General features: G+C 65.0%; 44 protein-coding genes and 3 tRNA genes. 20 read left to right on the forward strand and 27 right to left on the reverse strand.

The window, feature by feature from the left end; translation table 11 throughout:
- Positions 1–440 (forward strand): tRNA-dihydrouridine synthase (locus tag CYJ07_RS17400; RefSeq protein WP_197038419.1); only part of this gene is annotated, 440 nt, incomplete at its 5' end.
- A 238-nt stretch (positions 441–678) separates the two neighbouring features.
- On the opposite strand, the gene CYJ07_RS17405 is transcribed toward CYJ07_RS17400, so the two are convergent.
- The 10 genes from CYJ07_RS17405 to CYJ07_RS17450 form a co-directional block, all read right to left on the reverse strand.
- A tRNA-Arg gene (locus CYJ07_RS17405) sits at positions 679–755 on the reverse strand.
- Positions 756–869: 114 nt separating this feature from the next.
- Positions 870–946 (reverse strand) — tRNA-Arg (locus tag CYJ07_RS17410).
- Positions 947–979: 33 nt separating this feature from the next.
- Positions 980–1,072, reverse strand: a tRNA-Ser gene (locus tag CYJ07_RS17415).
- 100 nt (positions 1,073–1,172) lie between these two features.
- A complete protein-coding gene (gene csrA / locus CYJ07_RS17420) occupies positions 1,173–1,373 on the reverse strand; it encodes a carbon storage regulator CsrA (RefSeq protein ID WP_104204991.1) in 201 nt (66 codons plus the stop codon).
- A 236-nt stretch (positions 1,374–1,609) separates the two neighbouring features.
- Positions 1,610–2,860 (reverse strand): aspartate kinase, encoded by a 1,251-nt coding sequence (locus CYJ07_RS17425; protein WP_104204992.1) that lies wholly within the window; start codon positions 2,858–2,860, stop codon positions 1,610–1,612.
- Positions 2,861–2,956: 96 nt separating this feature from the next.
- Positions 2,957–5,566 carry an alanine--tRNA ligase gene (alaS, locus tag CYJ07_RS17430; protein WP_104204993.1) on the reverse strand — a complete coding sequence of 870 codons (2,610 nt, stop codon included), beginning with the start codon at positions 5,564–5,566 and terminating at the stop codon, positions 2,957–2,959.
- Between the two features lie 176 nt (positions 5,567–5,742).
- Positions 5,743–6,225: a regulatory protein RecX gene (locus CYJ07_RS17435; RefSeq protein WP_104204994.1), complete on the reverse strand. Its 483-nt coding sequence runs from the start codon at positions 6,223–6,225 to the stop codon at positions 5,743–5,745.
- A gap of 31 nt (positions 6,226–6,256) precedes the next feature.
- The gene (gene recA / locus CYJ07_RS17440) at positions 6,257–7,321 is read right to left on the reverse strand and encodes a recombinase RecA (protein ID WP_104204995.1); all 1,065 of its coding nucleotides are present in this window, start codon (positions 7,319–7,321) and stop codon (positions 6,257–6,259) included.
- Between the two features lie 156 nt (positions 7,322–7,477).
- Entirely contained in the window at positions 7,478–7,990 is a 513-nt protein-coding gene (locus CYJ07_RS17445; protein ID WP_104204996.1) for a CinA family protein, read from the reverse strand.
- Between the two features lie 144 nt (positions 7,991–8,134).
- Positions 8,135–9,229: a mechanosensitive ion channel family protein gene (locus tag CYJ07_RS17450; RefSeq protein WP_104204997.1), complete on the reverse strand. Its 1,095-nt coding sequence runs from the start codon at positions 9,227–9,229 to the stop codon at positions 8,135–8,137.
- A gap of 156 nt (positions 9,230–9,385) precedes the next feature.
- Here CYJ07_RS17450 and mutS point away from each other — a divergent pair, with 156 nt between their 5' ends.
- Entirely contained in the window at positions 9,386–11,974 is a 2,589-nt protein-coding gene (gene mutS, locus CYJ07_RS17455) for a DNA mismatch repair protein MutS (protein WP_104204998.1), read from the forward strand.
- Positions 11,975–12,141: 167 nt separating this feature from the next.
- Positions 12,142–12,465, forward strand: a complete 324-nt coding sequence (gene fdxA, locus CYJ07_RS17460; RefSeq protein ID WP_104204999.1) for a ferredoxin FdxA — start codon at positions 12,142–12,144, stop codon at positions 12,463–12,465.
- 609 nt (positions 12,466–13,074) lie between these two features.
- Here fdxA and eno read toward each other — a convergent pair.
- From eno to pilM, 13 genes are all read right to left on the reverse strand, one after another.
- The gene (eno, locus tag CYJ07_RS17465; protein ID WP_104205000.1) at positions 13,075–14,367 is read right to left on the reverse strand and encodes a phosphopyruvate hydratase; all 1,293 of its coding nucleotides are present in this window, start codon (positions 14,365–14,367) and stop codon (positions 13,075–13,077) included.
- A gap of 72 nt (positions 14,368–14,439) precedes the next feature.
- Complete coding sequence (kdsA, locus tag CYJ07_RS17470) at positions 14,440–15,291, reverse strand: 3-deoxy-8-phosphooctulonate synthase (protein WP_104205001.1); 852 nt, start codon at positions 15,289–15,291, stop codon at positions 14,440–14,442.
- A gap of 5 nt (positions 15,292–15,296) precedes the next feature.
- Complete coding sequence (locus CYJ07_RS17475) at positions 15,297–16,952, reverse strand: CTP synthase (RefSeq protein WP_104205002.1); 1,656 nt, start codon at positions 16,950–16,952, stop codon at positions 15,297–15,299.
- Positions 16,953–17,065: 113 nt separating this feature from the next.
- Complete coding sequence (locus tag CYJ07_RS17480; protein ID WP_104205003.1) at positions 17,066–17,620, reverse strand: cupin domain-containing protein; 555 nt, start codon at positions 17,618–17,620, stop codon at positions 17,066–17,068.
- Positions 17,621–17,728: 108 nt separating this feature from the next.
- Positions 17,729–19,150, reverse strand: a complete 1,422-nt coding sequence (locus tag CYJ07_RS17485; protein ID WP_104205004.1) for an FAD-dependent oxidoreductase — start codon at positions 19,148–19,150, stop codon at positions 17,729–17,731.
- 23 nt (positions 19,151–19,173) lie between these two features.
- Complete coding sequence (gltB, locus tag CYJ07_RS17490; protein ID WP_104205005.1) at positions 19,174–23,625, reverse strand: glutamate synthase large subunit; 4,452 nt, start codon at positions 23,623–23,625, stop codon at positions 19,174–19,176.
- Between the two features lie 457 nt (positions 23,626–24,082).
- A complete protein-coding gene (aroB, locus tag CYJ07_RS17495) occupies positions 24,083–25,189 on the reverse strand; it encodes a 3-dehydroquinate synthase (protein ID WP_104205032.1) in 1,107 nt (368 codons plus the stop codon).
- A gap of 8 nt (positions 25,190–25,197) precedes the next feature.
- Entirely contained in the window at positions 25,198–25,740 is a 543-nt protein-coding gene (aroK, locus tag CYJ07_RS17500; protein WP_104205006.1) for a shikimate kinase AroK, read from the reverse strand.
- Entirely contained in the window at positions 25,740–27,860 is a 2,121-nt protein-coding gene (locus tag CYJ07_RS17505; protein ID WP_104205007.1) for a type IV pilus secretin PilQ, read from the reverse strand. The genes aroK and CYJ07_RS17505 overlap by 1 nt, the downstream gene beginning before the upstream one ends.
- A 52-nt stretch (positions 27,861–27,912) precedes the next feature.
- Positions 27,913–28,428, reverse strand: coding sequence for a pilus assembly protein PilP (locus CYJ07_RS17510; RefSeq protein WP_104205008.1), 516 nt, complete (start codon positions 28,426–28,428; stop codon positions 27,913–27,915).
- Positions 28,425–29,048, reverse strand: a complete 624-nt coding sequence (locus CYJ07_RS17515) for a type IV pilus inner membrane component PilO (protein WP_104205009.1) — start codon at positions 29,046–29,048, stop codon at positions 28,425–28,427. Before CYJ07_RS17515 ends, CYJ07_RS17510 begins: the two co-directional genes overlap by 4 nt.
- Complete coding sequence (locus tag CYJ07_RS17520; RefSeq protein ID WP_104205010.1) at positions 29,045–29,629, reverse strand: PilN domain-containing protein; 585 nt, start codon at positions 29,627–29,629, stop codon at positions 29,045–29,047. Before CYJ07_RS17520 ends, CYJ07_RS17515 begins: the two co-directional genes overlap by 4 nt.
- Entirely contained in the window at positions 29,626–30,687 is a 1,062-nt protein-coding gene (gene pilM, locus CYJ07_RS17525) for a type IV pilus assembly protein PilM (RefSeq protein ID WP_104205011.1), read from the reverse strand. The genes CYJ07_RS17520 and pilM overlap by 4 nt, the downstream gene beginning before the upstream one ends.
- A gap of 260 nt (positions 30,688–30,947) precedes the next feature.
- On the opposite strand from pilM, the gene CYJ07_RS17530 reads away from it, so the two are divergent.
- Both CYJ07_RS17530 and CYJ07_RS17535 read left to right on the forward strand, forming a co-directional pair.
- Positions 30,948–33,470: a penicillin-binding protein 1A gene (locus CYJ07_RS17530; protein ID WP_104205012.1), complete on the forward strand. Its 2,523-nt coding sequence runs from the start codon at positions 30,948–30,950 to the stop codon at positions 33,468–33,470.
- A 99-nt stretch (positions 33,471–33,569) separates the two neighbouring features.
- On the forward strand, positions 33,570–34,319 hold the full coding sequence (locus CYJ07_RS17535) for a DUF481 domain-containing protein (protein WP_104205013.1): 750 nt from the start codon (positions 33,570–33,572) through the stop codon (positions 34,317–34,319).
- Between the two features lie 85 nt (positions 34,320–34,404).
- Here CYJ07_RS17535 and CYJ07_RS17540 read toward each other — a convergent pair whose 3' ends face one another.
- On the reverse strand, positions 34,405–35,676 hold the full coding sequence (locus CYJ07_RS17540) for a malic enzyme-like NAD(P)-binding protein (protein WP_104205014.1): 1,272 nt from the start codon (positions 35,674–35,676) through the stop codon (positions 34,405–34,407).
- Positions 35,677–35,949: 273 nt separating this feature from the next.
- Positions 35,950–36,165, reverse strand: coding sequence for a 50S ribosomal protein L31 (rpmE, locus tag CYJ07_RS17545; RefSeq protein WP_104205015.1), 216 nt, complete (start codon positions 36,163–36,165; stop codon positions 35,950–35,952).
- A gap of 170 nt (positions 36,166–36,335) precedes the next feature.
- Between rpmE and CYJ07_RS17550 the strand changes: the two genes are divergently transcribed.
- The 13 genes from CYJ07_RS17550 to tatC all read left to right on the forward strand — a co-directional run bounded on the left by CYJ07_RS17550 (position 36,336) and on the right by tatC (position 48,800).
- Positions 36,336–38,573 carry a primosomal protein N' gene (locus tag CYJ07_RS17550; protein ID WP_197038420.1) on the forward strand — a complete coding sequence of 746 codons (2,238 nt, stop codon included), beginning with the start codon at positions 36,336–36,338 and terminating at the stop codon, positions 38,571–38,573.
- 193 nt (positions 38,574–38,766) lie between these two features.
- The gene (gene argS / locus CYJ07_RS17555; protein ID WP_104205017.1) at positions 38,767–40,452 is read left to right on the forward strand and encodes an arginine--tRNA ligase; all 1,686 of its coding nucleotides are present in this window, start codon (positions 38,767–38,769) and stop codon (positions 40,450–40,452) included.
- A gap of 3 nt (positions 40,453–40,455) precedes the next feature.
- The gene (locus CYJ07_RS17560) at positions 40,456–41,214 is read left to right on the forward strand and encodes an SPOR domain-containing protein (RefSeq protein WP_104205018.1); all 759 of its coding nucleotides are present in this window, start codon (positions 40,456–40,458) and stop codon (positions 41,212–41,214) included.
- Between the two features lie 143 nt (positions 41,215–41,357).
- The gene (hslV, locus tag CYJ07_RS17565; RefSeq protein WP_104205019.1) at positions 41,358–41,876 is read left to right on the forward strand and encodes an ATP-dependent protease subunit HslV; all 519 of its coding nucleotides are present in this window, start codon (positions 41,358–41,360) and stop codon (positions 41,874–41,876) included.
- Positions 41,877–41,887: 11 nt separating this feature from the next.
- Positions 41,888–43,210: an ATP-dependent protease ATPase subunit HslU gene (gene hslU / locus CYJ07_RS17570; RefSeq protein WP_104205020.1), complete on the forward strand. Its 1,323-nt coding sequence runs from the start codon at positions 41,888–41,890 to the stop codon at positions 43,208–43,210.
- Between the two features lie 122 nt (positions 43,211–43,332).
- Positions 43,333–43,716, forward strand: coding sequence for a gamma-butyrobetaine hydroxylase family protein (locus CYJ07_RS17575; RefSeq protein ID WP_104205021.1), 384 nt, complete (start codon positions 43,333–43,335; stop codon positions 43,714–43,716).
- Between the two features lie 140 nt (positions 43,717–43,856).
- Positions 43,857–44,624, forward strand: a complete 768-nt coding sequence (gene ubiE / locus CYJ07_RS17580) for a bifunctional demethylmenaquinone methyltransferase/2-methoxy-6-polyprenyl-1,4-benzoquinol methylase UbiE (protein WP_104205022.1) — start codon at positions 43,857–43,859, stop codon at positions 44,622–44,624.
- 7 nt (positions 44,625–44,631) lie between these two features.
- Positions 44,632–45,270 carry a ubiquinone biosynthesis accessory factor UbiJ gene (locus tag CYJ07_RS17585; RefSeq protein ID WP_104205023.1) on the forward strand — a complete coding sequence of 213 codons (639 nt, stop codon included), beginning with the start codon at positions 44,632–44,634 and terminating at the stop codon, positions 45,268–45,270.
- The gene (ubiB, locus tag CYJ07_RS17590; RefSeq protein WP_104205033.1) at positions 45,270–46,892 is read left to right on the forward strand and encodes a ubiquinone biosynthesis regulatory protein kinase UbiB; all 1,623 of its coding nucleotides are present in this window, start codon (positions 45,270–45,272) and stop codon (positions 46,890–46,892) included. Before CYJ07_RS17585 ends, ubiB begins: the two co-directional genes overlap by 1 nt.
- A 30-nt stretch (positions 46,893–46,922) precedes the next feature.
- Positions 46,923–47,258: a phosphoribosyl-ATP diphosphatase gene (locus CYJ07_RS17595; protein WP_104205024.1), complete on the forward strand. Its 336-nt coding sequence runs from the start codon at positions 46,923–46,925 to the stop codon at positions 47,256–47,258.
- A gap of 46 nt (positions 47,259–47,304) precedes the next feature.
- Positions 47,305–47,571: a Sec-independent protein translocase subunit TatA gene (gene tatA, locus CYJ07_RS17600; protein WP_104205025.1), complete on the forward strand. Its 267-nt coding sequence runs from the start codon at positions 47,305–47,307 to the stop codon at positions 47,569–47,571.
- A gap of 6 nt (positions 47,572–47,577) precedes the next feature.
- Entirely contained in the window at positions 47,578–48,018 is a 441-nt protein-coding gene (gene tatB, locus CYJ07_RS17605; RefSeq protein ID WP_104205026.1) for a Sec-independent protein translocase protein TatB, read from the forward strand.
- The gene (tatC, locus tag CYJ07_RS17610; protein WP_104205027.1) at positions 48,015–48,800 is read left to right on the forward strand and encodes a twin-arginine translocase subunit TatC; all 786 of its coding nucleotides are present in this window, start codon (positions 48,015–48,017) and stop codon (positions 48,798–48,800) included. The genes tatB and tatC overlap by 4 nt, the downstream gene beginning before the upstream one ends.
- Positions 48,801–48,879: 79 nt before the next feature.
- Here tatC and elbB read toward each other — a convergent pair whose 3' ends face one another.
- A complete protein-coding gene (elbB, locus tag CYJ07_RS17615; protein ID WP_104205028.1) occupies positions 48,880–49,542 on the reverse strand; it encodes an isoprenoid biosynthesis glyoxalase ElbB in 663 nt (220 codons plus the stop codon).
- Between the two features lie 231 nt (positions 49,543–49,773).
- Between elbB and hemB the strand changes: the two genes are divergently transcribed.
- Both hemB and ppk1 read left to right on the forward strand, forming a co-directional pair.
- On the forward strand, positions 49,774–50,772 hold the full coding sequence (gene hemB, locus CYJ07_RS17620) for a porphobilinogen synthase (RefSeq protein ID WP_422666976.1): 999 nt from the start codon (positions 49,774–49,776) through the stop codon (positions 50,770–50,772).
- A 57-nt stretch (positions 50,773–50,829) separates the two neighbouring features.
- Positions 50,830–53,034, forward strand: coding sequence for a polyphosphate kinase 1 (gene ppk1, locus CYJ07_RS17625; RefSeq protein ID WP_104205030.1), 2,205 nt, complete (start codon positions 50,830–50,832; stop codon positions 53,032–53,034).
- A gap of 24 nt (positions 53,035–53,058) precedes the next feature.
- On the opposite strand, the gene CYJ07_RS17630 is transcribed toward ppk1, so the two are convergent.
- A complete protein-coding gene (locus CYJ07_RS17630; RefSeq protein WP_104205031.1) occupies positions 53,059–53,571 on the reverse strand; it encodes a DUF3087 family protein in 513 nt (170 codons plus the stop codon).
- Positions 53,572–53,716 lie beyond the last annotated feature (145 nt).

Here is a 53,716-nt window from a genome sequence, read left to right on the forward strand (position 1 = left end):
GGGAGTGGATCGGCCGCATTCGCCTCCACCTCGCCATACCGGTTGTCGCCAATGGCGACATCTGGACCTTGGAGGACTACTGGAAGGCACGAACGCTGTCCGGCTGTCGCGACGTCATGCTGGGCCGCGGCGCGCTGGCCGACCCCTGGCTGGCCCCACGCATCCGCCATTGGCTCACCACTGGCGAGCGGCTGCCGACGACGCCCTGGCAGGCACGTGCCGATATCCTCACCGATTTTGCTGCGTTGCAGCGTAGCATATTACCGGACCGTCTTGTCACGTCGCTGATCAAGCAATGGCTCAACCACATGCGCCAGCGCGACACCGAAGCGGCTCTCCGCTTCCAGGAGGTGAAGCGGCTAACCGATCTCGACACCCTGCTTTCCGCCCTCGACCGAGACGCCACTGTCGGGACCGGCACGACCCTCACCCCCGCCTGAGCGCGTGCCAGCGGCATGAGGGCTATCTGGACCATCGTGCGGCACAGACGGGTCAAGGCAGAGAAGGGGAAAACCGGGCAAAAAAAGGGTGCCATCGATGACGAGGGCACCAAACGATCGCGCGATCGACGCTGCCGAGGCAGGTCGATGCCGCCAGTAGAATCGAGGAAATCCGGGCGTGCTTTCGGACCTCTATAGAACGCAAAACCCGCCCTCGAGGCGAGGACGGGTCGGAATCTGGCGCGCCCGGGAGGATTCGAACCTCCGACCACCTGATTCGTAGTCAGGTACTCTATCCAGCTGAGCTACGGGCGCTGACGGTATACCGCATGCTGCTGCCATTACGTGCAGCGAAACTCACGGTTTGCACTGCGATGATTCAATGGCATGGCGGAACGTCTTCGGTTCAGACGTTGATCTCCGCTGCCATGGCGCGCCCGGGAGGATTCGAACCTCCGACCACCTGATTCGTAGTCAGGTACTCTATCCAGCTGAGCTACGGGCGCATCGTTACGCTTCTGACAATGGCACATGTCGCATGGCGGAGAGGGAGGGATTCGAACCCTCGATGGGGCTATAAACCCCATACTCCCTTAGCAGGGGAGCGCCTTCAGCCACTCGGCCACCTCTCCCTCAACGACACGGCGCATATCCTATCGTTTCCGCCCGCCTTTGTCCAGCTTATTCAGCTATTTGTTTCTCGTAACTGAACGTATGGGCGATGCAGTAATCTTAAGAGGACGTACCGCCACCTCCCTCACCGTCGTTTTTCTCGCGCTGAATGCGCTGATAGATTTCCTCGCGATGTACGGCGACATCCTTGGGCGCGTTGACACCGATGCGGACCTGATTGCCCTTGACGCCAAGGACTGTGACGGTGATGTCATCACCAATCATCAAGGTTTCTCCGACACGACGGGTCAGGATGAGCATGACTGATCTCCTTCTCAGACGACTAGCAACGGGATGCGCGTCGATCCATTCGACGCCAGGCTGCTACGACTTTTAAGTGACACGGAGTTTACTGTGCATTACCACCGATTACACCATGCCAGGGAGGCACGTTGAATGAAACATTCATGCCACCTCCCATGAGGCGCAGCCTTCCCTAGCGTAGAAGAAACTTCCCGTTGCGGTCGCCTCTACCTTGTTAGTTTTCTGGTAACTTCCTATTCGCTTTCGATATCGCTCTTGTCCAATCCGAAAGCAGTATGCAGGGCACGAACGGCGAGTTCCATCTGCTTCTCGTCGATGACAACCGAGATCTTGATCTCCGAAGTGGAAACCATGCGGATATTGATGTTCTCGTCGGCCAGCACGCGGAACATCTTGGAGGCGACACCGGCATGTGAGCGCATGCCTACGCCGACCAGGGACACCTTGGCGATGTTGTCGTCGCCATTGATTTCACCGCCACCCAGATCGGGGATGACCTGCTCCTGCAGAATCTTCAGCGTCTTCTTGTAATCGCCCTTGGCCACGGTGAAGGTGAAGTCGGTATAGTCGCCGGCCGGCGCCACGTTCTGCACGATCATGTCGACTTCGATATTGGCATCGGCGATCGGCCCCAGAATGCGGGACGCCACACCCGGTACGTCGGGCGTATTGAGCAGGGTCAGCTTGGCCTCGTTGGAGGTGAAGGCGATACCTGAAATCAGCGGTTCTTCCATGGAGTCCTCATCTTGGTCGGATTCAGCAACGATCAGGGTACCGGGGCCATCCTGGAAACTGGACAGCACGCGCAGCGGGACATTGTATTTGCCGGCGAACTCGACGGAGCGGATCTGCAGCACCTTGGAGCCAAGACTGGCCAGCTCGAGCATCTCCTCGACGGTGATCGAGTCGAGGCGCTGGGCCTTTGAACAGACGCGCGGGTCGGTGGTGTAGACGCCATCCACGTCGGTATAGATCTGGCACTCGTCGGCACCCAGCGCGGCGGCCAGCGCCACCCCGGTGGTATCGGAACCGCCACGGCCAAGCGTCGTGATGTTGCCCTCCTCGTCGACGCCTTGGAAGCCGGCCACCACGACCACCTTGCCTTCGTCGAGGTCCTCGCGCATCTCGTCGGTCTCGATGCGCTGGATACGCGCCTTGGTGTGAGCGCTGTCGGTGAGAATGCCCACCTGCGAGCCGGTGTAGGAGGTCGCAGGCACGCCCAGCTTGTGCAGGGCCAGGGCCAGCAACGAGATGGTGACCTGCTCGCCGGTGGAAACCAGCATGTCCATTTCCCGCGGCGTAGGCTCGTCGTTGATCTCGTTGGCCATGCCGATCAAGCGGTTGGTCTCGCCGCTCATGGCGGAAACCACGACCACGACCTGGTGGCCGTCGTCACGAAACCCCTTGACCTTCTCGGCCACGGCCTTGATGCGCTCCACGGAGCCCACCGAGGTGCCGCCGAACTTCTGTACGTACAATGCCATCTGCGGTTTTCCCTCGCTTGTCGAGCGGGTCGCGCTCGGAAGAGTGAAAAGTCGTTCAACACAAAGGCCGGGGCATCGCTGCCACCGGCCCGGCGATCAGTTCAGCTTAGACTCCAGCCAGGCGGGTACGCTATCGATCGCCGCCGGCAGGCCGGCGACATCGCTGCCCCCGGCCTGGGCCATGTCGGCGCGACCGCCCCCCTTGCCGCCGACCTGCGACGCCACGTGGTTGACCAGCTCGCCGGCCTTGACGCGTCCCGTCAGGTCGTCGGTAACGCCGGCGATCAGGTTCACCTTGCCGGCAGCTTCGTCGGCCACTCCCAGCACCACGATACCGGAGCCGAGCTTGTTCTTGAGCTGGTCGAGCACGCTGCGCAGCTCCTTGCCGGAGACGCCCTCGAGCTGTGTGGCCAGCACCTTGACGCCGCGGATCTCGCGCGCCTGGCTCAGCATGTCGCTGCCGGCGGCGCTGGCCAGCTTGGCCTTGAGCCGTTCGAGCTCCTTCTCCAGGCTGCGATTGCGCTCGAGCAGCGACTCGACGCGTTCCTCGACCTGCTCCGGCTTGGCCTTGAGGCGCTCGCCGATGCGCACGAGACGCGCCTCCTGCTCGCGGAAGTGAGCCAGCGCCCCTTCGCCGGTAATGGCCTCGATGCGGCGTACGCCGGAGGCGATGCCCTGCTCGGCGACGATATGGAAGCAGCCGATGTCGCCGCTGCGCGCTACGTGAGTGCCACCGCACAGCTCGATGGAGAAGTCGTCGGCGCCGATGGTCAGCACCCGCACGTTGTCGGCGTACTTGGCCTCGAACAATGCGGCGGCCCCCTTGGCCTTGGCCTGGTCCAGGGTCATCTGCTCGATGCGCGTCGGTGCGTTGGCGAGTATCTGATCGTTGACCAGACGCTCGACTTCCGCCAGTTGCTCGGGGGTCATCGCCTCGAAGTGGCTAAAGTCGAAGCGCAGCCGCTCGGGCGTGACCAGCGAGCCCTTCTGCTGCACGTGATCGCCCAGCACCAGACGCAGCGCCTTGTGCATCAGGTGGGTGGCGGAGTGGTTGCGCACGGTAGCCGCGCGCAGGCCGGCGTCGACCTGGGGACGTACCTCGGCACCCACGGCAAGACTGCCCTCGAGCAGTACGCCGTGGTGCAGGTGATGACCGCCCTGCTTCTGGGTGTCGGTCACCAGGAAGCGGCCACTTTCAATGTGCAGGTAGCCGGTGTCGCCCACCTGGCCGCCCGATTCGCCGTAGAACGGCGTGCGGTCGAGCACCACAATGCCACGCTGCTCGGGCTCGAGCGCCGCCAGGGCATTGCCTTCGCGGTCGACGATGGCTGTGACCGTGGCGCGATCTTCGAGCGTATCGTAGCCAGTGAAGGCGGTTTCGCCATCGAGTTCCAGCGCGGCGCCGTAGTCGGCACCGAACTGGCTCGCGGCCCGAGCGCGCTCGCGCTGTGCCTCCAGCTCGCGCTCGAAGCCCTCGGCGTCGAGCGTTACGCCGCGCTCGCGGCAGACGTCGGCGGTCAGATCGAAGGGGAAACCGTAGGTGTCGTAGAGCTTGAACACCGTCGCGCCCGGCAGCACCTCGCCGTCGAGCCCCCCCAGCGCCTCCTCCAGCAGGCTCATGCCGTGCTCGAGCGTGCGCGCGAACTGCTCCTCCTCCTTGAGCAGGATGCGCTCGATCTGACTGCGTGCTTCGCGCAGCTCCGGATAGGCGTCGCCCATCTCGTCATCGAGCGCCCCGACCAGTTGGTGAAAGAACGGCTCGCTGGCGCCCAGCTTGTGACCGTGGCGAATGGCGCGACGGATGATCCGGCGCAGCACGTAGCCACGCCCCTCGTTGGAGGGCAGCACTCCGTCGGCGATGAGGAAGGCACAGGAGCGAATATGGTCGGCGATCACGCGCAGCGAGGGCGTCGTGGTATCCTGGCGCCCCGTGGCCCGGGCTGCCGCCTCGAGCAGATTCTGGAACAGATCGATCTCGTAGTTCGAATGCACGCCCTGCATCACCGCGGAGACCCGCTCGAGGCCCATGCCGGTATCGATCGAGGGCTTGGGCAGCGGATTGAGGTTGCCGGCCGCATCGCGATCAAACTGCATGAAGACCAGGTTCCAGATCTCGATGTAGCGGTCGCCGTCCTCTTCGGGGCTACCGGGTGGCCCGCCCCACACCTCGGGACCGTGATCGTAGAAGATCTCGGAGCTCGGCCCGCAGGGGCCGGTGTCGCCCATCTGCCAGAAGTTGTCCTCGTCGAGCTTGGAGAAGCGTGCCGGATCGACGCCGATCTCCTCCTTCCAGATCTTCTCCGCCTCGTCGTCGCTGACGTGCACCGTGACCCACAGCTTCTCGGCCGGCAGACCCAAGCGTTCGGTCAGGAAGGTCCAGGCGAAACGAATGGCGTCGCGCTTGAAATAGTCGCCGAAGCTGAAATTGCCCAGCATTTCGAAGAAGGTGTGGTGACGCGCCGTGTAGCCGACATTGTCCAGGTCATTGTGCTTGCCGCCGGCGCGCACGCAGCGCTGGGACGAGGTGGCACGCACGTAGGGGCGCGGGTCGCGGCCCAGGAAGACGTCCTTGAATGGCACCATGCCGGCATTGGTGAACAGCAGCGTCGGGTCGTTGCCCGGCACCAGGGGGCTCGATGGCACGACGGTATGGCCGTGCTCCTCGAAGTAACTCAGAAAGGCCTGTCTGATGTCTGCGCTTTTCATGGGGTATCCGTGGCGATGAGCGTGGTGACCCGACGTGCAGGCGCGCTTCGGACCGCCATTTCTGGTCGAGAAACGTGAGCCGCAACGTGTCAGGAGCGCCACCCGGGGCGTTCGCAAAGGGGAGCATTATAACGTAGTTGTCAAGCGACTAAAGGGTAGTCGCTCATACCTGTGCCTTAGTCGACGTGACCGAGCCGCTCCAGAGCATAGCGGATCTGTTCGAAATCGAAGCCGCGTCCAGCCAGGAAGCGCTCGCGCCGGGCACGCTCGCGGGGGGAGTCGCCGGGGTGGGTGAAGCGCCTGGACAACGCCTCGGCGGCCAGTTCGAACCAGTCGACCTCGCCTGCCTGTTCGGCAGCGGCCAGCGCCGCCGCGGCCTGAGTACGCTCGATGCCACGCCGCTCGAGCTCGACGCGGACCTTCAGCGGTCCCTGGCCGCGCGCCACCCGCGAACGCAGGAAACTTTCAGCGAAGCGGGCGTCGGATTGCAGACCCTGCTCGATCAGCTCGTCAAGGCAAGTATCGATCGCTTCGGAAGAATGGGAGCGAGCCGACAGGCGCGCCACCAGCTCGGCGCGAGAATACTCGCGCCGAGCCAGCAGGCGAACGGCATCGTCCCGTGGGGACGCGGTGCGTGGGGCGCCGGGCTCGAACGACATGGTTCAGGACAGCTCGTTTGGACCCGCACGCTTAGAGCAGATCGTCCCCATGCTCGGCGTCGGCGGCCACCGGCTCTTCGGTTTCCTCCTCACGGGGCGCGGCGGTGGCCAGCAGTTGGGCGCGAATCTGGCTCTCGATCTCCTCCATCACTGCCGGGTTGTCCTCGAGGAACTGCGCCGCGTTGGCCTTGCCCTGGCCGATCTTGTTGCCCTGGTAGCTGTACCAGGCACCGGCCTTGTCGACCAGGTTGCACTGCACGCCCAGGTCGATGACCTCACCGGCATGGTAGATGCCCTTGCCGTAGAGGATCTGGAACTCGGCCTGGCGGAACGGCGGCGCCACCTTGTTCTTGACCACCTTGACGCGTGTCTCGTTACCGGTCACCTCGTCGCCCTGCTTGACCGAGCCGGTACGCCGGATGTCCAGGCGCACGCTGGCGTAGAACTTGAGCGCGTTGCCGCCGGTTGTGGTCTCGGGGCTGCCGAACATCACGCCGATCTTCATGCGGATCTGGTTGATGAACACCACCAGACAGTTGGCGTTCTTGATGTGACCTGTGATCTTGCGCAGCGCCTGGGACATCAGGCGCGCCTGCAGGCCGACATGGGAGTCGCCCATCTCGCCCTCGATCTCGGCGCGCGGGGTGAGCGCGGCCACCGAGTCGATGATGATCACGTCGACGCCGCCGGAGCGCACCAGCATGTCGCAGATCTCCAGGGCCTGCTCTCCGGTATCCGGCTGCGAGACCAGCAGGTCGTCAAGATTGACGCCGAGCTTCTCAGCATAGCTGGGGTCGAGGGCATGCTCGGCATCGATGAAGGCGCAGATCTTGCCCTGGCGCTGGGCCTGGGCGATCACCGACAGGGTCAGGGTGGTCTTGCCCGACGACTCGGGCCCGAAGATCTCCACCACCCGGCCGAAGGGCAGGCCACCGATGCCCAGCGCGATATCGAGCCCCAGCGACCCGGTGGACACCGAGGGCATCACGACCCGCGGTGCATCGCCCAGGCGCATCACGGTACCCTTGCCGAACTGGCGCTCGATCTGGGAAAGGGCGGCATTCAATGCCTTGGAGCGGTTTTCATCCTGTGCCATGAGGCTCTCCTCGCAGAACTCGCAAACGATCGCAGGTGCAATCGCGGTAATTGAAGCGGCGGGCTACCGACGGGGAGCTCGCCTGGACACTGTATGGTTGGACAGTAGTATGGCGAAAAAAATGCCGCGCGGCTAGCCACCCGAGGAATGCGATGGCTATTCGGCTTCCAGATAGCGGATCAACCCCACGATGGCTTCGCGCACCGCGCGTTCGCGCACCGCACGGCGGTCGCCGGGAAAGTGATAACGCTCGGCCTGTTGGCGCGCCGCATCTCCCCAGGCCAGCCACACCGTTCCTACCGGTTTCTCCGGCGTGCCGCCGTCGGGGCCGGCCACGCCACTGATCGCCACGCCCAGCTTCGCCCCGCTGTCGCGGCAGGCGCCGGCCACCATGGCCTCGACCACCTCGCGACTAACCGCCCCGTGCTCGGCGATCGTCGCTTCCGGCACCTCAAGCAGTCGCACCTTGGCCGCATTGGAGTAGGTCACGTAGCCGGTCTCGAAATAGTCCGAGCTGCCGGCGACCGAAGTGATCGCACTGGCCACTCCTCCGCCGGTACAAGACTCGGCGGTCGTGACGCTGACGCCGCGCTCGCGGCAGCGCCGCCCGAGACGCTCGGCCAGGGTAGCGAGATCGAGATTGGCCAGACTGGACGCGCTGTGGGGCATCGTATCGCTCCTCGGTGGTGGCGAGCCGACAGGGCGCCGGCCGCGTGGTCAGGAAAGTATTGCCACCATAGCGCATGCGCGCCATCCCTAGCAGCCCTGTCGGCTGCATACGCCCCGCGGCCGGCCGATCCCTGGGTGCGAGACTCATTGCCGCGACGCTACGGAGGCGGCCTCGCGCGGCGCCAGCGGGACTTCGTCGAGGAACTCGATCGAGCGCACCGGCATGGCGAACTTGATGTCGCGCGCCTCGAACGCTTCCAACAGACCGAAGTTGATCGCCTGCTGAACATCCATATAGAGGTTGAAGTCCGAACTCAGCACGTAATAGACGACCTCGTACTTCAAGGCATAGTCGTCGAAGAAACGCAGGTGCGCCCGGTCGAAGCGGGTCTTCTCGATCGGTTCGATGACTTCCCGAATCAGTTCCGGCACGTCGCGCACCTTGTCCAGCGGCGTGCGGAAAGAGAGCGCCACGTTGAACGCCACGCGTCTCTCGTCCATGCGGTTGTAGTTATGGATAGTCTGCTGCAGCAGGCGGGTATTGGAGATGATGATCTGCTCGCCGCTCAGGCTGCGCACGCGGGTCGTCTTGAGACCGATGTACTCGATAGTGCCGGCAATATCGCCGAAGACGATGAAATGACCGGTCTTGAACGGTTTGTCGACGCCGATGGAAGCGGAGGCGAACAAGTCGCCAAGCAGCGTCTGGACCGCCAGGGCAATGGCGATACCGCCGATCCCCAGGCTTGCCACAAAGGCGGTGATGTTCACACCCAAGTTGGCCAGCACGGAGAGTAGCACCACGGCCCACAGGGCGACCCGGAACATCAGGGCGACCATGGTCACCGTCAGTTGGTTGTCGCGCCCCGCCTCACTGTGGATGGTGTCCTCTTTCCACAAGGCCAGCGCGGCATCGACCCACAGGCCGAACTGGAACGCCAGCACCAGGAACCAGAAGTGACTGATGCGCGCCTCCCAGACGGGATCCAGCTCTACCACGGCCAGCGCGATCTGGAGCGCCAGTACGGCCACGAGCAGGCGGCTGGTGTGCTCGAAGACATGGGCGGCGTAGCGCCGCCAGCGCCGCCTGCCGTGGGAAGACCAGTCGATGATACGCGCCACGAGCATGCGCAGCGCCAGGCGCAGCACGATGTAGCTGACGGTGGTGATGCCCACTATCGCCAGGAACATGATCGGGGCCGGCTGGTTCAGCCAGTCGTACCAAAGTTCCCTTTCCATAATGCCTCCCGAGTGACTCGACAGCGCCAGTCAGTATGGACAATTCAATAAAAACTGCATGGAGAGTTCCGCCGCGCAGGCATGAAGCCCGGTGGCAGACCGTGATAATCTTGTCCCTCCGATGCCTCACGCAACCGACGAGCCAGCCACGAACGCATGAACGACGCGGTCAAGACGGCCATGCCGGCCCATACGCCGATGATGGCCCAGTATCTCAAGATCAAGCGCGAGCACCCCGGCGTGCTGCTGTTCTATCGGATGGGCGATTTCTACGAGCTGTTCTTCGACGACGCCAAGCGCGCCGCCGCCCTGCTCGACATCACCCTGACCCAGCGCGGCCAGTCCGCGGGCAAGCCGATTCCCATGGCCGGCGTGCCCTATCACAGTGCCGAAGGTTACTTGGCCCGCCTGGTGAAGGCAGGCGAGTCGGTGGCAATCTGCGAACAGTTCGGCGACCCGGCAGCGAGCAAGGGTCCGGTGGAGCGTCGCGTGGTACGCATCGTCACGCCGGGCACGCTCTATGACGAGGCGCTGCTCGACGCCCGCCGCGACAATCTGCTGGTGGCCGTGCACCCCGCCGGCGAGTGCTGGGGCATCGCCTGGCTGGAGCTTTCCAGCGGCCGCTTCAGCGTGCTCGAGGTGGAAGGCGAAGGCGACATGCTCGCCGAGCTCCAGCGCCTTGACCCGGCCGAGCTGCTGGTGCCCGACAGCCTCTCGTTGCCACCCAGCCTGGAGGGGCGCCAGGGGCTGCGCCGACAGAGCGACTGGCTGTTCGATCTCGATAGCGCCACGCGCCTCTTGTGCGACCAGTTCCAGGTGCAGGACCTGCGCGGTTTCGGCTGTGCCCATCTCGAGGCCGCCCTCACCGCGGCCGGCGTCCTGGTGGAGTATGCGCGCGACACCCAGCGTTCGCGCCTGCCCCATGTCACCGCGCTGGGCGTGGAGAGCCGCGACGACGCCGTAGTCATCGACGCCGCCAGCCGTCGCAACCTGGAGATCGACATCAACCTGGGCGGCGGTGGCGACAACACGTTGGCCAGCGTGCTCGATACCACCGCCACCGCCATGGGGTCGCGACTGCTCAAGCGCTGGCTTAACCGCCCGCTGCGTGACCGCAGCCAGGTGCAGGGGCGCCAGGCGGCAGTCGCCCTGCTACTCGAGCGGGAAGGCTTCGTGGCGCTGCGCGAGCTGCTCAAGGCGATCGGCGACGTCGAGCGCATCCTCGCGCGGGTGGCGCTCTACAGCGCTCGCCCTCGCGATCTCGCGCGCCTGCGCGACGCCCTGTTGGCGCTGCCGGAACTGCAACGTGAGCTCGCCGACTACGGTGAAGGAACCGCGCTGGACGAGTTGGCTCATCATATCCGCCTCTACCCGGCGCTTGCCGACATGCTCGCGCGGGGCCTGATAGACAATCCGCCGGTGGTGATCCGCGACGGCGGCGTGATTCGCGAAGGCTTCGACGCCGAGCTGGACGACTACCGCGGGCTCGCCGAGCATGCCGGCGACTATCTTGTGCAGCTGGAGACACGGGAGCGCGAGCGCACCGGGCTGGCCGGACTCAAGGTGGGCTACAACCGCGTTCACGGCTATTACATCGAAATACCCCGGGCCCAGGCCCGCGAGGCGCCGGCCGATTACATCCGTCGCCAGACCCTGAAGAATGCCGAGCGCTTCATCATTCCCGAGCTCAAGGAGTTCGAGGACAAGGCGCTGTCGGCCAAGTCGCGCGCCCTGGCCCGCGAGAAGCTGCTCTACGATGGCCTGCTCGATTCGCTCAATGTCGAACTCGGCCCGCTGCAGAGCACCGGCCGGGCGTTGGCCGCGCTGGACGTGCTGACGACCTTCGCCGAGCGCGCCCAGGCACTCGGCTTCACGCGGCCGCAGCTGCTCGAGGCACCTGGAATCGAGATTCGCGGCGGACGTCACCCGGTGGTGGAGCACGTCAGCGACGGCCCCTTCGTTCCCAATGACCTGGTGCTCGACGACAAGCGTCGCATGCTGGTCATCACCGGCCCCAACATGGGCGGTAAATCCACCTACATGCGACAGGCGGCGCTGATCACCCTGCTCGCCCATACCGGCAGCTTCGTGCCGGCCGACGAGGCCTGCATCGGTCCGGTGGATCGCATCTTCACCCGCATCGGCTCGTCGGACGACCTGGCCGGCGGACGCTCCACCTTCATGGTGGAGATGACCGAAACCGCCAACATTCTGCACAACGCCACCGACCATAGCCTGGTGCTGATGGACGAGATCGGTCGTGGCACCAGCACCTTCGACGGCCTGTCACTGGCCTGGGCCAGTGCCGAACACCTGACCCGCACGCGGGCGTTCACGCTATTCGCGACGCATTACTTCGAGATGACGGCCTTGGCCGATCAGGCCGAGGGAGTGGCCAACGTGCACCTCACCGCCGCCGAGCACCGCGACGGCATCGTCTTCATGCACCGCGTGGAAGAGGGTCCCGCCAGCCAGAGCTATGGCCTGCAGGTGGCACAGCTGGCCGGCGTTCCGCAATCGGTCATCACCCGGGCACGCGACAAGCTGTCCCAACTGGAACAGCAGGAGATCGATCAGAGCAGCCGCGGCGGGCCCCGGCACGACAGCAGCCCTGCCCCCTTGCAGAACGATCTGTTCGCCACCGCGCCCCATCCGCTGCTCGACGCCTTGGGCGGATTGAATCCGGACGAGCTGACACCGCGCCAGGCGTTGGAACTGATCTATGCCTGGCGCGAGCAACTGTAGGCGCCACGCGGCTTGCTCCGGCGCGGAGGCATGACTAGAATGATGCGTTTAGCGCAGTCCTATTCATAAGAAAGCCGCTCTTTATAACACTTAGGCCTAAGGCTGATACCATCAACACCGCCCCGGGAATCGCACCCCACGCCCGGCCGCGAGGAGGGAGACAGGCAATGACCTTTGTCGTCACCGAAAACTGCATCAAATGCAAGTACACCGACTGCGTCGAGGTCTGCCCGGTGGATTGCTTCTACGAAGGCCCTAACTTCCTGGTGATTCATCCGGACGAGTGCATCGACTGCGCCCTTTGCGAGCCGGAGTGCCCCGCCGAGGCGATCTTCTCGGAGGACGAGCTGCCCGAGGGCCAGGAGGAGTTCATCGCCATCAACGCCGAGCTGTCCGAGGTGTGGCCCAACATCACCGAGAAGCAGGATCCGCCCGCAGATGCGGAGGAGTGGGACGGTAAAACCGGCAAGCTACAGTACCTGGAGCGCTGAGCCTCCTACTCGGCTAGCGCCTTGCCGGATAGCGGGCGCTAACCTCGATGCTGTATCGGGCTTCAGGTGGATGGCCCTGCCGCGCTTGGGTGGTGACCGAGCGCGTCGATGTCGGCGCATCCATGAGCCGCCAAGAAAGGAAATTTGGGTATATATAGCCAGCGGCAGGAAGGCGAGGCACAAAAAAGGCGGCCTCTTAGGCCGCCCGGCTCCCAGCATATCCTTGGACGGGTCCCTCCGTCCTGACTCCAGTGGCAAACGTCCCTGCCCGGAGGCAACATCCTGTCGCACCGGGCGTGCCACATAATCAGCATCCCGTTGCATCCTGCTGGAGAGCTCTCCCGCTCTGCCTTGTCCCATGGGTATTCTGGCAGCTATGGAACTGGACGCAAAACCCGCCAAACCGCTTTCCCGGCCTCGACCACGAGGCGTGATGAAAAAAATTTCTCTTTTTCTTCAAAGGATTAAAAAAAGACCGACACCCAAGATGTCGGTCTTTTGCGGCCTTACTAAGCTTAGTTCGTCGCCATCGTGTAGGCGATTTCCTACAAAACGGTCAGCGATTTCGACGGCCAATGGTCCTATTCACGGCCGTACGGCTCCGGACCCTCATTGCCCCTTGATCGCGCTGCGCCCCGGATAATCGACACGCTCGCCAAGCTGCTGCTCGATGACCAGCAACCGGTTGTACTTGGCCACCCGGTCGGAGCGGCACAGCGAACCGGTCTTGATCTGTCCGGCCGAGGTGCCCACGGCCAAGTCGGCGATTGTGGTGTCCTCGGTCTCGCCGCTACGGTGCGAGATCACGGCGGTGAAACCGGCGTCCTGCGCCATCTTGATCGCATCCAGAGTCTCCGACAGCGAGCCGATCTGGTTGAACTTGATCAGGATGGAATTGCCGATCTGCTCGTCGATGCCGCGCTTGAGAATACGCGTATTGGTCACGAACAGGTCGTCGCCGACCAGCTGCACCTTGTCACCGAGCTTGTCGGTCAGCGCTTTCCAGCCGTCCCAGTCGGACTCGTCCATGCCGTCTTCGATGGAGACGATGGGGTACTGGTCGCACAGCTCGGCCAGATAGTCGACGAAACCCGCGGCATCGAAGGCTTTGCCTTCGCCGGAAAGTCGGTACTGGCCGTCCCGGTAAAACTCCGAGGAAGCGCAATCGAGCGCCAGGGTGACATCGCGGCCAAGCGTATAGCCGGCATCGGCCACGGCCTGCTTGATGACCGCCAGCGCTTCGGCGTTGGATTCGAGGTTCGGCGCGAAACCGCCCTCGTCACCCACGGCGGTGGCCAGGCCGCGCCCGGCGAGCACTTTCTTCAGCGCATGGAAGATCTCGGCGCCCATGCGCAGGCCTTCGCGGAAATTCGGCGCGCCCACCGGCTGGACCATGAACTCCTGAATGTCGACGTTGTTGTCGGCATGTTCGCCGCCGTTGAGGATGTTCATCATCGGTACCGGCATGCTGTATCGGCCCGGTTGACCGTAGAGCTCGGCGATATGAGCGTAGAGCGGCACGCCCTTGGCATTGGCGGCGGCCTTCGCGGCAGCCAGCGATACGGCGAGGATAGCGTTGGCGCCCAGGCTGGCCTTGTTCTCGGTACCGTCGAGTTCGATCATGGCATTGTCGAGACCACGCTGGTCGCGGGCATCCATGCCGACGAGCCGCTCACGGATGGCGCCGTTGACTGCCTCCACCGCCTTCAGCACACCCTTGCCCAGGTAGCGCGACTTGTCGCCGTCGCGCAGCTCCAGCGCTTCCCGGGAACCGGTCGAGGCACCGCTCGGGGCGCAAGCCACGCCCACGGCACCGCTTTCCAGGCGCACCTCGGCCTGCACGGTGGGGTTGCCGCGGGAGTCGAGCACCTCGAGGGCGTGGAGTTCGACAATCTTGGTCATCTCTGTCGTCCTTTTATGGGTCAGCGTTGATTGAGTCGTTGGGTATCGCTTTGTCACGTCCTATGGATCGGCTTACTCGATGGACAGGGTCGGGAAGCCCTTGACCAGTTCGTCGAGCGCCTTGAGCTGCGCGAGGAAGGGCTCGAGCCGGTCCAGCGGCAGTGCGCAGGGGCCGTCGCACAGGGCACTGTCGGGGTCCGGATGGGCCTCGAGGAACAGCCCCGCCAATCCTACGGCGACACCGGCACGCGCCAGCTCGGCGACCTGCTGCCGGCGCCCGCCGGCGCTGTCGGCACGGCCACCCGGCCGTTGCAGAGAGTGCGTGACATCGAAGAAGACCGGATACCCCGTTTGCTTCATGTCACCGAAGCCGAGCATGTCGACCACCAGGTTATTGTATCCGAAGCTCGAACCGCGCTCGCAGAGCAATACGCGATCGTTGCCGGCTTCCTCGCACTTGCGGATGATGTGGCGCATCTCGTGGGGCGCCAGGAATTGCGGTTTCTTGATGTTGATCACGGCACCGGTCCGGGCCATGGCCACCACCAGGTCGGTCTGGCGCGCCAGAAAGGCCGGCAGCTGGATGATGTCGGCGACCTCGGCGACGGGCTCGGCCTGCCAGGGCTCGTGCACGTCGGTAATGACCGGCACGCCGAAACGGGACTTCACCTCGGCGAGTATCTCCAGCCCGCGCTCCAGGCCGGGGCCGCGAAACGAGTGGATGGAGCTGCGGTTGGCCTTGTCGAAACTCGCCTTGAACACGTAAGGGATACCGAGTCGGCGCGTGACGTCGACATAGGTTTCGGCGACTTCGAGAGCCAGCTCGCGGGATTCCAGCACGTTCATGCCGCCAAGCAGCATCAGCGGCAAAGAATTGCCGGCTGTCAGGCCGGCAAAGGAAATATCGCGTTCAGGTATGGACATCGTCGTCACTCCTGGTGCGAGGTCTGGGCGCGGGTGCGCGCCGCCTTGTGCTCCAGCGCCGCGTTGACGAAACCGGTGAATAGCGGATGACCGTCGCGCGGCGTGGAGGTGAATTCGGGATGGAACTGGCAGGCCACGAACCAGGGGTGGTCGGGCAGCTCAACCATCTCCACCAGCGAATTGTCGACGCTCTTGCCCGAGACCACCAGGCCGGCCTGCTCGAGCGCCTCGACGAACTGGTTGTTGACCTCGAAGCGATGACGGTGACGCTCGACGATCTCCTCGCTGCCGTAGGCCTCGCGCGCCTTGGTGCCCGCTTCGAGACGACAGACCTGGCCGCCCAGGCGCATGGTGCCGCCGAGATCGGACGCCTCGTCGCGCAATTCAATCTTGCCTTCGGCATTGATCCACTCGGTGATCAGGCCGACCACGGGGTGCTGGGTGTTGTGGGTGAATTCGGTGGAGTTAGCATCCTCCCAACCGGCCACGTGGCGAGCGTACTCGATCACCGCAACCTGCATGCCGAGGCAGATGCCGAGATAGGGAATGCCGTTCTCACGCGCGTAACGGGCGGTCTCGATCTTGCCTTCCACGCCGCGCTCGCCGAAACCGCCCGGCACCAGGATCGCATCCTTGCCGGCCAGCCGTTCGGTGCCTTGGCGCTCGATGATCTCGGAGTCGATGTAGTCGACGTTGACCTTGACCCGAGTCTGGATGCCGGCGTGAATCAGCGCCTCGTTGAGCGACTTGTAGGCGTCGAGCAGCTCCATGTACTTGCCGACCATGGCGATGTTGATCGACTTCAGCGGGTTGAGCTTGGCGTCAAGCACATGGATCCACTCGGTCAGATCGGCCGGCTCGGCCTCGAGGCGCAGCTTGTCGCAGACGATCTCGTCGAGCCCGTGCTCATGGAGCATCAGCGGGATGCGATAGATGGTGTCGGCATCCTGCAGCGGGATGACGGCGCGCTCCTCGACGTTGGTGAACAGCGCGATCTTGCGCCGCTCGGTCTCCTCCAGCTCCACCTCGCTGCGACAGATCAGGATGTCGGGCTGGATACCGATCGAGCGCAGCTCCTTGACGCTGTGCTGGGTCGGCTTGGTCTTGGTCTCGCCAGCGGTCTTGATGTAGGGCACCAGGGTGAGGTGCATGAAGAGCGCCCGGCTCGCGCCCTGCTCGCTCCTGATCTGGCGGATCGACTCGAGGAACGGCAGCGACTCGATGTCGCCCACAGTACCGCCGATTTCCACCAGCGCCACGTCGAAGCCCTCACCGCCGGCATAGACGCGCCGCTTGATCTCGTCGGTGATGTGCGGGATCACCTGCACGGTGCCGCCCAGGTAGTCGCCGCGACGTTCACGACGCAGCACGTGCTCGTAGACACGGCCGGTGGTGAAGTTGTTGCCTTGGGTCATCTTGGTGCGGATGAAGCGCTCGTAGTGGCCCAAGTCGAGGTCGGTCTCGGCGCCATCTTCGGTGACGAACACCTCGCCGTGCTGGAAGGGGCTCATGGTGCCCGGATCCACGTTGATGTAGGGATCGAGCTTGAGCATGGTGACCTTGAGGCCGCGCGCCTCGAGAATCGCCGCCAGCGAGGCCGACGCGATGCCCTTGCCAAGTGAGGACACAACGCCGCCGGTCACGAAGATATATCGTGTCATGGAGAACCTGTCGAAACGTGATCGTGAGGAGCGGCAGGAAAGCCGCGCCAGGATGGGTCGACAGCGTAGCAGATTACGACCAATGGCTCAATTTCGCTGCCCGCCCCCGAGACTCACGACCACCAGCGCGCCAGATCCCCACCCAGCGGATCGTACGCCGGGCGCGATACTTCGGCGATTCGTGCCACCGCGGCATCGTGGGCATCAGGGTCGGCGCGGATCAGATCGAGTTCGTGTTGGTCCTCGGGATAGGCGGCCAGCAGCAGGAAATCGTCGCTGGCCCATAAGCTGCAGTGACCGGTTCCCGCCGGCAGCACCAGGGCATCCCCGACGTTGAGCTCGACATCCTGACCCTGCTCGCCGCCCAGCCGCAACCGCCCGCGCCCCGAGAGCACGCCGAAAGCCTCGTGGGCAATGGAGTGGTAATGGTGGTAATCGTAGACGCCGCCACGCCAGCTCGGCGGCCAGCCGCTGGCGGTGAAGATACGCTCGAAGCGAGACGCTATGGCCTCGCGATCGAGTGCCGGATCGACTCCCCGCGAACGGAACGCCAGCGTCGCCAACGGCGTGTTGGGGATGCGGCCATCATCGTGGAAGACCATCCGCTCGGGTTCGACGGTACGCCCATCGCTCTCCGCCAACCCCAGTGCTGCCAGCCTATCGTCCATGATCGTCTCCTCCAGCGCTTGGTTTCCGTCGCCATGGAGTCTAGAAGAAGATCGAAAGGAAAGAAAAAGCCCCGGCAGGCCGGGGCGAAGCGCGTCTGGGAAAAGGGATTACACGCCGAGATAGTCGAGGATACCCTCGCCGGCCTGGCGCCCCTCGAAGACGGCGGTGACCACCAGATCGGAGCCGCGCACCATGTCGCCGCCCGCAAAGATTTTCCCGTTGGTGGTCTGGAAGGCATAGGTGCCATGCTCCGGTGCCAGCACGCGTCCGCGCTCGTCGAGCTCGATGCCGAAGCGATCGAACCACGGCGCAGGGCTCGGCTGGAAGCCGAAGGCGATGACCACGGCATCCGCCGGCAGGATCTCCTCGGAGCCCGGCACCACCTCGGGGCGACGACGGCCATTCTCGTCGGGCTCGCCCATGCGCGTGCGCACGACCTTCACCCCCTCGACCTTGCCCTCGCCGACCACCGCCACCGGCTGGCGATTGAACAGGAACTCGACGCCTTCCTCGCGGGCGTTGGCCACCTCGCGCTTGGAGCCGGGCATGTTTTCCTCGTCACGGCGATAGGCGCAGGTCACTGTGGCCGCGCCCTGGCGAATCGCCGTACGGTTGCAGTCCATGGCGGTATCGCCGCCGCCCAGCACCACCACCTTCTGTCCTTCGAGCGAAACGTAGTCGGCTGGCTCCTTCTCGAAGCCCAGGCAGTGGTTGACGTTGGCGATCAGATAGTCGAGCGCCTTGTGCACGCCGGGCAGGTCCTCGCCGGGGAAGCCGCCGGTCATGTACTTGTAGGTGCCCATGCCCATGAATACCGCATCGTACTCCTCGAGCAGGGCATCGATGGTCACGTCCTTGCCGATCTCGATGTTGAGGCGAAATTCGATCCCCATCTCCTCGAACACCGCGCGGCGACGCTCCATTACCGTCTTGTCGAGCTTGAACTCGGGAATGCCGAAGGTGAGCAGACCACCGATCTCGGGATAGCGGTCGTAAACCACCGGCCGCACGCCGTTGCGCACCAGGATGTCGGCGCAACCGAGCCCTGCCGGACCGGCGCCGATGACGGCGACCTTCTTGTCGGTCCAGGTCACCTGGGACATGTCCGGGCGCCAGCCCATGGCGAAGGCGGTATCGGTGATGTACTTCTCCACCGAGCCGATGGTCACCGCACCGAAGCCGTCATTGAGCGTACAAGCGCCTTCGCACAGGCGATCCTGGGGACATACCCGGCCGCAAACCTCGGGCAGCGAGTTGGTCTTGTGCGACAGCTCGGCGGCTTCGAGGATATTGCCCTCGGTCACCAGCTGCAGCCAGTTGGGAATGTAGTTGTGCACGGGGCACTTCCATTCGCAGTATGGGTTGCCGCAATGCAGGCAACGGTGCGACTGGCTGGCTGCCTCCTGCGGCTTGAACGGCTCGTAGATCTCGCCGAATTCCCGCGAGCGCTTGCGTGCATCTTTCTTCTGCGGGTCCTGGCGACCCACGTCGATAAACTGGAAATCGTTTCTGGTCAAACGGTTGGCCATATTCGTGTCTCCTGGAATCCGGCTCACTCGGGACGTCTGCGAGATTCGTCGAGCAGGCTGTTCAGACTCGCCGCCTTGGGCTTGACCAGCCAGAAATGCCGCACGAAATCGCTGAAGTCGTCGAGAATCTCGCGCCCGCGCGCCGAGTCGGTCTCGGCCACGAACTCCTCGATGATCTCCCGCAGGTGACGCCGGTAGGCCTCCATGGCCTCGGTATTGACCCGGTGAATCTCCACCAGCTCATGGTTGTAACGATCGACGAAGGAGCGATCCTCGTCGAGCACATAGGCGAAGCCGCCGGTCATGCCGGCACCGAAGTTGACGCCGGTTTCGCCGAGCACGCAGATGAGACCGCCGGTCATGTACTCGCAGCAATGGTCACCGGCCCCTTCGATCACCGCATGGGCGCCGGAGTTGCGCACGGCGAAGCGCTCACCGGCGGTGCCGGCAGCGAACAGCCTGCCGCCGGTGGCGCCGTACAGGCAGGTATTGCCGATAATGGCCGTTTTGTGGCTTTCGAAGCGGCTGCCCCGCGGCGGCACGATGACCACCTTGCCACCGTTCATGCCCTTGCCGACGTAGTCGTTGGCGTCGCCCTCAAGATAGAGGTTGAGGCCGCGGGCGTTCCATACGCCAAAGCTCTGCCCGGCCACCCCCTCGAAACGCAGCGTGATGGGGGCATCCTCGAGCCCGGCCTCGCCATAATGCTTGGCCACGGCTCCCGAGGAGAGCGCCGGCACCGAGCGGTCGCAGTTGGTGATGGTGAAGGTGAACTCGCCGCCGCTCTTGCTGGCGATGGCCTGCTCAATGGTCGCTAACACCTCCTGATTCTTTGTGCCCGGATCGTGCGGCACGTTGCGGCTGACCTGGCAGAACTGCGGTGCGTCGGCCGGCACGAAGTCGTTGGCCAACAGCGGCGTCAGGTCCAGCTTGCGCTGTGAGGCGGTGCCGCCCTCCAGCACCTCGAGCAGGTCGGTGCGGCCGATCAGGTCGGTCAGCTTGCGCACGCCCAGCATGGCCAGCAGTTCACGCACCTCCTCGGCGATGAAGCGGAAGTAGTTCTTTACCATGTCCACGGTGCCGCGGAAGTGCTCGTCGCGCAGGTACTGGTGCTGGGTGGCCACACCGGTGGCGCAGTTGTTCAGGTGACAGATGCGCAGGTACTTGCAGCCCAGCGCCACCATCGGCGCGGTGCCGAAGCCGAAGCTCTCGGCGCCCAGAATCGCCGCCTTGACCACATCGAGGCCGGTCTTCAGGCCGCCGTCGGTCTGCAGGCGGATCTTGTCACGCAGTCCATTGATGCGCAGCGCCTGATGCACCTCGGGCAGGCCCAGCTCCCACGGGCTGCCGGCGTGCTTGATCGAGGTCAGCGGACTCGCCGCAGTGCCGCCGTCGTAGCCGGACACGGTGATCAGATCGGCGTAGGCCTTGGCCACGCCGGTGGCGATGGTGCCGATGCCGGGCTCGGAGACCAGCTTGACCGAGACCTGCGCCTCCGGATTGACCTGCTTGAGGTCGAAGATCAGCTGCGCCAGGTCCTCGATGGAATAGATGTCGTGGTGCGGCGGCGGCGAGATCAGCGTCACGCCGGGCACCGAATAGCGCAGACGCGCAATCAGCTCGTTGACCTTGCCGCCGGGCAGCTGGCCGCCTTCGCCGGGCTTGGCGCCCTGGGCCACCTTGATCTGCAGCACTTCGGCGTTGACCAGATAGGCCGGGGTCACACCGAAGCGGCCGGAGGCGATCTGCTTGATCTTTGAGCTGCGGATGGTGCCATAGCGCGACGGATCCTCGCCGCCTTCGCCGGAGTTGGAGCGACCGCCGGCCTCGTTCATGGCCTGGGCCAGCGCCTCATGGGCCTCCGGCGACAGCGCTCCGAGCGACATCCCGGCGCTGTCGAAGCGCGGGATCAGCTCGTCGACGGACTCAACTTCCTCGAGCGCAAGCGGCGTCTCGGCGACCTTGAGCCCCAGCAGGTCGCGCAGGGTGGCGGCCGGACGCTCGTTGACCAGTTGAGCGAAGCGCTTCCACTTGGCGTAGTCGCCCTCCTGCACGGCTTCCTGCAGCGCCTTGATCACGTCCGGGTTGTAGGCGTGATACTCGTGGTCGTGCACGTACTTCAGCAGGCCGCCCTGGTTGATGCCCTTGCGCGGCGTCCACGCCTCGCGCGCCAGCAGCTCCTGCTGCAGCTGCAGCTCGGCAAAGCCTGTGCCCTCGATACGCGACGCCATGCCGGAAAAGCACAGGTCGATCACCTCGGAGCCCAGCCCCACCGCCTCGAACAGCTGCGAGCCGCGATAGGAGGCCAGCGTCGAGATCCCCATCTTGGAGAGGATCTTGTACAGCCCCTTCTGCATGCCCTTGCGATAGTTCTCGCGCGCGTCCGCCGGGTTGCCGGTGAGCTCGCCGGTGCGATGCATGTCAGCCATGACCTGGTACGCCAGCCACGGGAACACCGCGGTGGCGCCGACGCCGAACAGCACCGCCATCTGGTGCGCATCGCGGGCGTAGCCGGTCTCGATCACGATATTGGCGCGCGGACGCAGCGCCAGCTTGCCCAGGTGATGGTGCACCGCGCCCACCGCCAGCGCGGCGTGGATCGGCAGTTGGCCCTTCTCGAGATTGGCGTCCGACAGCACCAGGATCACCTTGCCCTCGTGCACCGCGGCCTCGGCCTGGCGGCACAGCTCGAGAATGGCCGCCTTGAGCCCCATCTGCTCCGGGTCGTAGCCCAGGCTCAGGCGCTGATGGGAAAAAGCCGGGTCGTCCTGTTCGAGCAGCGCGGTAAACTTGCGCGGCGACAGCACCGGGGTGGTGAGGATGATGCGGTGCGCATGCTCGGGCGTGGCCTTGAACACGTTGAGCTCGGCCCCGATGCAGGTTTCCAGCGACATCACGATCGACTCGCGCAGCGGGTCGATCGGAGGGTTGGTGACCTGAGCGAACTTCTGGCGGAAGTAGTCGGAGAGGAGGCGCTGCTTGCGCGACAGCACCGCCATGGGAGTATCGTCACCCATGGACCCCACCGCCTCCTGGCCGCTCTCGGCCAGCGGCCGCAGCACCTGGTCGCGCTCCTCGAAGCTGACCTGGAACATCTTCTGCCAGGTCTTGACCTCGTCGGCGTCCATGTTCTGGAAGCTGGCGAGCTCAGTGAGCGCCGACTCCAGGTAGTGCGCCTCCTCCTTCAACCAGCGCTTGTAGGGATAGCTGGACTGCAGGCGCTCGTCGATGTCCTCGGTATGCAGCACCTCGCCGGTATGGGTGTCCACCGCGAGGATCTGGCCCGGGCCTACACGCCCCTTGGCCACGACGTCGTCGGGCTTGTAGTCGTAGGTGCCGATCTCCGAGGCCAGGGTGATGTAGCCGTTCTTGGTGATCACCCAGCGCGCCGGACGCAGGCCGTTGCGATCGAGCATGCAGATCGCCTGGCGACCGTCGGTCATGACCACGCCGGCGGGACCGTCCCACGGCTCCATGTGCATGGAGTTGTACTCGTAGAAGGCCCGCAGTTCGCCACTCATGGTTTCGACGTTCTGCCATGCCGGCGGCACCATCATGCGCACCGCGCGGTGCAGCTCCATACCGCCCATCAGCAACACTTCGAGCATGTTGTCCATGCTCGACGAATCGGACCCCACGGTATTGACGATCTCGTCGAGCTCGGCGATGTCGGGCAGGCGCTCGTTGACGAAATTTTCCTTGCGCGAGTTGGCCCAGCCGCGGTTGGCCTCGATGGTGTTGATCTCGCCATTGTGCGCCAGCAGGCGAAACGGCTGGGCCAGCGGCCAGCGCGGTGCGGTATTGGTCGAGAAGCGCTGGTGGAATACGCAGATTGCCGTCTGCAGGCGCTCGTCGCCCAGGTCGCTATAAAAGGTGGGAAGATCCACCGGCATCATCAGGCCCTTGTAGGAGAGGACCTTGGAAGACAGCGAGCAGACGTAGAAGTCTTCTTCGTCGCGCAGCATCTGCTCGGCACGACGGCGCGCCATGAACAGCTCGACGTCGAAGCGCTCGGGGTCGCTGAGCTTGCCAGGCTCGACGAACAGGTGCCGGATGCGCGGCAGGCAGGCGCGGGCGATCTCGCCGCAGTAGGTGGGGTCCACCGGCACGTCACGCCAGCCGCGGATAACCAGACCGCAGGCGCGCAGCTCGCCCTCGAGAATGCCGCGGGCACGTGCTTCCTTGTCGTCGTCGTCGGGCAGGAATACCGCGCCGACCGCGAACTGCTCGCCGAGTTCGAGATCGAGCGACTCGGCGGCGGCCACGCGCATGAATGCCTCGGGCATCTTCAGCAGCAGACCGCAGCCGTCACCGGTCTTGCCGTCGGCGGCGATGCCGCCACGGTGAGTCATGCAGGTGAGCGACTCGATGGCGGTGCGGAGCAGATCGTGACTGGCCTGCCCTTCCATATGCGCGATCAGGCCGAATCCACAGTTGTCACGGAACTCGCCTGGATGGTGAAGGCCTCGGTTCATGGGCGTGCCTCGAAAAGGTCAATTGACATGGCAGTGGCGTTGAAATATTATGGTTGGTTTTTCTTTTAATTCTCATCGCTTTTAGCGATCAGCCACTGTCGCGAGAAAAGGACGCCCAGCATAGACACCCCCCCTTGTATCGTGCAATCGCCCAAGGTTATTGGTATCCAGAAATTCCCGCCAAATCCGCAACTTGCCATCCAGCTCCTTGCAAAAAAAACCATGAGTTCAAAGACTTGCGGCAGGCATTAACGATTCGCAAACGTTGCCCAAAAAGCATTAGACTTTAGTCTAAATGGCGCTTTTTTGCCCATACCGATAGCGCATAAGGCATGCGGATATATGCCTACCCAAGCGCTCGACCGACCCGCAAACGGCTCTCGCCGCGCGCCAGGAGCACGCGGCGAGAAGCGGCAGTACCAGAATGGCGATAACGAGGCGAGAGAGAGCGACGCCGTCAGCGTCGCGGGTAGGAAGCCAGCAGATCTTCGAGCAGTTCGCGCGGGGTTTCGTCGTGGATGACCGCCTCCCCGAGAGCGTGAAGCAGGACCAGGCGCAGACGGTCGTCGACGTTCTTCTTGTCCAGCCGCATCCGCGTCAGAAAATCGTCGACTCCCATGTCGGCAGGCGCCGCGAGCGGCAGACCGGCCGCCTCGATGATCGCGGCGGCGCGCTCGACCTCGGCCGTCGAGAGCCAACCGAGCCGGCGGGACAGCTCGGCGGCCATCGCCATGCCGGCACCTACCGCTTCGCCGTGCAACCAGTTGCCATAGCCCTGGTGCGCCTCGATGGCATGGCCGAAGGTGTGGCCCAGGTTGAGCAGCGCCCGCACGCCCTGTTCGGTCTCGTCCTCGGCGACGATCTCGGCCTTGAGTTCGCAGCTACGCTCGATGGCTCGCGTCAGCGCCGCCGGCTCGAGCCGGCGCAGCGCCGGCAGCTCTGCCTCCAGCCAATCGAGAAACGCCGCGTCGCGGATCAGCCCGTACTTGATGACCTCGGCCAGGCCTGCCGAGAGCTCCCGCTCCGGCAGGGTCCTGAGCGTATCGGTGTCGATCAGTACCGCCCGGGGCTGCCAGAAGGCGCCGATCATGTTCTTGCCCAGCGGATGGTTGACGCCCGTCTTCCCACCCACCGAGGAGTCGACCTGGGCGAGCAGCGTGGTCGGCACCTGAACGAAGGCGACGCCGCGCTGATAGCAGGCGGCGGCGAACCCGACCATGTCACCGATCACGCCGCCACCCAGGGCGATGAGCGTGCAGCGGCGATTGAATCCGGCCTCGAGCAGGGCATCCCAGATGCGGGTCACGCTGGCGAATGTCTTGGTCGCTTCACCGTCGGGCAGGATCAGCTCATGCACCGTCAGTTCCGCAGGGAGCCCCTTGCGCAGCCGCGCCAGGTAGTGAGGTGCCACTGTCTCGTTGGTGACGATCATGACCTGGCGACCGGCCAGGTGAGGCGTCAGCCAGGCGGGATCGCCGATCAGCGCGGGACCGATATGGATGGGGTAGCTGCGCTCGCCGAGCGCCACCTCGAGGCTGCGCCGGGTCGCCGTGGATTCGCTCATGGACATGTTCACGCCTTGGCCTGTAGGGGATCGACGAGCCGCTGCACGCGGCGCACGATATCGTTGACCACCGCACGCGGGCTGCGCCGGTCGGTGCGCACCACGATATCGGCCGTGGCACGATAGAGGGGGTCGCGCAGGTCGAACATCTCGCGCAGCACCTGCTCGCGGTCGGGGCGCTGGAGCAGCGGACGGTTGCGATCCTTGGCCACCCGCCGCAGCTGCTGCTCGACGGTCGTGAACAGGTAGATAACGGTACCCCGCTCGCGCAGCCGGCGCCGATTCTCCTCACGCAGCACGGCGCCTCCCCCGGTGGCGAGCACCACTTTCTCGAGCGCGGTCAGCTCTTCAATCATCTGTGCTTCGCGCTGGCGAAAGCCCGACTCGCCCTCGACGTCGAAAATCCACGGGATATCGGCGCCACAGCGCGCCTGTATCTCATGATCGCTATCATGGAAGTCGCGTGACAGCTCGGCCGCCAGAAGGCGGCCGATAGTACTCTTGCCGGCCCCCATGGGACCGACCAGTATCAGATTGGGCAAGTCCTGCATCAACGAATCGCCAGACCGTCTTCGAGTATCCGTGGAGTGATGAATACCAGCAGCTCCACCTTTTGATTACTGCTCTCATTGTACCGGAAAAGCCTCCCCAGCACAGGCAGGTCGCCGAAGAAGGGTGTCTTGGCCAGGCGGCTGAGCTGTTCGGTGGTCAGGATACCACCCAGCACCACGGTCTCGCCGTTGTCGACCAGTACCTGGGTCTCGATGCTGTTGGTATCGATCGGCGGCTCTCCCGTTGCGACGTCGCGGAAGCTGTCGTTGGTGATCACCAGGTCCATGATGATGCGATTGTCCGGCGTGATCTGAGGGGTTACTTCCAGTGACAGCACCGCCTCCTTGAACTCGGTCTGGGGCACGTTGCCCTCGCCGATGGACTGGTAGGCGCGCTCCTCACCCTGGCGAATGATGGCCGTACGCTGGTTGGCGGTAATGACCCGCGGCTGGGAGATCGTCTGGCTCTTGTTCTCGCTCTCCAGCGCGCGCAGCTCGAGGTCGAGCAGAATATCACCCGAGAGGTAACCGAAACCGAAGCTGGTCATGGGGTTGGCCCCGCCCAGGTCGACCGCCAGGCCGCCGCGCTGGAAGCGGCTGCCGGTGGGATCGTCGAACTCACCGGTGAACTGGCCCCGCGAATCGCGCTGGCCGGTGAAGCCGTCGCCGTAGGCGGAGATCGGCGTACCGCTCGAGGCGCCGCCCAGGTTGAAGCGGCTGCCCCCGCCGGATGCCCCCCAGTTCACCCCCAGCTCCTGGGTCACACCGTCGCGAGCGATGACGATACGCGCCTCAATCTGTACCTGGCGCACCGCCACGTCGAGCTGCTCCAGCGTATTCAGGATGTCCTGGATCTGATCGGCGGTGTCCTGGATCAGCAGCATGTTGGTGCGCTGATCGACGGCCACCCGGCCGCGCTCGGTGAGCAACCCGAAACCCTCTGCGCCGCGCAACAGCTGGGCGAGATCCTCGGCCCGGGCATACTTGACCTGGACGTATTCCGATACCAGCGGCGCCAGGGTCTCGGCCTGCTCGCGCGCCTCAAGCTCCTGGCGCTCGAGGTTGGCCAGCTCGCTGGCGGGCGCGACGACGATCACATTGCCCTCCTGGCGACTGGCCAGGCCATGGCTTTTGAGCACCAGGTCCAGCGCCTGGTCCCAGGGCACGTCACGCAGATTGAGGGTGACCTGACCGGTCACACTGTCGCTGGCCACTAGGTTGAGCCCGGTGAAGTCGGCGATGATCGCCAGTACCGAACGCACCTCGATGTCCTGGAAGTTGAGCGTGATGCGCTCGCCGGAATAGGGAAATTGGCGGCGCGTGCGCTCGTCGCGCTCCTGCTGATCGATCGGTTGCGCTTCGATGGTCAGTTGGCGACCGCTCTGGGTCGAGAGCATGGCGAAGTCGCCGCTACCCTCGATGTCCAGCGTCACGCCGTCGCGACCGACGCGCGGCGTGATGCGACGCAGCGGTGTGCCGAAGTCGCTGACGTCGAGGACCTGGTTGTGGGATTCAGGCAGTTCGACCCCGCTGAGCTCGGCAACGATGCGATTGCGCCCCGCCTCGCTGACCCTTGCGTCGACGCCGGCCCGGTCGAAGGTAACGATCAAACGCCCGGCTCCGCCTTCACCGCGGCGGAAATCGATATCGGCGATCGCGGGCATGCCGCGCGTTGCTGAGGGAGCCGGCACCGCGCCCGATGTCGCCGACCCACCGCTTTCGGCGGCCGGAGCGGCCGGCAAGGGGCCGCCGATGGCGAGCCGCAGCCGGTCACCCTGCTGCTGTGTGTCGTAGGGAAGCGCGCCATTCAGGTTGAATACCAGCCGCGTCCGCGATCCCGCCTCGAGGGCCGTGACCTGCTCGACGCCACCGATGCCCAGGTCGATATGCCGGCGATCCAGCGCGTTGGCTGTGTTCACCAGATCGATAGTCAGCCTCGCCGGATCGTCGAGCCGATAGCCGCGCACTTCGGGCACACCGTCGCTGAAGCTCAGGTCGATCAGCAGCTCGCCACGCTCGCCCTGACGAAAATCGAGGTCGGTCAATGTCGTGGCCGCCAGGACAGGCATGGTGACCAGGGCCAGGCAGAGCGCTGCCAGTCTTCGTATCGCATGCTTCATCGTTCCCCTTCCCCTCGCCTGATTCTGCCGTCTTGCCCGCCGGCGTTGCCGGCTAGTCGTTTTCCAGCGCCATGCGTGTGGTGCGCTCCACCCAGCCACCGCCTCCCGTCGAGACCAGTTCCACCAACTGGATCGACGCACCGGCGATGCTGACGATGCGGCCATGGTTGCGACCCAGATAATTACCCGTCCGCAGACGATGCACCTGGCCATCCGGCGCCTCGATCAGTGCATGGGACTCGCCGCTCATGGTCAGCACGCCCACCAGATCCAGCGACTCCAGCTCAAAGGCCTCGAGCGGCTCGCGCGGTCGCTCGGGGTCGGGCGCCAGGTCGCTGTTGCCCGTGGGCCCCTCCTCCGGCTCCGGCAGTTCGGGACGGAACGGGCTGCGGCGATCGCTCTCGCGGTAGGGCACCGTCTCATACCGCGGCACCTCGGGCATCTCCAGCGGCGGCGGGGTGCCCGGATCGTTGCGGATATCGCTGAGTCGGCGATCGAGCTCACCCAGCTCGGGATCCACGCAACCTCCAAGCAGCAGGCATCCCGTGGCCAAGGCCAGCCATCTCATGGCATCTCCTCCTCGGCCTGAGGGCGATAGCTGTAGGTGCGTGCCAGCATCGACAGCCGTAAGCGATCGCTGCCCTCCACTGGCGCCAGCACAAAATCGTGCAGCGTCACGATACGCGGCAGCGCCGCAACGCTGGCCAGAAAACCGGCGATATAGTGGAATTCGCCCTCCACCTGAAGATCGAAGGGGCGCTCGATATAAAAGTCGCGCTCGACGGTGCTGCGCAGACGGATGAAATCGATCGTCAGTTGATGATCGATCGCGCTCTCGCTGATGCTGTCGATGAGCGAGGGAATCTCCGCCCCCGACGGCAGCATGGCCATCAGCTCGCTCATGCGCGTCTCGAGCCTCGCCATCTGCTCGAGCATGTCCGGCAGGCGCGCGGCCTGGGCGGCACGGTTGCGATAATCGAGCAGCAGCCGGCTCTCCTCCGCCTCGGCCTGCTGCAACGCTTCGGCGCGGGGACCCGCCAGATAGAAGTGGGTACCGGCAAAGGTCAGGCCCAGCACCAGCAGGCAGCAGAGCCATTGCAGCAGCACCGGCCAGGTGCCCGACTCCTTGATGTCCAGCTCGCGCCAATCGAGTTCGCGAAGACGGCGCCATTCGGCCTGCAGGTTCATGGCGTCTCCTCCCCTTCACGAGCGGCCTGATCCGCCGTCGGACCGCTTCCGCCCAGCTGTACCACGCCAAGACTGAAACGGCGTCGCGCCCCGCCGTCGGACTCCACTTCGGAAAGTACCGGCTCGGAGAAGACGGAAGCGGCATCAAGGGCGCGCATCTGCTCGGAAACACGATGGTTGCTCTCGGCGCGCCCGGTCAGCCGCAGTTGGTCTCCCTGGCGGCTGAGCTGGGTGTAGTGAACGCCATCGACCAAGCTGCGGGTAAGATCGCGAAACACCAGAACGGTCTGTGCGCGGCCCTGCTGCAGGGCGCTGAAGACCTCGACCTGGCCGATCATGCGCTCACGGATCTCTTCGTATTCGTCAATCGAACGGATGTCGCCGTCAAGCTGACGCATGCGTTGCTGGATGTGCGCGTTGCGCTGCTGCTGGGCGTCGACGGAGGCCTCGTAGTAGCGCGCCACCCCCAGGCCGCCCGACACCCCGAGCAGCGCCATCGCCGCCAGGGCCAGATAGAAACGCCGACTGCGTCGTGCGCGCTGACGCTCACGCCAGGGCAGCAGATTGATCTCGATGCTCATGCCGGCGACCTCATGGCCAGGCCGCAAGCGGTGAGCATCGCCGGCGCGTCGCTGGCCAGGGTCTGCACGTCGATGCGAGGATTGATCCTCATGCGCAGGAAGGGGTTGGCGATGACCACTTGCATGGCACTCTCCTGGGCGAGCCGCTCGGCCAGCCCCGGGATCACGCTCGATCCCCCGGCCAGCACCATGCGCCGCACCTCGTGCTTGCGGCCCGCCGTATAGTAGAGCTGCAGCGAACGCCCCACCTGCTGCACCAGGGTTTCGATGAAGGGAGCGAGCACGCTGGTTCGGTAGTCCTCGGGCAAGCCGCCGCGCTTCTTGGCCAGACCGGCCTCCTCCAGGGTAAGGCCGTAGCGCATACGTATCTCTTCGGTGAGCTGGCGCCCGCCGAACACGGTATCGCGACTGTAGATGATCCGCCCCCCGCGCAGCACGTGGAAGGCGTTCATGGTCGCACCGATGTCGACCAGCGCCACGCAGTCATCGTCACCGGCGGCAGGCGGCAGTTGATGGCGCAGCTCGTTGAAGGCGCGCTCCATGGCGAAGGTCTCGACATCGACCGCCGCCGGAGTCAGACCGGCCTGCCGCAGAGCATCGGTGAGCTGGTTGACGTCCTGCTGGCGGCAGGCCACCAGCAGCACGTCCTGCTGATCGCCATAGCGGGCGTTGAGCCCCAGGCGCTGGAAGTCGAGAGCCACCTCACTGAACGGAAACGGGATGTGCTTGTCGGATTCGAGTTGTATGCGCGCCTCGATCTCGTCGTCATTGAGCGAGGCGGGGAACGTCAGGGTCTTGGTAATGGCAGCGCTTGCCGGTACCGCGGCCACGGCCAGCCGCGAGGCGGGCCTGGCGCTCTCCACGGCGCGACGCAGCGCATCGGCCACCTCGCCCATGTCGCGGATGCGTCGCTCAACCACGGCGCCTTCGCGCAGCGGCCTGACGGCGTAGCTCTCGATCTGGTACTGGGCTCCCACCTGCCTGAGTTCGATCAGCTTGACCGTTGCCGAGGTGATATCGACACCGATCAACCCCTTTTTGGCGGGTCTGAGTCGCATCAATTCATGGCCCTTGCGTCATGCATGCGGTGTTGCTTGTTATCGTTACGCCTTAGGCCAACAAGGCGCCAAGACTGAGAAAGATCATACTCGCTCTCCAAGGATGAGGTTACAAGAGAATGCATAAGCCCATACAAAGTTGCAGGGACTTCCCCTCAACGCTGGTGGCGAGCGGCTTGGGTTCCTATAATGGCCACGCCAGTGAAGGCGCTATTTTCATCGCCGTTCCCTTCCTGTCCTCACACGGATAACGCCTTTTCATGAAATGGATCAAGACCCTGCTTTTTTCGGCCTTCTGGCTGCTGGTATCGCTTTCCGCTGCGGCCCTGCTCAGCGTGGCGGGAGCGGCCCTGTACTTTGCGCCAGGGCTGCCCGATGTGCGCCAGCTGCAGGACTTCGAGCTGCATACTCCACTACGCATTTTCACCCGTGACGGCAAGCTGATCGGCGAGTACGGCGAGGAGCGGCGCATGCCGGTCACCTTCGACGAGATTCCCGAGGACTTCCTCCAAGCCCTGCTGGCCGCCGAAGACGCCGCCTTCTTCGACCACCGCGGCGTCGATCCCAAGGGCCTGGCGCGCGCCGCCCTGGAGCTGGCTTCCAGCGGCGACATCCAGTCCGGCGGCTCCACCATCACCATGCAGGTGGCGCGCAACTATCTGTTGACCCTCGACCGGACCTTCACCCGCAAGATCCGCGAGATCCTGCTCGCGCTGCAGATGGAACGCATCCTGAACAAGGAGGAGATCCTCGAGCTCTACGTCAACAAGATATTCCTCGGCAACCGCGCCTATGGCATCGCGGCAGCCGCCGAGGTCTACTACAACAAGCCGCTTGACGAGCTCACCCTGGCGCAGAAGGCCATGATCGCCGGGCTGCCCAAGGCTCCTTCATCCTTCAACCCGCTGGCCAACCCCGAGCGCTCGCTGATCCGTCGCAACTGGATCCTCTATCGCATGCGCGAGCTCGGCTACATCGACCAGGCCACCTACGAAGCCACCGTCAAGGAGCCGACCACCGCGCGTCGCTACGTGGCGCAGGTCGAGGTGGATGCCGACTACGTGGCCGAGATGGCGCGCCAGTACGCCATTGATCGTTTCGGCGACGATGCCTACACCGGCGGGTATCGCATCCACACCACGCTGGATAGCGAGCTGCAACCCTACGCCCGCCAGGCCCTGGCCAACGGTCTGATCGATTACGATACCCGTCACGGCTGGCGCGGACCGGAGGAGCGGGACATCCCCGCCAGTCTCGCCGAGGCTCAGGCCCGTACCGAGCGACGCGGCCTGGAAGAGGAACTGGACGAGTCGCCCGAGATCATGGAGACCGCCCGCCAGGCCGCCGAGCGCAGCCAGACACGGGTCGAGGGAATCGAGGGCGACGTCAGCAACTGGCTGCGCGTGCTGGAACGCACGCCGGGCTTCGGCCCGCTGCAGCCCGCCATCGTGGTCGAGAGCGGTGAGCGTGAGATGCGCGTGCTGACACGCGACGGCGAACTCGCCACCCTCGACTGGGATGGCCTGAGCTGGGCACGCGAATATCGCAGCCCGCGGGCGCGCGGCGCGGAGCCCTCTTCCGCCGCAGAGATCGCCACCACCGGCGACCTGGTACGCATCCTGCAGCGCGACGACGGCAGCTGGCGGCTCTCGCAGCGTCCCGACGCCGAGGGCTCGATCGTCGTGATGGCCCCTCGAACAGGCGCCATCCTCGCCCTGCAGGGCGGCTTCAGCTTCAATGCCAGCAAGTTCAATCGTGCGGTGCAGGCACAGCGTCAGTCTGGCTCGATCTTCAAGCCCTTCGTCTTCCTTGCCGCTCTCGATACCGGCCTGATGACCGCCTCCACGGTCGTCAACGATGCGCCGGTGGTCATGCATGATGGCAGCAGCTTGTGGCGGCCGGTGAATTCCAGTGGCGACTTCCTCGGTCCGACCCGGCTTCGCGTAGCGTTGGCCCGCTCGCGCAACCTGGTGACGATCCGCATCCTTCAGACGCTGGGGCTCGACAACACCATCGAATACCTGGAAGGCTTCGGCTTCTCCCCGAACCGGCTACCGCGCGGCCTCTCACTCGCCCTCGGCAGCGCCGACCTGACGCCGCTGGAGATGACCAACGCCTACGCGGTGCTGGCCAACGGCGGCTTCCGCGTCTCGCCCTGGTTCATCGAACGTGTCACCCGCGGCAACGACGAGGAACTCATCGACGAAGCGCACCCGATGGTTGCCTGCCGCGAGTGTCGCGAAGAGCAGACCGAGGTCGTGATCGACGGCAAGCGCTACGAGATCGCACCGCGAGTGGCCGACCCCACCGCTGTCTATATCCTGCGCGACATGTTGCGCGACGTGATCGAGAGCGGCACCGGCCGCGCCGCCCTGTCGCTCGAGCGCAACGACGTGGTCGGCAAGACAGGCACCACCAACGATCAGCGAGACGGCTGGTTCGCCGGCTACAACGACGAACTGGTGGCCACCGTCTGGGTCGGCAAGGACAACAACGAGTCGATCGCCGAGTATGGCGGCAATGCGGCCCTGCCCATCTGGATCGAATTCATGCGCAACGCGCTCGAGGGAAGGCCCGAAGCCATGCCGGAACCACCCGAAGCGCTGGTGACGGCACGCGTCGACGAACAGACCGGACGCCGCCTGAGCGATGGGCAGTCCGGGGGGATTTCCGAGATTTTCCACCCCGACTATCTGCCGGACATGGAGCCGCACCGCGTCGAGCAGGAGGTTGAGCAGCGCAGCGGCTCGCAGGGGACGGGAAGCTATGAGGCGATCTTCTAGAGCGCCGTACCGGGCGGCAGGGAGGCCGCCCTTCGTCTTGCCAACCGTGCCTGCCGCCACCGGCGGCTTCGTCACTTCGGCAACACAGGTTCGTTCGCCATGCCACGCCTATTGTCCTGGAACGCCTTGGGGTTATCGCTGCTGCCGAGCATCGCTTCGGCAGCCGGCATTTTCTATGCCCCACCGCCACCCGAGGAAAATTCCCCCACCTTCAGCGGTGAAGCCGAACTCGGCTATACCCAACTCACCGGCAATACCGATAGCCAGACCCTGCTTGGCAAGAGCCGGCTGACCTGGCTGACCAGCCGCTACTGGACGCACACTCTGCGCGGCGAGGTGCGCCACGTCACTCGTGACGGCGACACCAGTGCCGAGCAGTACCTGATTTCCGGCCGTGAGCGCTATGACTTCGACGGCCCCCACTACCTGTTCGGCTTCGCCCGCTGGGAAAAGGATCGCTTCAGCGGCTACGACCAGCAGTTCACCACCATTGGCGGCTATGGCCGCCACGTGATCGATCGCGAGTCCCATCGGCTGTCGCTCGAGGCCGGCCCGGGGTATCGGCATGATCGGATCGAGGATGAGGAGAACAACAACCTGGGCGTCGTCTACAGCGCGCTCGACTACCAGTGGACACTCTCCGACTCCTCCTATGTGCGGCAGGAGATGTCGGTAGAAGCCACCGACGCGAACACCACCTCGCGCTCGGTGTCGTCGCTCACCGCCCGCCTCAATTCGCGTCTTTCTCTGCGCCTCTCCCATGAGATCAAGCACAACTCCGACCCGCCCGAGACGGCGGACGCGAACACCGACCAAACCACCAACGCGACCCTGCTCTACACCTGGTAGCCCGGCAGCACTTGGCAATCCCGAACGCAGTGCGCCGGCCCTTGGGCCGGCGCACTGCACGGTGCTTGATCGCCTGACACCGACATCAACCGCCGTAGACGTCATCCACTGTCTTCAGCGGGTAATGGGCCGGGTAGGGGCGACGCGCCACGCCGGAATCCACCGCGGCCTGGGCCACCGCGGCCGGAATCCGCTCCAGAAGACGCACGTCGACCGGCGTGGGGATGATGTATTCGGGGCCGAATTCCATCTGCTCGCGCTCGTACGCTTCGAGCACCGCCTGGGGCACGGGCTCGCGCGCCAGGTCCTTGAGCGCATGCACCGCGGCCACCTTCATTTCCTCATTGATGCGCGTCGCCCGGACGTCCAGCGCACCCCGGAAGATGAAGGGGAAGCCCAGCACGTTGTTGACCTGGTTGGGATAATCGGAACGCCCGGTGGCCATGATCACGTCCGGGCGCGCTTCTCGCGCCACGTCGGGGTGAATTTCGGGATCGGGATTGGTGCAGGCAAAGACGATCGGGTTCTTCGCCATCTTGCGCATGTGTTCCGCCGTCATCAGGTTCGGCCCCGAAAGACCGATGAACACGTCGGCGCCGTCGATAGCGTCATCGAGGGTGCGCTTGTCGGTTTCCACGGCGAACATCGCCTTGTAGGGGTTGAGCCCCTCGCGGCCGGCATGAATGACGCCGCGACGATCCAGCATCACCAGATTCTCCGAGCGCGCGCCGCAGGCCACCAGCAGCTTCATGCAGGCAATGGCGGCCGCCCCGGCGCCCAGGCAGACGATCCGAGCCTCCTCCAGGCGCTTGCCGGCGATTTCCAGCGCGTTGAGCATTCCCGCGGCGGTCACGATGGCAGTGCCATGCTGGTCGTCATGGAATACCGGGACGCTGCACTGCTCGACCAGCGCCTGCTCGATCTCGAAGCACTCGGGCGCCTTGATGTCCTCGAGGTTGATGCCACCCCAGGTATCGGCGATGCGAGCCACGGTGTCGATGAATGCCTGCGGACTTTCGGCGTTGACCTCGACATCCACCGAATTGATGCCGGCGAAGCACTTGAACAGCACCCCTTTGCCTTCCATGACCGGTTTGCTTGCCAGCGGTCCCAGATTGCCCAGACCCAGGATAGCGCTGCCGTCGGAGATCACCGCCACCAGATTGCCCTTGCCGGTATAGCGGTAGGCATTCTCCGGATCGCGTGCGATCTCGCGCACCGGCTCGGCAACACCAGGACTGTAAGCCAGGGAGAGGTCACGAGCGGTCGCGGTGGGCTTGGTCAGCTCCACCGAGAGCTTTCCGGGGATGGGCTTGGCGTGATAGTCCAGCGCGGCCTGCTTCTTGGCGTCTGTCATGCTGAGATCCGGTTACCATCTTGAAGAGGAACCACAAGATTATAGAAAAAGCTTCCACATCTCAATGAAAGCTCTTTTTTGCGAACTTGAACCCTTGTTCGCGAACAATCGCAGCCATTTGCTGCAACTTATGCTTACCTCCGCTGGTATAACCCTTACCTTATCGCTGACGGCATACTGCTGCGCCGCAGTCCCGTTCGCCCACCCCACCGATAAAAGAAAACCCGCCATGAAGGCGGGTTTTCTCGTGCGGGTTCGCTGCCGCGGTGTGGTTCAACCGCGCTTGATGGCGGCCCCGAAGCGCTTGTTGAAGCGCTCGACGCGACCACCGGTGGTCGCCTGCTTCTGCTTGCCGGTGTAGAAGGGATGGCACTGAGAGCAAACGTCCAGTGACAGGTCATGGCCGACAGTGGAGCCGACCTCGAAGGTCGCGCCGCAGGAGCAGGTCGCGGTGACCTTCTTGTAATCCGGGTGAATACCTTGTTTCATCTTGAGCCTCATGAGCGGTATGCCGCCACCTGATCCGTTGCCAGGCACCGCATACGGGTTGTCTGTCGTCAGTACTCGTCGTTAACCAACCGGTAGCCGCCGGCCCGATACCAAAGGCACCAGGCGCCACGACGGCCGGATATTCTAGCAGAGTCGACGCCGGAGGCAAATTGCCCGATTCCGTTCTTCGCCATCCACCACGCATCCTGCGCGTGGCGCTGCCCACGCCGCTGAGACGGCTGTTCGATTATCGTCCGTCGCGCGAGCCGCCTGCCTGCGGCTGGCAGCCCGGCCTGCGCGTACGCGTACCGTTCGGACGCCGCCAGATGGTCGGTGTGGTGATGGATTGTACCGACTCGAGCGACCTGCCCCTGGAGCGGCTCAAGCCGGTGGAAGCCTGCCTGGACGCCACCCCGCTGCCTGAAGACTGGCTGTGGCTGTGCCGCTTCACCGCTCGCTACTATCAGCATTCGCTCGGCGATACCCTGCACCAGGCGCTGCCCGTGCTGTTGCGGCAGGGGCGCCCCCTGGCCGGCCGCATACGCGAACGCTGGCAGGCCTTGCCCCAGTTTCCGGACGCTGAAGCGCGTCTGGCTCGCGCACCACGACAGGCCGAACTGCTGGGCATGCTGCGCCAGCATCCCCATGGCTTGCCGACCCAGGCCGTCCTGGCACAGAACTTTTCGCGCGACCAGCTCCTGGCGCTGGTCGACAAAGGGCTGGCCGAGCGCCACGAAGACCCATTGACTGCCGCAGAGACCGATGCCGGCCGTCTGCTGGCCGAACCGGCGCTGCCGCTGAACCGGGAGCAGGCCCAGGCGCTCGCCGCCGTCCATGAACGTCTCGACGCCTTCCACCCCTGCTTGCTGCACGGCGTGACCGGCAGCGGCAAGACCGAGGTCTACCTGCAGCTGATCGAGGCAGTGGTCGCCCACGATCGCCAGGCGCTGCTGCTGGTGCCGGAGATCGGCCTGACACCGCAGACCCTGTCACGCTTCCGGCAACGCTTCCGCGTGCCGGTGGTGGCCCTGCACTCGGGGCTCACCGATCACGAGCGCCTGGACGCCTGGGAGGCAGCAGCCAGCGGCCGCGCACCGATCGTTATCGGTACCCGCTCGGCGATATTCACGCCACTGGCCCGCCCCGGTGTGATCATCGTCGACGAGGAGCACGACGGCTCGTTCAAGCAGCAGGAGGGGCTTCGCTACCATGCCCGCGACCTGGCCGTGACCCGTGCCAAGCACCACGCCATCCCGCTGCTGCTGGGCAGCGCCACGCCATCGCTAGAAAGCCTCTACCACGCCGAACGCGGCAACTACCGCCATCTGCGACTGACCCGTCGCGCCAGTCGTCATGCGCCGGCCCGGCTCGAGCTCATCGACCTGCGCGGGCGGCCGCGCCAGGGCGGGCTGATTCCACCAGCCATCGAGGCGATTCGCGAAACCTTGACGGCCGGACACCAGGTGCTCGTCTTCATCAATCGACGCGGCTTCGCTCCGACCCTGGCCTGCCATGCCTGCGGCTGGCTGGCCGACTGCGACCACTGTGACGCGCGCATGACCCTGCACCGACAGCCCCCCATGCTGGCCTGCCACCATTGCGACAAGCGACGCCCGGTGCCGGACGCCTGCCCCAGTTGCGGCAGCGCCGATCTGCGTCCGCTGGGCAGCGGCACCGAGCGCACAGAGGAGACCCTGGCAGCACTGTTCCCCAAGGTGCCTGTCCATCGCATCGACCGCGACAGCACCCGTCGACGAGACGCCTTCGAGCACATGCTCGGCCAGGTGCGCCGCGGCGAGCCCTGCCTGCTGGTGGGCACCCAGATGCTGGCCAAGGGCCACCATCTGCCCCATGTCACCCTGGTGGTCGTGGTCAATGCCGACGGCGGTCTCTACGCCAGCGATTTTCGCGCCCTGGAGCACAGCGCCCAGTTGCTTATCCAGGTTGCCGGACGTGCGGGCCGCGCCAGCCATCCCGGCCGCGTGCTGGTGCAGACCCTGCATACCGACGACCCTCATCTGCGCATGCTGGCTCAACAAGGCTACGATACGCTGGCCGAGCAGCTGTTGGCCGAGCGCCGCGCCGCCGCCCTGCCGCCCTATCGCTTTCTCGCCCTGTTGCGGCTGGAGAGCCCCAAGGAGGAAGCCGCCAGCGCCCTGGTCGGCGAGGCGGCGGCGATGCTGCGCCAATGGATCGCCGCGCATGCTCCCGACGTCAGTTGCCTGGGCCCCGTGCCGGCGCCCATGGAACGGCGTCAGAATCGCTATCACCTGCAGCTGATGTTGAGCAGCGCGCGACGCAGCCAGCTGCATGCCGCCTGCGCGCAGCTCACCGCTTGGCTGGAGGCTTCGCCTGAGGCGCGCCGGGTGCGCTGGTCGCTGGACGTCGACCCGCAGACGCTGGCTTAGTCGAAGCCCGAAGCGATGCTGGCAGGGTTTAAAGCCGCGACACAATTGCCGATAATGGCCGACCAGACCCATCCGGGATCACGGCATCATTGCTGCGCTTCGGGCCCCTTTTTCCCTTCCGTGGCCGTGCCACGCGCGCACGCCTCGCGACCGTCATTCGCTCGCGCCCAGCGCTACAGGACAGACGAGTTTCATGAAAGAGACGATCATCACCCTGCTCGAGGGCGCCCTCGAGACCCTCAAGCAGCAGGGCACACTGCCCGCTGACATCGCCCCGGTCATCAAGGTCGACCCGACCAAGGACAAGGCTCACGGCGATTACGCCACCAACCTGGCGCTGATGCTCGCCAAGCCCGCCGGCCGCAAACCTCGTGAGCTGGCCGAAGCGTTGATCGCCGCGCTGCCGCCCAGCGACGCCGTGGAAAAGGTCGAGATCGCCGGCCCGGGCTTCGTCAACTTCTTCGCCGCTACCGACGCCGCCGCGCAGATCGTGCGTCAGGTGCTCGATGCGGGCGACGCCTTCGGTCGTAGCCTGGTCGGGCACGGCCGGAAGGTGCAGGTGGAGTTCGTTTCTGCCAACCCTACCGGACCGCTGCACGTGGGTCATGGTCGCGGCGCCGCCATCGGCGACTGCATCGCCCGCCTGCTCGAGGCGACCGGCTTTGATGTGACGCGCGAGTTCTACTACAACGATGCCGGTGCCCAGATCGCCAACCTGGCGCTGTCGGTACAGGCCCGCGCCAAGGGCGTGGCGCCCGATGACGACGCTTGGCCCGCCGACGGCTATCGCGGCGACTATATCGTCGAGGTTGCCAACGGCTATCTTGCGGGCGAGACGGTGCGCGCCGACGACCGGCACGTCACCGCCAAGGGCGACCCGGACGATCTCGACGCCATCCGCGAATTCGCCGTGGCCTGGCTGCGCCGCGAGCAGGATCTCGACCTCAAGGCCTTCGGCGTTGAGTTCGATGTCTATTTCCTGGAATCCTCCCTGTACGAGAAAGGCAAGGTCGAGGACGTGGTTCAGCGGCTGATCGCCGGCGGCCACACCTACGAGAAGGACGGCGCCCTGTGGCTGCGCACTACCGATTTCGGTGACGACAAGGATCGGGTGATGCGCAAGTCCGACGGCAGCTTCACCTACTTTCTGCCCGACGTGGCCTACCACCTGAACAAATGGCAGCGCGGCTTCACCACCGTGATCAACGAACAGGGCGCCGACCACCACTCCACGGTGACCCGGGTGCGCGCCGGGCTGCAGGCACTTGAGATCGGCATTCCCGAGGGCTGGCCCGACTACGTGCTGCACCAGATGGTGATGGTGACCCGCTCGGGGGTCGAGGTGAAGCTCTCCAAGCGGGCCGGCAGCTACGTGACCGTACGCGACCTGATCGACGAGGTGGGCCGCGACGCCACCCGCTTCTTCCTCGCCGCACGGCGCGCCGACTCGCAGCTGACCTTCGACATCGACCTGGCCCGCTCGCAGTCCAACGACAACCCGGTCTACTACGTGCAATACGCCCACGCCCGGGTGTGCAGCATGCTGCGCAAGGCCCAGGCCGACGGCCAGCCCTTCGACCACGACCTGGCGATGGCCAACCTGGCCCGGCTCGATGCCGACCAGGAAAAGACGGTGATGAATCGTCTGGCCCGCTTCCCCGAGGTAGTCGACCACGCCGCCACCAGCCGCGAACCGCAGCAGGTAGCCCAGTACCTGCTCGATCTGGCCGCCGAATTTCACTCCTGCTACAACGCGGTGAAGGTGATGGTCGAGGACGATACGCTGCGCAATGCGCGCCTGGCCCTGGGCCTCGCCGCACGCCAGGTTCTGCGCAACGGCCTCGATTTGATGGGCGTGAGCGCCCCCGAGGAGATGTAACGCATGGCCACCCGTCGCCCACCGCCCAAGAAGCGCGGCGCCACGACCAGCCGCCGCCGGGCTCCCGCGCGCCGCCAGGGGTTCCGCCTGCCCGGCTGGGTATGGGGAATCGGCGGCGTGATCGCCGGCTTCCTGATGGCCCAGCATCAGCATGGCACCGCGCCGTGGCAGCCGGGCCAGGAGTGGCCCCTGGCCAACCTGCTGCCGCGCACGCCGTCGACAGAGACCGAGCCGCCGCCGAGCGTCGAGCCCAGCGAACCGCGCATGCCGACCTTCGAGTTCTATACGCTGCTACCCGAGGAGGTCGTCGCTCCGCGTGACGTGGCCTCCACGGCCTCGCCCCCCGAGCCCACGGTCGAGGTCCCACCACCGCTCGACGCCGACTCCGCCACGGCGTCTGCCGCCACGTCCAATGCTACAGGCGACGACCCGGCGGCAGACGACCCCATCGCGCAGGTAATCGCCGCCAACCTGCGCGAAGAGGTCGCCGCCACTCCTGCCAGTGAAGCCGCGGCACCGGACGGCACCCGTTACATGCTGCAGGCGGCGTCCTTCCGCCAGCCGCAGGATGCCGAGCAGTTGCGCCAGAGGCTGCGCAACTTGAGCCTGGTGGCCCAGGTCAGCCAGGTCCAGGCGGCCGACGGCGAAACCTGGCACCGGGTCATGGTCGGCCCCTATGACGACACGCGAGAGCTCAATCGCGCCGAGGACCTGATGACGACCCAGGGGATCAAGCCATTGCGGCATCGCGCCACCAATTGAGCGCGGTTTGCCGACGCTTCCCTTTGTCGCTTGAATTCGTCGTCCACTGCCCGCACCTACCTTGAAGCTCTTTCACGGCCTCCTGCTTCACCGGAGGCCGAAAGTCACCGGGAGTCCACGCTCCCCGTTACGGAGTCTTCTCCATGACCACGATCGTTTCCGTACGCCGCGGCGAGCAGGTCGCTCTGGCCGGCGACGGCCAGGTATCGCTGGGCAACACCGTGATGAAGGGCAATGCCAGCAAGGTGCGTCGTCTCTATCGCGGCCAGGTGCTGGCGGGCTTCGCCGGCGGCACTGCCGACGCTTTCACTCTCTTCGAGCGCTTCGAGGCGCAGTTGGAGAAGTACCAGGGTAACCTGGTCAAGGCCGCCGTCGAGCTGGCCAAGGATTGGCGCACCGACCGCGCCCTGCGCCGCCTCGAGGCGTTGCTGGCGGTGGCCGACAAGAGCGCCTCGTTGATCATTACCGGCAACGGCGACGTGGTGGAACCCGAGCGCGGCATCATCGCCATCGGCTCGGGTGGCAACTTCGCCCTGGCCGCAGCCCGCGCCATGCTCGAGAACACCGAACTCTCGGCCACGGAAATCACCGAGAAATCGTTGGATATCGCTGCCGACATCTGCGTGTTCACCAACCACCACGTCACTCTCGAAACGCTCTAAGGGCTGCCACCATGTCCCAGATGACCCCCCGCGAGATCGTCCACGCTCTGGATCAGTACATCGTCGGTCAGCAGGACGCCAAGCGCGCCGTCGCCATCGCCCTGCGCAACCGCTGGCGGCGCATGCAGCTCGACGACGACCTGCGCCCCGAGGTTACCCCCAAGAACATTCTGATGATCGGCCCCACCGGGGTGGGCAAGACCGAAATCGCCCGGCGCCTGGCCAAGCTCGCTCGCGCGCCCTTCATCAAGGTGGAGGCGACCAAGTTCACCGAGGTGGGCTACGTGGGCCGTGACGTGGAGTCGATCATCCGCGACCTCACCGAGGCCGCCATCAAGCTGGTCCGCGAGCAGGCCAAGGATGAGGTCCGCCACCGCGCCGAGGATGCCGCCGAGGATCGTATCCTCGACGCCCTGCTGCCGCCGCCGCGCGGCCAGGAAGACAACCCCCGCACCGACAGTTCGACGCGCCAGATCTTTCGCAAGAAGCTGCGCGAGGGCGACCTCGACGACAAGGAGATCGATGTCGAGATTACGCCGCAGGGGCCGGGCATCGACATCATGACCCCGCCCGGCATGGAGGAGATGACCAGCCAGCTGCAGAGTCTGTTCTCCAACATGGGCCGCCAGAAGACCGAGACCCGCCGGGTCAAGGTCAAGGATGCCTTCGCCCTGCTGCGCGACGAGGAGGCCGCCAAGCTGGTCAACGAGGAGGAGATCAAGCACCGCGCCATCGATGCCGTGGAGCAGAACGGCATCGTCTTTCTCGACGAGATCGACAAGGTGGCCAAGGGCAGCGGGCAGTCCAGCGGCGGTGAGGTCTCGCGCGAGGGCGTGCAGCGCGACCTGCTGCCGCTGATCGAAGGCTCCACCGTCTCGACCAAGTACGGCATGGTCAAGACCGACCACATCCTGTTCATCGCTTCCGGCGCCTTCCACCTGTCGCGCCCCTCGGACCTGATTCCAGAGCTGCAGGGTCGCCTGCCGATCCGGGTCGAGCTCGAGGCGCTGACCCCCGAGGACTTCAAGCGCATCCTCACCGAGCCCTCCGCATCGCTGACCAAGCAGTACAAGGCACTGCTGGCGACCGAGGGGCTTGAAGTCGACTTCACCGAGGACGGTATCGGGCGCATCGCCGAGATCGCCTGGCGAGTCAACGAAGGCACCGAGAACATCGGCGCGCGGCGGTTGCATACGGTGATGGAACGGCTCTTGGAAGATGCCTCGTTCAAGGGCGCCGATTTCGGCAGCCCCCTCACCATCGATGCCGCCTACGTCGACTCCCAGCTCGGCGAGCTGGCCATGGACGAGGATCTGTCTCGGTATATTCTTTAAAGCGCGGCTACACCGCGCGAAGAGAAGAGAGGGAAGAATGAAGAGGGAAGCAGTGCCATGCTCTTCCCTCTTCCAGGCGCGCAGCGCCGCTCTTCTGTCTTACATCTCACCGGAGGTGCCCCATGACCGCCCCCACTCCCACCAGGATCCACTATCACAAGAAGGCTCGCGAGCTGGAACTCGGTTATGCCGGCGGCAAGAGCTACCGGCTGCCGGTCGAGTACCTGCGCGTCTATTCTCCCTCCGCCGAGGTGCGTGGCCATCATCCCAGCCAGGCCGTGCTGCAGGTAGGCAAAAAGGATGTCGGACTGAAGAACATCGAGCCGGTGGGTCGCTACGCCGTCAAGCTGGCTTTCGACGACGGCCATGACAGCGGCCTGTACAGCTGGGAATACCTGCACGAGCTCGCCGTCAATCAGGATGCCTACTGGGCCGACTACCTGCACCGCCTGGAAAAGGCCGGCGCCAGCCGGGAACCCTTGGGTATCGAGATCAAGCAACTGTAGCGGGTCAAAGACAAGGGAGCCGAGGGAAGGCTACAATAGGCCGCAAATTGAGGCCTAAGCTGGCTCGATAACTGGCTACGCTCGCCAATGTCGCATCAAGCTTCCTCACCTTTCCGCAGCGATTCGGGAGCCCTTTCCGCATGAGCCCTCACTCCACCCCCGGGGACCAGCGCACCGCCCACTTCGGCTACCAAGAAGTGCCGGTCGAGGAAAAGGCCTCGCGCGTGGCCGACGTCTTCCACTCCGTGGCGGCACGCTACGACGTCATGAACGACCTGATGTCGCTGGGCATTCATCGCCTGTGGAAGCGCCTCACCATCGAGCGCAGCGGCGTTCGGCCGGGCCATAGCGTGCTCGACATCGCCGGCGGCACCGGCGACCTTACGCTCAAGTTCTCGCGCATGGTCGGCCCCCGCGGCCGGGTGGTACTGGCCGATATCAATCCGTCGATGCTGCGCGTCGGGCGCGACAAGCTGATCGACAACGGCGTCGGCGGTAACGTCGAGTACGTGCAGGCCAATGCCGAGTGCCTGCCGTTTCCCGACAACAGCTTCGACTGCATCACCATCGCCTTCGGCCTGCGCAACGTCACCGACAAGGACGCCGCGCTGCGCTCGATGGCCCGCGTGCTCAAGCCCGGTGGCCGTCTGCTGGTGCTGGAGTTCTCCAAGCCCAACAACCCCGTGCTGACCCGAGCCTACGACGAGTATTCGTTTCGCCTGCTGCCGCTCATGGGCCAGATGGTGGCGAACGACGCCGAGAGCTACCGCTACCTCGCCGAGTCGATCCGCATGCACCCCGACCAGGAAACGCTCAAGGAGATGATGGAAGCCGCCGGCCTGGAGCGCGTCGAGTACACCAATCTCACCGGTGGCATCGTCGCCCTGCACCGCGGCATCAAGCTTTGAGGCCGTGATGACGCTGACCCCGACCCTGCTGCTGGCTGGCATCGAACGTTCCCTCAACGCCTTGCTCGCCCGCGACCTCGCCGCACCGGGGCGCTTGTCGAGGCTCGCTGGCCAGCGGGTGCTGCTGCGCCTCGAACGCCCCGCCCTCGCACTGCTGCTGAGTTTTCACCCTCATGGCGTCGACCTGCTGCGTCAGGACGCAGCCGACGAGACGGGGGCCGATGCGGTGATCGAGCTCGATGCCGAGGCTCTCGGCGACCTGCTCGGTGGGGAGGCGATGGAGCGCCTGATGTTCCAGGGCCGACTGGCGGTACGCGGGCGGGTACATCTGCTCGAGGAGGTTCGCGACCTGTTTCTCGATCTCGATATCGACTGGGAGGGCGAACTCGCCCAGTGGTTGGGTGACGTGCCTGCCCATAGCCTGGCCGAGGGCGTTCGTCGCATGGCCCGCTGGGGACTGCGCGCCCAGCAGGAGATGCGTGCCGATATCGCCGAGTACGTGTTCGAGGAAGCCCGCCTGCTGCCGGGGCGACAGCAGCTTGAGAACCTGCGCGATCACCTCACCGAGCTGGAAATGGCCACCGACCGCCTCGAAGCGCGGCTGACGCGACTGCGGCGCCAGCTGGAACGCGAGGCAACGGCATGATGGGGCTCCGCCTGCTGCGCATCATCTGGGTGATCACTCGCTATCGCCTCGACACCCTGCTACCGCTGGCGCGCTTGCCATGGTGGCTGCGTCTGGCCTTTCTGCTCTCGCCGCTGCGCCTGGTGCCCGTGGGGCGACGCTCCGGCGGCGAACGCCTGCGCCTGGCTCTGGAGTCGCTCGGCCCCATCTTCGTCAAGTTCGGCCAGCTCCTTTCCACCCGCCGCGACTTGCTGCCCGAGGAGATCGCCGACGAGCTGCGTCGCCTGCAGGATCAGGTGCCGCCCTTCCCCGGCCGTGAGGCGCGCGCTCTGGTGGAAGCCGAATTGCATCTGCCGATCGATGCGGCCTTTGCTCACTTCGAGCCCGAGCCGCTGGCCTCGGCCTCGATCGCCCAGGTGCATGCCGCTCGCCTGCACAGCGGCGAGGACGTCGTCGTCAAGATCATTCGTCCCGGCATTGATAGCGTGATGCGTCAGGACATGGCACTGATGTATCGTGTCGCCGGGCTATTGACGCTGATCCCCGAGGCGCGCCGCCTGCGCCCGGTGGAAGTGGTGCGCGACTACGAGTCAACCCTGTTCGACGAGCTCGATCTGCACAAGGAGGCGGCCAACACCTCGCAGCTCAAGCGCAACTTCAAGGATTCGCCACTGCTCTACGTGCCGACGATCCACTGGTCGCATACCCGCCGCAGAGTCATGGTGCAGGAGCGCATCCACGGGGTGCCGGTGGCTGATATCGCCGCACTGCGCACCCAGGGCACCGATCTCAAGCGCCTCGCCGAGCGCGGCGTGGAAATCTTCTTCACCCAGGTGTTTCGCGACAATTTCTTTCACGCCGACATGCACCCGGGCAATATCTTCGTCGCACGCGAGAACCCGCACGACCCGCAATACATCGCCATCGACTGCGGCATCGTCGGCAGCCTGACCCGCGAAGACCAGGACTACCTGGCACGCAACCTGCTGGCCTTCTTTCACCAGGACTATTACGAGGTCGCCGCCCTGCACATCGAGTCGGGCTGGGTCGGCGAGGAGACGCGCGCCAACGAGTTCGCCGCCGCCATTCGCACCGTGTGCGAGCCGATCCTCGAAAAGCCGCTCAAGGACATCTCCTTCGGCCAAGTGCTGCTGGGGCTGTTTCAGACCGCGCGCCGCTTCAACATGGAAGTGCAGCCGCAATTGGTGCTGCTGCAGAAGACCCTGCTCAACATCGAGGGTCTGGGGCGCCAGCTCTATCCCGATCTCGACCTGTGGACCACCGCCAAGCCCTACCTGGAACGCTGGATGAAGGAACGCGCCGGGGTAACGGGGTTCTGGGAGTCGCTCAAGCGCCAGGCGCCGGAGCTCTCCCGCCAGTTGCCGGAACTGCCTTCCGTGGCCCACCAGGCGCTCAGCCGCATCGAGCACGAACACCGCCAGCGCCGGCGCCAGGTACAGGCCATGAGCGGCATCCAGCAACAGCTGCGCGAGAACCGACGCAGCGCCCGTCGCCTGCGCCTGGGGCTGCTGCTCGGCGGGCTGGCGCTGGTCTGGCAGCCGCTGTTCGAGTGGGCCGCAGGCCAACCCTGGCCGGTGCTCGCCGCCGCCACCCTCGGCCTGCTGCTGCTGGCCTGGCAATGAACTTGATCCATCGCAACCCGAGGCCCATGCATGCGTGATATTCTCGATGAACTCTTCGACGTGCTGAGCCAGCGCCGCAACGCCGACCCCGACGAATCCTACGTGGCCGCCTTGCATCGAAAGGGGCTTAACAAGATACTCGAAAAGGTCGGCGAGGAAGCTACCGAGACCCTGCTGGCGGCCAAGGACGCCGAGGCCGGCGGCGACGCCGAACGCCAAGCGCTGGTCGCCGAGACCGCCGACCTGTGGTTTCATAGCCTGGTGATGCTGTCGCATCTCGGCCTCGACCATCAGGATGTGCTCGACGAGTTGGCCCGTCGCTTCGGCATTTCGGGGCACGAAGAGAAGGCCGCAAGGTCAAAGTGAACACGTCTTCCGGATCCGCCGGAAACCCGACTCAGAGGTAACCTTCATGTTAGGTGGCATCAGTATCTGGCAGCTGCTGATCGTACTCGGCATCATCATCCTGGTCTTCGGAACCAAGAAGCTGCGCAATGTCGGCTCCGACCTGGGCGGCGCGGTGAAGGGCTTCAAGCAGGCTGTCAACGAGGAAGACAAGGAAGGAAAGGACAAGCCGCAGGCCAAGGTGGCCCACGAGGAGGAGCCCAACACCTATGACGTCCGTGCCGAAGAGAAGAAGGCGGCGGACGGGGTCGAGGAACGGGAAGAGCGCAAGTAAGCCTCCATGTTCGATATCGGCTTCCTGGAACTGCTGATTATCGGGGTCGTGGGCCTGCTCGTGCTCGGCCCGGAGCGCCTGCCCAAGGCGGCGCGCACCGTTGGCCTCTGGGTCGGCAAGATCAAGCGCACCGTGTCGGGCATGCAGCGCGAGATCAACGCCCAGTTGGAGGCGGAAGAGCTGCGCCAGAAGCTCAAGGAGCAGCAAACCAAGCTCGACGAGAGCCTCGACAAGGCCAAGCGCGACGTCGAGAGCATCGCCGAGCCGGGTTCCTCGTCACGTCAGGGCAAGAGCGACGCCTCCGGGAGCAACGAAGCCAAGGCATCGGCTGCTCCACCCGCCTCCGCGCGCCTCGACGCGGCTCTGACGCATGCCAGGGAGCCCGACGACGAGGCGGCCGACACCCCATCCTCCCCAGATGACGACAAGGACGCCGCTTCCCGATGAGCGACTCCGACGACAAGCAGGAACTTGGCCAGGCCCCCCTGATCGAGCACCTCATCGAGCTGCGCTCGCGGCTGCTGCGGGCCGTGGTGGCGATCTTCGTGATCTTCCTCGGGCTCTACCCCTTCGCCAACGAGATCTACACCTTCGTGGCTCAGCCACTGATGGGGATGTTGCCGGAAGGCTCGCAGATGATCGCCACCGAGGTCGCCTCGCCGTTTCTGGCGCCCTTCAAGCTGACCCTGGTCGTGGCGGTGTTCGCGGCCATTCCCTACGTGCTGCACCAGGCCTGGGCCTTCGTGGCGCCGGGGCTGTACGAAAACGAAAAAGCGCTGGCCCTGCCGCTGCTGGCATCGAGCGTCGGGCTGTTCTACGCCGGTGCCGCCTTCGCCTACTATATCGTCTTCCCGCTGCTGTTCGAGTTCTTCACCCAGACCGGGCCGGAGGACGTGGCGGTGATGACCGATATCAACCAATATCTCAATTTCGTCCTCAAGCTGTTCTTCGCCTTTGGCGTGGCCTTCGAGATTCCCATCGCCACCTTTCTACTGATCGCCTCCGGCGCCACCACGGTGGAGAGCCTGACGAAAAAGCGCCCATACATCATTCTCGGCTGCTTCGTGATCGGCATGCTGCTCACCCCGCCCGACGTGATCTCCCAGAGCCTGCTGGCGATCCCCATGTACCTGCTCTACGAAGTGGGCATCCTGTTCGGCCGCCTGGTTCGGCGGCGGCAGCGCAAGGCTTCCGTGCCGGAACAGACGGGCGAGCGCGACGACGCCTGACGACTTTGCCGCGCCAACGCAAGCGCCCCCCGCTCGTCGCCGAGCGGGGGGCGCTGGTCCATAGATGAAACGTCGAGGGCTACAGGTCCATCAGCTCGTCGATACGATCGACCAGCTTGAAGATACCGGTGGCGGCCTCACTGATGCGGGTGGCCAGCATATAGGCCGGCGTGGTAACCACCCGATTCTCGAAATCGACTACGATCTCCTCGACCCCACAGCTGCGATGCAGACCGCCCATCGAACTGATCGCCCCGGACACGCTCGGGTCGTGGCCGATCGTCACGGCGATACCAGGCCCCAGCAGCTTCGGCACCAGAGCCGGCGCTATGCACATCAGTCCGATCGGCTTGCGCGCCTCGTGGAACGGCGCCAACGCCTCCACCAGCGACTCGAGCGGTTCCATGTCGCTGCCGGCTTCGGCGAAGTTCGACAGGTTCTTGGCCGCCCCGAAGCCCCCCGGCAGGATCACCGCGTCGAACTCCTCGGCCTCGAGCTCGTCGAGCGCCGAGATGTCGCCACGCGCCAGCCGTGCCGACTCCATCAGTACGTTGCGAGATTCACCCTCCACTGTCTCTCCGCTACGATGATCGATCACATGATGCTGCGCGATGTCCGGCGCAAAGCAGCGATAGCTGATGCCCAACTGATCCAGCCGCAGCAGGGTCAGGGTGGTCTCGTAGATCTCCGATCCATCCTGTACGCCACAGCCCGACAGGATGACCGCCACCTGTTTGCTCATGCTCTTCTCCTTGTAGTCAGGCGCCTCGAAAGAAGGGTCAGCCTCGAATCCCGAAGCCCACACTGTAGAGAGTCGCGCCGGGTGCGACAAGGCGCAGCTTTCCGCTCCCGACCGCGCTGATATACTCGATGGCATGTCGATGCCACTGTCATCGAACCGTCATCCATACCGGGCACACTGTCGCGAGCGGCGAACGTGGCCCCACAGTCGGAGTAGAGAGCCTTGAGTTTCATGACCACGCGCCAGTTTCCCGCCACGCGCATGCGCCGAATGCGGCGCGACGATTTTTCGCGCCGCCTGATGCGAGAAACCCACCTGACGGCCGCCGACCTGATCTGGCCGGTGTTCGTGCTCGACGGCGAGAAGCGACGTGAGCCGGTACCCTCGATGCCCGGGGTGGAGCGGCTGTCGCTGGACCTGCTCATCGAGGAGGCACGTGAGGCCGCAGCGCTGGGAATCCCCGCGCTGGCGCTGTTCCCGGTGGTGGACCAGGCGCTGAAGAGCGAACTGGCCGAGGAGGCCTACAATGCCAGCGGCCTGGTCCAGCGCAGCGTGCGTGCGCTGAAGGATGCGGTACCGGAGCTCGGCATCATCACCGACGTGGCGCTCGATCCTTATACCATCCATGGTCAGGACGGCATCATCGATGCCAGCGGCTACGTGCTCAACGATCGCACCGTGGAGACCCTGCTCAAGCAGGCGCTGTCCCACGCCGAGGCCGGTGCCGACGTGGTCGCGCCGTCGGACATGATGGACGGGCGCATCGGCGAGATCCGCCAGGTGCTCGAGCAGGAACATCTGCCCAACGTGCGCATCATGGCATATAGCGCCAAATACGCATCGCGCTACTACGGACCGTTCCGCGATGCGGTGGGCTCTGCCGCCAACCTGGGCAAGGCCGACAAGCGCACCTATCAGATGGACCCGGCCAACAGCGACGAGGCGCTGCACGAAGTGGCGCTGGACCTGACCGAGGGTGCCGACATGGTGATGGTCAAGCCCGGCATGCCTTATCTGGACGTGGTCCGGCGCATCAAGGACGAGCTCAGGGTGCCCACCTATGCTTACCAGGTGAGCGGCGAGTACGCCATGCACATGGCCGCCTTCGATCAGGGCTGGCTGGATCCCGACGAGATCATTCTCGAATCCTTGACATGCTTCAAGCGCGCCGGGGCCGACGGGATTCTCACTTACTTCGCCAAGCGAGCGGCGACACTGCTCGCATCATGACGACAGCGGTCCGGTCGCGTGTCGGCGGGGGCTGTCGGTTGAGCCAAGAGAGAGACGATGGCAGACGTGCCCACCCCCGCAGATCCGTTCCAGCCCGGGACCACCACACCGCCCGGCGAGGCCGTTGAACCCACCTCGCCGCGCCTCAATCAGACGCGGGCCGGCGTCAAGCCCAAGGCACCGCCCGACCTCGACGCCGACCTGAGCGACCCACGGCTCTATTTCAACCGCGAGCTGTCGAATCTGCAGTTCAACGTCCGCGTGCTCGAGCAGACCCTCGACGAGGCGCACCCGCTGCTCAACCGCCTGATGTTTCTGCTGATATTCTCGTCCAACATGGACGAGTTCTTCGAGATTCGCGTCGCCGGCCTGAAACACCAGATCGCCCTGGGCGATTTCTCCACCGGCCCCGACGGTCGCTCACCGCGGGCGCTACTCGCCGAGATTTCCCAGGTCGCCCATGAGCAGGTGGCGCGCCAATATCAGATCCTCAACGACGTCTTGATCCCCGCGCTGCACGTTCAGGGGCTGCGCTTTCGTCGTCGTGACGACTGGACCGCGGCTCAGCAAGCCTGGATACAGGAGTTCTTCTCGGCCGAGATCATGCCGGTGATCAGCCCCATCGGGCTGGATCCTTCCCACCCTTTTCCACGCCTGGTCAACAAGAGCCTCAACTTCATCGTCGAACTGGAGGGCAAGGACGCCTTCGGACGCCAGGGAGGGCTCGCGATCCTGCCGGCACCGCGATCGCTGCCCCGCGTCATCGCCTTGCCCCCCGAACTGTGCGAGTCGGGTTTCAGCGAATACGTCTTCCTTTCGTCGATGATTCACGCCCATGCCGGCGAGGTATTCCCCGGCATGGCGGTGCGCGGCTGCTATCAGTTCCGCCTGACCCGTAACGCCGATCTCGCGGTGGATCCCGACGAGATTTCCGACCTGGCTTCGGCGCTGCGCGGCGAACTGCTGGCCCGGCGCTACGGCAGCGGCGTGCGTCTGGAGGTCGCCGACAACTGTCCCGATCGCCTTTCGGCGTTCCTGCTCAAGCAGTTCGAGCTCGACGAAGCCGACCTCTACCGGGTCGACGGACCGGTCAACCTGACGCGCATGATCTCGGCGCTCGGCGAGCTGGACCGCCCCGACCTGCAATATCGCCCCTTCACCCCGGGGCTGCCCAAGCTCCTGCGCAAGAAGGAAAGCCTGTTCGACGCCATCGCCGCAGGCGATATCCTGCTGCACCACCCCTTCCAGGCTTTTTCGCCGGTGGAGGATCTGCTGCGCGAGGCGGCGCGTGACCCCAGCGTGCTGGCCATCAAGCAGACGCTCTACCGTACCGGCGCCGATTCCGGCATCGTCAATGCACTGGTCGAGGCGGCCTCCAACGGCAAGGAGGTCACGGTGGTGATCGAGCTGCGCGCACGCTTCGACGAGGCCGACAACCTGGCGCTGGCCTCGCGTCTGCAGGAGGCTGGCGCCATCGTCATCTACGGGGTGATGGCCTACAAGACCCACGCCAAGATGATGCACATCGTACGCCGCGAACGCGGCCGGCTGCGCCACTACGCCCACCTGGGCACCGGCAACTATCACGCCCGCACCGCCAAGCTGTATACCGACTACAGCCTGCTCACCGCCAATGCAACGCTATGCGCCGACGTGCACAAGGTGTTCCAGCAGCTCTCAGGCATGGGCCGGGCACAGCATATCGACACCCTGCTGCATGCCCCCTTCACCCTGCACGACCGTCTGTTGGCGATGATCGAGCGCGAAGCCGAACACGCCCGCCGCGGACGCCGCGCGCACCTGATCGTGAAGTGCAATTCGCTAACCGAACCGAAACTGATCCAGGCGCTCTATCGTGCGTCCCAGGCCGGCGTCGAATGCGACCTGATCATTCGCGGAATGTGCTCCCTACGCCCCGGCGTACCGGGCATCTCCGAGACCATCCGCGTCCGCTCGATCATTGGGCGCTTCCTCGAACATACCCGTGTGTTCCACTTTCATAACGACGGCAAGCCGGAGACTTGGTGCTCCAGCGCCGACTTCATGGCCCGCAATATGTTTCATCGGGTCGAGACCGCTTTCCCGCTGCTCGACCGCAAGCTCGCCGAACGGGTACGCAAGGATCTCGAGACCTACCTGGTGGACAACTGCCAGAGCTGGTTACTGCAGCCGGACGGCAGCTACCTCAAGCAGCAGCCGTGCGGGAGCGACGCGATCAGCGCCCAGGAGACGCTGCTCTATGCCTACGCCGCCAAGGCCTGACCCCGCTGCGCGAAAGCGTGGGCCTCAACGCTTGCGAAAGGCGTCGAGATCGTTGGGATCGAAGCCGTCGATCTGCTCGGGCAATCCCTTCTCCTCGCGCAACTGGTGCAGACGCAGGCGCTCGGCGAGCAGTTCGCCGTCATCGTCAAGGGTCCGGCCGTTGAGTTCGGCGAGTTGGGCCATGCCCTGGTGATAGAAGGTAAGCAGGTGCAGCGCCACGGGATTGTCCTGCTCCACCTCGCGGCGCAGGGTCGCGAGGTAACCACTCACCCGCGAGAGATGGTGCTTGAGCTGCCAGACATAGCGCATCTCGCTCATCCACGGGCGCTCACGCAGCACGGCGAAGATCATGCTGGTGGCGAACAGCCCCAGCAGCACGCCCAGCGCATTGAGCCACAGGCTGGAGCCGAAGGTCGCGGTCAGCAGTTGGGCGAACAGCACGCCGAAGACAATTAACTGCGCGGCCATGACCACGCTGATGATCCTGGCCTTGCGTCGATAGGTCTCGGGGTCGTGATGCTCAAAGGTGAACGGCATGTGGCGGGCTCCTGTTGCAGCGAGAATGCGAGGGATTATCCCGGCATCGTCACAGCGAGTACAGGCCCGCCCTTCGAGGCCAAGCTCAGCGCAGCCGCTCGGCGGCTTCCAACAGCAGCGCCGCGGTACTATCCCACCCCAGGCA

The sequence above is a fragment of the Billgrantia saliphila genome (assembly GCF_002930105.1).
Lineage (GTDB): Bacteria > Pseudomonadota > Gammaproteobacteria > Pseudomonadales > Halomonadaceae > Halomonas > Halomonas saliphila.

Coding starts and splice junctions, on each gene's coding strand:
- csrA (WP_104204991.1), bottom strand. CDS start 1,373: ATGCTCATCCTGACCCGTCGTGTCGGAGAAACCTTGATGATTGGTGAT.
- CYJ07_RS17425 (WP_104204992.1), bottom strand. CDS start 2,860: ATGGCATTGTACGTACAGAAGTTCGGCGGCACCTCGGTGGGCTCCGTG.
- alaS (WP_104204993.1), bottom strand. CDS start 5,566: ATGAAAAGCGCAGACATCAGACAGGCCTTTCTGAGTTACTTCGAGGAG.
- CYJ07_RS17435 (WP_104204994.1), bottom strand. CDS start 6,225: ATGTCGTTCGAGCCCGGCGCCCCACGCACCGCGTCCCCACGGGACGAT.
- recA (WP_104204995.1), bottom strand. CDS start 7,321: ATGGCACAGGATGAAAACCGCTCCAAGGCATTGAATGCCGCCCTTTCC.
- CYJ07_RS17445 (WP_104204996.1), bottom strand. CDS start 7,990: ATGCCCCACAGCGCGTCCAGTCTGGCCAATCTCGATCTCGCTACCCTG.
- CYJ07_RS17450 (WP_104204997.1), bottom strand. CDS start 9,229: ATGGAAAGGGAACTTTGGTACGACTGGCTGAACCAGCCGGCCCCGATC.
- mutS (WP_104204998.1), top strand. CDS start 9,386: ATGAACGACGCGGTCAAGACGGCCATGCCGGCCCATACGCCGATGATG.
- fdxA (WP_104204999.1), top strand. CDS start 12,142: ATGACCTTTGTCGTCACCGAAAACTGCATCAAATGCAAGTACACCGAC.
- eno (WP_104205000.1), bottom strand. CDS start 14,367: ATGACCAAGATTGTCGAACTCCACGCCCTCGAGGTGCTCGACTCCCGC.
- kdsA (WP_104205001.1), bottom strand. CDS start 15,291: ATGTCCATACCTGAACGCGATATTTCCTTTGCCGGCCTGACAGCCGGC.
- CYJ07_RS17475 (WP_104205002.1), bottom strand. CDS start 16,952: ATGACACGATATATCTTCGTGACCGGCGGCGTTGTGTCCTCACTTGGC.
- CYJ07_RS17480 (WP_104205003.1), bottom strand. CDS start 17,620: ATGGACGATAGGCTGGCAGCACTGGGGTTGGCGGAGAGCGATGGGCGT.
- CYJ07_RS17485 (WP_104205004.1), bottom strand. CDS start 19,150: ATGGCCAACCGTTTGACCAGAAACGATTTCCAGTTTATCGACGTGGGT.
- gltB (WP_104205005.1), bottom strand. CDS start 23,625: ATGAACCGAGGCCTTCACCATCCAGGCGAGTTCCGTGACAACTGTGGA.
- aroB (WP_104205032.1), bottom strand. CDS start 25,189: ATGAGCGAATCCACGGCGACCCGGCGCAGCCTCGAGGTGGCGCTCGGC.
- aroK (WP_104205006.1), bottom strand. CDS start 25,740: ATGCAGGACTTGCCCAATCTGATACTGGTCGGTCCCATGGGGGCCGGC.
- CYJ07_RS17505 (WP_104205007.1), bottom strand. CDS start 27,860: ATGAAGCATGCGATACGAAGACTGGCAGCGCTCTGCCTGGCCCTGGTC.
- CYJ07_RS17510 (WP_104205008.1), bottom strand. CDS start 28,428: ATGAGATGGCTGGCCTTGGCCACGGGATGCCTGCTGCTTGGAGGTTGC.
- CYJ07_RS17515 (WP_104205009.1), bottom strand. CDS start 29,048: ATGAACCTGCAGGCCGAATGGCGCCGTCTTCGCGAACTCGATTGGCGC.
- CYJ07_RS17520 (WP_104205010.1), bottom strand. CDS start 29,629: ATGAGCATCGAGATCAATCTGCTGCCCTGGCGTGAGCGTCAGCGCGCA.
- pilM (WP_104205011.1), bottom strand. CDS start 30,687: ATGCGACTCAGACCCGCCAAAAAGGGGTTGATCGGTGTCGATATCACC.
- CYJ07_RS17530 (WP_104205012.1), top strand. CDS start 30,948: ATGAAATGGATCAAGACCCTGCTTTTTTCGGCCTTCTGGCTGCTGGTA.
- CYJ07_RS17535 (WP_104205013.1), top strand. CDS start 33,570: ATGCCACGCCTATTGTCCTGGAACGCCTTGGGGTTATCGCTGCTGCCG.
- CYJ07_RS17540 (WP_104205014.1), bottom strand. CDS start 35,676: ATGACAGACGCCAAGAAGCAGGCCGCGCTGGACTATCACGCCAAGCCC.
- rpmE (WP_104205015.1), bottom strand. CDS start 36,165: ATGAAACAAGGTATTCACCCGGATTACAAGAAGGTCACCGCGACCTGC.
- argS (WP_104205017.1), top strand. CDS start 38,767: ATGAAAGAGACGATCATCACCCTGCTCGAGGGCGCCCTCGAGACCCTC.
- CYJ07_RS17560 (WP_104205018.1), top strand. CDS start 40,456: ATGGCCACCCGTCGCCCACCGCCCAAGAAGCGCGGCGCCACGACCAGC.
- hslV (WP_104205019.1), top strand. CDS start 41,358: ATGACCACGATCGTTTCCGTACGCCGCGGCGAGCAGGTCGCTCTGGCC.
- hslU (WP_104205020.1), top strand. CDS start 41,888: ATGTCCCAGATGACCCCCCGCGAGATCGTCCACGCTCTGGATCAGTAC.
- CYJ07_RS17575 (WP_104205021.1), top strand. CDS start 43,333: ATGACCGCCCCCACTCCCACCAGGATCCACTATCACAAGAAGGCTCGC.
- ubiE (WP_104205022.1), top strand. CDS start 43,857: ATGAGCCCTCACTCCACCCCCGGGGACCAGCGCACCGCCCACTTCGGC.
- CYJ07_RS17585 (WP_104205023.1), top strand. CDS start 44,632: ATGACGCTGACCCCGACCCTGCTGCTGGCTGGCATCGAACGTTCCCTC.
- ubiB (WP_104205033.1), top strand. CDS start 45,270: ATGGGGCTCCGCCTGCTGCGCATCATCTGGGTGATCACTCGCTATCGC.
- CYJ07_RS17595 (WP_104205024.1), top strand. CDS start 46,923: ATGCGTGATATTCTCGATGAACTCTTCGACGTGCTGAGCCAGCGCCGC.
- tatA (WP_104205025.1), top strand. CDS start 47,305: ATGTTAGGTGGCATCAGTATCTGGCAGCTGCTGATCGTACTCGGCATC.
- tatB (WP_104205026.1), top strand. CDS start 47,578: ATGTTCGATATCGGCTTCCTGGAACTGCTGATTATCGGGGTCGTGGGC.
- tatC (WP_104205027.1), top strand. CDS start 48,015: ATGAGCGACTCCGACGACAAGCAGGAACTTGGCCAGGCCCCCCTGATC.
- elbB (WP_104205028.1), bottom strand. CDS start 49,542: ATGAGCAAACAGGTGGCGGTCATCCTGTCGGGCTGTGGCGTACAGGAT.
- hemB (WP_422666976.1), top strand. CDS start 49,774: ATGACCACGCGCCAGTTTCCCGCCACGCGCATGCGCCGAATGCGGCGC.
- ppk1 (WP_104205030.1), top strand. CDS start 50,830: ATGGCAGACGTGCCCACCCCCGCAGATCCGTTCCAGCCCGGGACCACC.
- CYJ07_RS17630 (WP_104205031.1), bottom strand. CDS start 53,571: ATGCCGTTCACCTTTGAGCATCACGACCCCGAGACCTATCGACGCAAG.